The organism is Haloplanus rubicundus, from assembly GCF_003342675.1.
Lineage (GTDB): Archaea > Halobacteriota > Halobacteria > Halobacteriales > Haloferacaceae > Haloplanus > Haloplanus rubicundus.
The window spans coordinates 2820429-2874701 of sequence record NZ_CP031148.1 but is presented as its reverse complement, the minus strand read 5'-3'; the positions used below and the strand labels follow the sequence as shown (position 1 = coordinate 2874701).

The 54273-nt window shown below is 67.9% G+C and carries 59 protein-coding genes and 1 tRNA gene (2 of these 60 running past the window's edge); 27 read left to right on the top strand and 33 right to left on the bottom strand.

Going from position 1 to position 54273, the window contains the following annotated elements; all coding sequences use genetic code 11:
- Window positions 1-285: the 3' portion of an NAD(P)H-hydrate dehydratase gene (locus DU484_RS15850; protein ID WP_114606409.1), read on the top strand. Its footprint begins 1149 nt before the window's first position; 285 of the gene's 1434 nt are visible here — the last part of the coding sequence; the start codon falls outside the window, past its left edge; it ends in the stop codon at window positions 283-285.
- On the top strand, window positions 278-763 hold the full coding sequence (moaC, locus tag DU484_RS15845) for a cyclic pyranopterin monophosphate synthase MoaC (protein WP_114606817.1): 486 nt from the start codon (window positions 278-280) through the stop codon (window positions 761-763). The genes DU484_RS15850 and moaC overlap by 8 nt, the downstream gene beginning before the upstream one ends.
- Here moaC and hflX read toward each other — a convergent pair.
- Entirely contained in the window at window positions 760-2052 is a 1293-nt protein-coding gene (hflX, locus tag DU484_RS15840; RefSeq protein WP_114606408.1) for a GTPase HflX, read from the bottom strand. The genes moaC and hflX overlap by 4 nt on opposite strands.
- Before the next feature lie 240 nt (window positions 2053-2292).
- Between hflX and DU484_RS15835 the strand changes: the two genes are divergently transcribed.
- Both DU484_RS15835 and DU484_RS15830 read left to right on the top strand, forming a co-directional pair.
- Window positions 2293-3717 (top strand): plastocyanin/azurin family copper-binding protein, encoded by a 1425-nt coding sequence (locus DU484_RS15835; protein ID WP_114606407.1) that lies wholly within the window; start codon window positions 2293-2295, stop codon window positions 3715-3717.
- 128 nt (window positions 3718-3845) lie between these two features.
- Window positions 3846-4187, top strand: a complete 342-nt coding sequence (locus tag DU484_RS15830; RefSeq protein ID WP_394338747.1) for an FUN14 domain-containing protein — start codon at window positions 3846-3848, stop codon at window positions 4185-4187.
- Here DU484_RS15830 and DU484_RS15825 read toward each other — a convergent pair whose 3' ends face one another.
- The 5 genes from DU484_RS15825 to DU484_RS15800 all read right to left on the bottom strand — a co-directional run bounded on the left by DU484_RS15825 (window position 4188) and on the right by DU484_RS15800 (window position 8018).
- Window positions 4188-4913 (bottom strand): ribosome assembly factor SBDS, encoded by a 726-nt coding sequence (locus DU484_RS15825; protein ID WP_114586901.1) that lies wholly within the window; start codon window positions 4911-4913, stop codon window positions 4188-4190.
- A 45-nt stretch (window positions 4914-4958) separates the two neighbouring features.
- A complete protein-coding gene (locus DU484_RS15820) occupies window positions 4959-5771 on the bottom strand; it encodes a TrmB family transcriptional regulator (protein WP_187347716.1) in 813 nt (270 codons plus the stop codon).
- 420 nt (window positions 5772-6191) lie between these two features.
- On the bottom strand, window positions 6192-6527 hold the full coding sequence (gene trxA, locus DU484_RS15810; RefSeq protein ID WP_114586899.1) for a thioredoxin: 336 nt from the start codon (window positions 6525-6527) through the stop codon (window positions 6192-6194).
- Window positions 6528-6591: 64 nt separating this feature from the next.
- Complete coding sequence (locus DU484_RS15805) at window positions 6592-7254, bottom strand: 2,5-diamino-6-(ribosylamino)-4(3H)-pyrimidinone 5'-phosphate reductase (protein WP_114606405.1); 663 nt, start codon at window positions 7252-7254, stop codon at window positions 6592-6594.
- Window positions 7255-7259: 5 nt separating this feature from the next.
- A complete protein-coding gene (locus tag DU484_RS15800; RefSeq protein ID WP_157969379.1) occupies window positions 7260-8018 on the bottom strand; it encodes a YqjF family protein in 759 nt (252 codons plus the stop codon).
- Window positions 8019-8260: 242 nt separating this feature from the next.
- On the opposite strand from DU484_RS15800, the gene DU484_RS15795 reads away from it, so the two are divergent.
- The 3 genes from DU484_RS15795 to DU484_RS15785 are packed head-to-tail and all read left to right on the top strand — an operon-like array spanning window position 8261 to window position 11932.
- A complete protein-coding gene (locus DU484_RS15795; RefSeq protein WP_114586896.1) occupies window positions 8261-9535 on the top strand; it encodes a Single-stranded DNA binding protein in 1275 nt (424 codons plus the stop codon).
- Entirely contained in the window at window positions 9532-11169 is a 1638-nt protein-coding gene (locus DU484_RS15790; RefSeq protein ID WP_114606404.1) for a hypothetical protein, read from the top strand. Before DU484_RS15795 ends, DU484_RS15790 begins: the two co-directional genes overlap by 4 nt.
- A gap of 4 nt (window positions 11170-11173) precedes the next feature.
- The gene (locus DU484_RS15785; RefSeq protein ID WP_114586894.1) at window positions 11174-11932 is read left to right on the top strand and encodes a metallophosphoesterase; all 759 of its coding nucleotides are present in this window, start codon (window positions 11174-11176) and stop codon (window positions 11930-11932) included.
- A gap of 11 nt (window positions 11933-11943) precedes the next feature.
- Here DU484_RS15785 and DU484_RS15780 read toward each other — a convergent pair whose 3' ends face one another.
- Window positions 11944-12297, bottom strand: a complete 354-nt coding sequence (locus tag DU484_RS15780) for a hypothetical protein (protein WP_114606403.1) — start codon at window positions 12295-12297, stop codon at window positions 11944-11946.
- Between the two features lie 91 nt (window positions 12298-12388).
- Here DU484_RS15780 and DU484_RS15775 point away from each other — a divergent pair, with 91 nt between their 5' ends.
- Window positions 12389-15229, top strand: a complete 2841-nt coding sequence (locus tag DU484_RS15775) for a DEAD/DEAH box helicase (RefSeq protein WP_114606402.1) — start codon at window positions 12389-12391, stop codon at window positions 15227-15229.
- Here the strand turns inward: DU484_RS15775 and DU484_RS15770 are convergent.
- Window positions 15226-15918, bottom strand: coding sequence for a YqjF family protein (locus DU484_RS15770; protein WP_114606401.1), 693 nt, complete (start codon window positions 15916-15918; stop codon window positions 15226-15228). The genes DU484_RS15775 and DU484_RS15770 overlap by 4 nt on opposite strands.
- A 100-nt stretch (window positions 15919-16018) precedes the next feature.
- Window positions 16019-16378, bottom strand: a complete 360-nt coding sequence (locus DU484_RS15765; RefSeq protein WP_114606400.1) for an ArsR/SmtB family transcription factor — start codon at window positions 16376-16378, stop codon at window positions 16019-16021.
- A 160-nt stretch (window positions 16379-16538) separates the two neighbouring features.
- Here DU484_RS15765 and DU484_RS15760 point away from each other — a divergent pair, with 160 nt between their 5' ends.
- Window positions 16539-16982: a hypothetical protein gene (locus DU484_RS15760; RefSeq protein WP_114587299.1), complete on the top strand. Its 444-nt coding sequence runs from the start codon at window positions 16539-16541 to the stop codon at window positions 16980-16982.
- 114 nt (window positions 16983-17096) lie between these two features.
- Here DU484_RS15760 and DU484_RS15755 read toward each other — a convergent pair whose 3' ends face one another.
- On the bottom strand, window positions 17097-19280 hold the full coding sequence (locus DU484_RS15755) for an AAA family ATPase (protein ID WP_114606399.1): 2184 nt from the start codon (window positions 19278-19280) through the stop codon (window positions 17097-17099).
- 63 nt (window positions 19281-19343) lie between these two features.
- Window positions 19344-20162, bottom strand: coding sequence for a fumarylacetoacetate hydrolase family protein (locus tag DU484_RS15750; RefSeq protein ID WP_114606398.1), 819 nt, complete (start codon window positions 20160-20162; stop codon window positions 19344-19346).
- Between the two features lie 270 nt (window positions 20163-20432).
- Here DU484_RS15750 and sufB point away from each other — a divergent pair, with 270 nt between their 5' ends.
- Genes sufB through DU484_RS15740 form a run of 3 tightly spaced genes read left to right on the top strand, consistent with a single transcriptional unit; the run spans window position 20433 to window position 22452 of the window.
- Window positions 20433-21863, top strand: coding sequence for a Fe-S cluster assembly protein SufB (sufB, locus tag DU484_RS15745; protein ID WP_114586887.1), 1431 nt, complete (start codon window positions 20433-20435; stop codon window positions 21861-21863).
- Between the two features lie 5 nt (window positions 21864-21868).
- Window positions 21869-22018, top strand: coding sequence for a DUF7563 family protein (locus DU484_RS20835; RefSeq protein ID WP_449405114.1), 150 nt, complete (start codon window positions 21869-21871; stop codon window positions 22016-22018).
- A 44-nt stretch (window positions 22019-22062) separates the two neighbouring features.
- Window positions 22063-22452 carry a hypothetical protein gene (locus DU484_RS15740; RefSeq protein WP_114586886.1) on the top strand — a complete coding sequence of 130 codons (390 nt, stop codon included), beginning with the start codon at window positions 22063-22065 and terminating at the stop codon, window positions 22450-22452.
- 114 nt (window positions 22453-22566) lie between these two features.
- On the opposite strand, the gene DU484_RS15735 is transcribed toward DU484_RS15740, so the two are convergent.
- A tRNA-Glu gene (locus DU484_RS15735) sits at window positions 22567-22641 on the bottom strand.
- Between the two features lie 132 nt (window positions 22642-22773).
- Here DU484_RS15735 and DU484_RS15730 point away from each other — a divergent pair.
- Window positions 22774-23505, top strand: coding sequence for an SDR family oxidoreductase (locus DU484_RS15730; protein WP_114586885.1), 732 nt, complete (start codon window positions 22774-22776; stop codon window positions 23503-23505).
- Between the two features lie 74 nt (window positions 23506-23579).
- On the opposite strand, the gene DU484_RS15725 is transcribed toward DU484_RS15730, so the two are convergent.
- From DU484_RS15725 to DU484_RS15715, 3 genes are all read right to left on the bottom strand, one after another.
- Window positions 23580-24002, bottom strand: coding sequence for a hypothetical protein (locus DU484_RS15725; protein WP_114586884.1), 423 nt, complete (start codon window positions 24000-24002; stop codon window positions 23580-23582).
- A 219-nt stretch (window positions 24003-24221) separates the two neighbouring features.
- Entirely contained in the window at window positions 24222-24410 is a 189-nt protein-coding gene (locus tag DU484_RS15720) for a YegP family protein (RefSeq protein WP_114586883.1), read from the bottom strand.
- A gap of 9 nt (window positions 24411-24419) precedes the next feature.
- On the bottom strand, window positions 24420-24683 hold the full coding sequence (locus DU484_RS15715) for a hypothetical protein (protein WP_114586882.1): 264 nt from the start codon (window positions 24681-24683) through the stop codon (window positions 24420-24422).
- An 84-nt stretch (window positions 24684-24767) separates the two neighbouring features.
- On the opposite strand from DU484_RS15715, the gene DU484_RS15710 reads away from it, so the two are divergent.
- Both DU484_RS15710 and DU484_RS15705 read left to right on the top strand, forming a co-directional pair.
- Entirely contained in the window at window positions 24768-25442 is a 675-nt protein-coding gene (locus tag DU484_RS15710; RefSeq protein WP_114586881.1) for a hypothetical protein, read from the top strand.
- A complete protein-coding gene (locus DU484_RS15705; protein WP_114586880.1) occupies window positions 25442-26101 on the top strand; it encodes a hypothetical protein in 660 nt (219 codons plus the stop codon). Before DU484_RS15710 ends, DU484_RS15705 begins: the two co-directional genes overlap by 1 nt.
- Here the strand turns inward: DU484_RS15705 and DU484_RS15700 are convergent, their stop codons facing one another.
- The gene (locus DU484_RS15700) at window positions 26102-26638 is read right to left on the bottom strand and encodes a DUF7344 domain-containing protein (RefSeq protein WP_114586879.1); all 537 of its coding nucleotides are present in this window, start codon (window positions 26636-26638) and stop codon (window positions 26102-26104) included.
- Between the two features lie 328 nt (window positions 26639-26966).
- On the opposite strand from DU484_RS15700, the gene DU484_RS15695 reads away from it, so the two are divergent.
- Together DU484_RS15695 and DU484_RS15690 are read left to right on the top strand one after the other, a co-directional pair.
- Window positions 26967-27167 carry a dodecin gene (locus tag DU484_RS15695; protein WP_114586878.1) on the top strand — a complete coding sequence of 67 codons (201 nt, stop codon included), beginning with the start codon at window positions 26967-26969 and terminating at the stop codon, window positions 27165-27167.
- A 115-nt stretch (window positions 27168-27282) separates the two neighbouring features.
- Window positions 27283-27684, top strand: a complete 402-nt coding sequence (locus DU484_RS15690) for a universal stress protein (RefSeq protein WP_114606397.1) — start codon at window positions 27283-27285, stop codon at window positions 27682-27684.
- A gap of 2 nt (window positions 27685-27686) precedes the next feature.
- Here the strand turns inward: DU484_RS15690 and DU484_RS15685 are convergent, their stop codons facing one another.
- Complete coding sequence (locus DU484_RS15685) at window positions 27687-28715, bottom strand: mechanosensitive ion channel family protein (RefSeq protein WP_114606396.1); 1029 nt, start codon at window positions 28713-28715, stop codon at window positions 27687-27689.
- 93 nt (window positions 28716-28808) lie between these two features.
- Between DU484_RS15685 and priS the strand changes: the two genes are divergently transcribed.
- Window positions 28809-29963 carry a DNA primase small subunit PriS gene (gene priS / locus DU484_RS15680; RefSeq protein WP_114606395.1) on the top strand — a complete coding sequence of 385 codons (1155 nt, stop codon included), beginning with the start codon at window positions 28809-28811 and terminating at the stop codon, window positions 29961-29963.
- Complete coding sequence (locus tag DU484_RS15675) at window positions 29960-30835, top strand: hypothetical protein (RefSeq protein ID WP_114606394.1); 876 nt, start codon at window positions 29960-29962, stop codon at window positions 30833-30835. The genes priS and DU484_RS15675 overlap by 4 nt, the downstream gene beginning before the upstream one ends.
- A gap of 32 nt (window positions 30836-30867) precedes the next feature.
- Here the strand turns inward: DU484_RS15675 and DU484_RS15670 are convergent, their stop codons facing one another.
- From DU484_RS15670 to DU484_RS15660, 3 genes are read right to left on the bottom strand one after another with little or no spacing between them, the layout of a single operon-like run.
- The gene (locus tag DU484_RS15670; RefSeq protein WP_114606393.1) at window positions 30868-32103 is read right to left on the bottom strand and encodes a carboxypeptidase-like regulatory domain-containing protein; all 1236 of its coding nucleotides are present in this window, start codon (window positions 32101-32103) and stop codon (window positions 30868-30870) included.
- 1 nt (window position 32104) lies between these two features.
- Window positions 32105-34504, bottom strand: coding sequence for a cytochrome c biogenesis protein CcsA (gene ccsA, locus DU484_RS15665; protein ID WP_114606392.1), 2400 nt, complete (start codon window positions 34502-34504; stop codon window positions 32105-32107).
- Entirely contained in the window at window positions 34501-34908 is a 408-nt protein-coding gene (locus tag DU484_RS15660; protein WP_114606391.1) for a thioredoxin family protein, read from the bottom strand. The genes ccsA (DU484_RS15665) and DU484_RS15660 overlap by 4 nt, the downstream gene beginning before the upstream one ends.
- A 362-nt stretch (window positions 34909-35270) precedes the next feature.
- Between DU484_RS15660 and DU484_RS15655 the strand changes: the two genes are divergently transcribed.
- From DU484_RS15655 to DU484_RS15640, 4 genes are read left to right on the top strand one after another with little or no spacing between them, the layout of a single operon-like run.
- Window positions 35271-36713, top strand: a complete 1443-nt coding sequence (locus DU484_RS15655) for a c-type cytochrome (RefSeq protein ID WP_114586870.1) — start codon at window positions 35271-35273, stop codon at window positions 36711-36713.
- 24 nt (window positions 36714-36737) lie between these two features.
- The gene (locus DU484_RS15650) at window positions 36738-37424 is read left to right on the top strand and encodes a cytochrome c biogenesis CcdA family protein (protein ID WP_114586869.1); all 687 of its coding nucleotides are present in this window, start codon (window positions 36738-36740) and stop codon (window positions 37422-37424) included.
- A 5-nt stretch (window positions 37425-37429) separates the two neighbouring features.
- Entirely contained in the window at window positions 37430-38203 is a 774-nt protein-coding gene (gene ccsA / locus DU484_RS15645) for a cytochrome c biogenesis protein CcsA (RefSeq protein ID WP_222844860.1), read from the top strand.
- 5 nt (window positions 38204-38208) lie between these two features.
- Window positions 38209-38325 carry a CcmD family protein gene (locus DU484_RS15640; protein ID WP_114587297.1) on the top strand — a complete coding sequence of 39 codons (117 nt, stop codon included), beginning with the start codon at window positions 38209-38211 and terminating at the stop codon, window positions 38323-38325.
- Between the two features lie 3 nt (window positions 38326-38328).
- Here DU484_RS15640 and DU484_RS15635 read toward each other — a convergent pair whose 3' ends face one another.
- From DU484_RS15635 to DU484_RS15625, 3 genes are read right to left on the bottom strand one after another with little or no spacing between them, the layout of a single operon-like run.
- Window positions 38329-39003: a heme exporter protein CcmB gene (locus DU484_RS15635; protein ID WP_114586868.1), complete on the bottom strand. Its 675-nt coding sequence runs from the start codon at window positions 39001-39003 to the stop codon at window positions 38329-38331.
- Window positions 39000-39728, bottom strand: coding sequence for an ABC transporter ATP-binding protein (locus DU484_RS15630; protein ID WP_114606390.1), 729 nt, complete (start codon window positions 39726-39728; stop codon window positions 39000-39002). Before DU484_RS15630 ends, DU484_RS15635 begins: the two co-directional genes overlap by 4 nt.
- A complete protein-coding gene (locus DU484_RS15625) occupies window positions 39725-40099 on the bottom strand; it encodes a cytochrome c maturation protein CcmE domain-containing protein (protein WP_114586866.1) in 375 nt (124 codons plus the stop codon). The genes DU484_RS15630 and DU484_RS15625 overlap by 4 nt, the downstream gene beginning before the upstream one ends.
- A 164-nt stretch (window positions 40100-40263) precedes the next feature.
- On the opposite strand from DU484_RS15625, the gene DU484_RS15620 reads away from it, so the two are divergent.
- Window positions 40264-41844, top strand: coding sequence for a M61 metallopeptidase family protein (locus DU484_RS15620; RefSeq protein WP_114606389.1), 1581 nt, complete (start codon window positions 40264-40266; stop codon window positions 41842-41844).
- Window positions 41845-41933: 89 nt separating this feature from the next.
- Here the strand turns inward: DU484_RS15620 and DU484_RS15615 are convergent, their stop codons facing one another.
- From DU484_RS15615 to DU484_RS15600, 4 genes are all read right to left on the bottom strand, one after another.
- Window positions 41934-42092 (bottom strand): HVO_2901 family zinc finger protein, encoded by a 159-nt coding sequence (locus tag DU484_RS15615; protein ID WP_245944455.1) that lies wholly within the window; start codon window positions 42090-42092, stop codon window positions 41934-41936.
- Window positions 42093-42215: 123 nt separating this feature from the next.
- Window positions 42216-43634 (bottom strand): class II fumarate hydratase, encoded by a 1419-nt coding sequence (locus DU484_RS15610; protein WP_114606388.1) that lies wholly within the window; start codon window positions 43632-43634, stop codon window positions 42216-42218.
- A 37-nt stretch (window positions 43635-43671) separates the two neighbouring features.
- The gene (locus DU484_RS15605) at window positions 43672-43938 is read right to left on the bottom strand and encodes a BolA family protein (RefSeq protein ID WP_114606387.1); all 267 of its coding nucleotides are present in this window, start codon (window positions 43936-43938) and stop codon (window positions 43672-43674) included.
- Between the two features lie 42 nt (window positions 43939-43980).
- Complete coding sequence (locus DU484_RS15600; RefSeq protein WP_114586862.1) at window positions 43981-44301, bottom strand: hypothetical protein; 321 nt, start codon at window positions 44299-44301, stop codon at window positions 43981-43983.
- 84 nt (window positions 44302-44385) lie between these two features.
- Between DU484_RS15600 and DU484_RS15595 the strand changes: the two genes are divergently transcribed.
- Window positions 44386-45318 (top strand): HhH-GPD family protein, encoded by a 933-nt coding sequence (locus DU484_RS15595; protein ID WP_114606386.1) that lies wholly within the window; start codon window positions 44386-44388, stop codon window positions 45316-45318.
- 10 nt (window positions 45319-45328) lie between these two features.
- On the opposite strand, the gene DU484_RS15590 is transcribed toward DU484_RS15595, so the two are convergent.
- Window positions 45329-47200: a cation:proton antiporter domain-containing protein gene (locus DU484_RS15590; protein WP_394338746.1), complete on the bottom strand. Its 1872-nt coding sequence runs from the start codon at window positions 47198-47200 to the stop codon at window positions 45329-45331.
- A gap of 95 nt (window positions 47201-47295) precedes the next feature.
- Here DU484_RS15590 and DU484_RS15585 point away from each other — a divergent pair, with 95 nt between their 5' ends.
- Window positions 47296-47697 (top strand): hypothetical protein, encoded by a 402-nt coding sequence (locus DU484_RS15585; RefSeq protein WP_114586860.1) that lies wholly within the window; start codon window positions 47296-47298, stop codon window positions 47695-47697.
- Here DU484_RS15585 and DU484_RS15580 read toward each other — a convergent pair.
- From DU484_RS15580 to DU484_RS15560, 5 genes are read right to left on the bottom strand one after another with little or no spacing between them, the layout of a single operon-like run.
- Window positions 47694-48473: a hypothetical protein gene (locus tag DU484_RS15580; protein ID WP_114606385.1), complete on the bottom strand. Its 780-nt coding sequence runs from the start codon at window positions 48471-48473 to the stop codon at window positions 47694-47696. The two genes, DU484_RS15585 and DU484_RS15580, sit on opposite strands and share 4 nt — an antisense overlap.
- 45 nt (window positions 48474-48518) lie before the next feature.
- Window positions 48519-49517, bottom strand: a complete 999-nt coding sequence (locus tag DU484_RS15575; protein WP_114606384.1) for a cytochrome b/b6 domain-containing protein — start codon at window positions 49515-49517, stop codon at window positions 48519-48521.
- A complete protein-coding gene (locus tag DU484_RS15570; protein ID WP_114586857.1) occupies window positions 49514-49894 on the bottom strand; it encodes a hypothetical protein in 381 nt (126 codons plus the stop codon). The genes DU484_RS15575 and DU484_RS15570 overlap by 4 nt, the downstream gene beginning before the upstream one ends.
- Window positions 49895-50557, bottom strand: a complete 663-nt coding sequence (locus tag DU484_RS15565; protein WP_114586856.1) for a 4Fe-4S dicluster domain-containing protein — start codon at window positions 50555-50557, stop codon at window positions 49895-49897.
- A 12-nt stretch (window positions 50558-50569) separates the two neighbouring features.
- Window positions 50570-53950 (bottom strand): formate dehydrogenase subunit alpha, encoded by a 3381-nt coding sequence (locus DU484_RS15560; protein ID WP_114586855.1) that lies wholly within the window; start codon window positions 53948-53950, stop codon window positions 50570-50572.
- Between the two features lie 194 nt (window positions 53951-54144).
- On the opposite strand from DU484_RS15560, the gene DU484_RS15555 reads away from it, so the two are divergent.
- Window positions 54145-54273, top strand: the start of a protein-coding gene (locus tag DU484_RS15555; protein ID WP_114606383.1) for a hydrogenase iron-sulfur subunit. The gene runs 2004 nt beyond the window's last position; the window shows 129 of its 2133 coding nt (coding positions 1-129); the start codon lies at window positions 54145-54147; its stop codon lies off the right edge, out of view.

Below are 54273 nucleotides of genomic sequence, written 5' to 3'. Positions count from 1 at the left end.
ACCCTACTGGTGAAGGGCGCCTACGACGTGATCTCCGACGGCGCCGACGCCCGGGCGAACCGCACCGGCAACCCGGGGATGACCGTCGGCGGCACCGGCGACGTGCTCGCCGGGATGGCGGGGGCGCTCCTCTCGACGCAGGAGCCGGTCGACGCGGCGACGCTCGCCGCCTACGCCAACGGCCTCGCCGGCGACCGGATCGTCGACCGGCAGGGGTACGGCCTGCTGGCGAGCGACCTCTTACCCGAACTGCCGCGGGCGCTGTGGGGTGGTGCCGATGAGTGACCCACAGGACGACCTGACCCACACCGACGAGACCGGGAACGTCCAGATGGTCGACGTGGGCGACAAGCCAGACACGTCGCGACGGGCGGTCGCGCGCGGCGAGATTCACCTCCAACCCAGCACCATCGCAGCCATCCGCGACGACGAAATCGGGAAAGGCGACGTGCTGGCGACGGCGCGCGTCGGCGCCGTGCAGGCGGTCAAACACACTTGGGAGACGATTCCGATGTGTCACCAGATCCCGATCACGAACGTCGAGACGGAGTTCGACGTGGGCGACGAGCTAGTGACCCTGACCGTCGCCGTCGAGACGACGGGCAAGACCGGCTGCGAGATGGAGGCGCTGGAGGGCGTCACCACCGGGCTGAACGTCGTCTGGGACATGGTGAAGGCGGCCGAGAAGGACGACGAGGGCGAGTACCCCGACACCGCGATCCGTGACGTGCGGGTGATCGAGAAGACGAAACGGGAACTCTAGGCGTCGACGGCCGTGAGGTCGCTCGCCTTCGCGCGGGCGCGTTCGACGATGGAGGGTCGCGCCTCGAACTCCAGGACGACCTGCTCGCCCTCGTAGGCCTCGCTCTCGACGTTGGCGTGGTCGTGGACCCACGAGACGAGGCTCATGGTGTCGTCGGCCATGGGGAGGACGAGACGTTCGAACTGCCAGTCGGGCAGTTCGCGCTCGATCCGGTCGCGGAGTTCGGCGACGCGCTCGCCGGTCAGCCCGGAGACGGCGACTGGATTGGGCGCCAGCGCCGACAGCGCCTCCCGCTTCTCGGCGAGTTCGTCGTCGTCGACCCGGTCGATCTTGTTCAACACGGTGACGATGGGCGCCTCGTTGCGTTCGTAGAGCGTGTCGTGGCAGGTGACGAGTTTCTCGCGCATCGCCTCGACCGACTCGCTGGCGTCGACGACGAGGAGGACGAGGTCGGCGTGATAGACGGAGTCGAGCGTGGACTCGAAGGACTCGACCAGCCAGTGGGGAAGATCGGAGACGAAGCCGACGGTGTCGGTCAGGAGTACGTCCCGCTTGCCGGTGTCGGCGCGGCGGGTGGTGGTGCCCAGCGTGGTGAAGAGGCGGTCCTCGCTCTCGGCGGTGGTGTCGAGGTCCGGGTGGCGACCCTCGTTCTCGTCCACGTCGAGTTCGGCGGCGAGACGGCGCATCAGCGTCGACTTCCCGGCGTTCGTGTAGCCCGCGAGGGCGACGAGGTCGAACCCGGACTCGCGGCGCCGGTCGCGTCGGGTCTCCTCTTTCTCCGCGATGGCGTCGAGTTCCCGCTTGATGTCCGCGATCTGGTTTTTGATGTCGCGCTCGCGGCTCTCGTCGTACTCGCCGAGGCCCATGAACCCCGGCCGCTCGTCGCGCTTGGCGAGGCTGGTCTTGGCCTCGGCGCGCGGCAGTTCGTACCGGAGTTCCGCGAGTTCGACCTGCAGCTGGGCCTTGCGGGTCTGGGCCCGCTGGCCGAAGATGTCGAGGATGAGCGTGAAGCGGTCGACAACCTCGACGCTCTCGGGTAGTTTGCCCCCGATGTTGTAGGTCTGGTAGGGACCGAGGCGGTTGTCGACGATCACGGCGTCGGCGTCGACGCGCTCCGTGAGTACCGCGAGTTCCTCGACTTTCCCCTCGCCGAAGGCGTAGGCGGCGTCCTCCTCACGGGTCTGGGTGAGTTCGCCCACCACCTCGTAGCCCGCGGCGCGCGCGAGGTCCTCGATCTCGCTCAGGTCGGCGTCCCCGCGCTCGACGCGTTTGGCGACGACGGCCCTCATCGGTCCACCGTCCGAGTCGTGTGGATTCCCTGCACGTTTCCTGTCGTGGTAGGTGCTCGAACCACTTAAACTCCGCTCGGCCGGGGCTCGTGAGTCGTTTCGCCGACCGTCGCCGCCGAATAATATACAATTAATTAACAGGTTTTCCGACGTAGCCGGTCCCGTCTCGCGCCCGGTTCGGCAACAGGTCGGTCGATGGTTCGACTCCATCGGTGGGACCTCCCCGGGAGGGGAGCCACGATGCCACAGGAATTCACGCTCTCACGACGGAAAGCACTCGCCGCCCTCGGTACCGTCGGCGTCGCGTCGGCGGGGGCGGGGGTGGGGACGAGTGCCTTCTTCAGCGATCAGGAGTCGTTCACGAACAACTCGCTCGTGGCCGGAACGCTCGATATGAAGGCGGCGTACTCGGTTCACTACTCGGACTGGTCTGTGGACGAACTGGACGGCATCGACGACGCCGACGTCACCATGACCGACGGCGAGGCCCGGTTCGAGCCGGGACCGACGAGGGTCCCGGGTATCGAGTTCGCCACCGAGAGCGACTTACAGCAGTTCCTCGCGAACACCCTGGTACACGCGGACGGCGACGCGTCCTGTCCGGACGGCACCGACGCCGAGGACCTCCAACGGCCGGTCGTCGAACTGGACGACGTCAAGCCCGGCGACCACGGCGAGGTCACGTTCGACTTCGCGCTGTGTGACAATCCGGGGTACGTCTGGCTGCAGGTCGCCGACGCCACGGCCTCGGAGAACGGGTACACGGAACCCGAGGCCGACGACCCGGACGAGGAGGAGGGCGTCGTCGAACTCCTCGACGCCGTCCGGGCCGCCTACTGGATCGACGACGGGGACAACTACGTCGACGGCGACGAGACGTTCGGGTCGCGGGGGTCGCTCCGGGAGATTCTGGGAGAGCTCTCGGGGCTGGGTGCGGCGCTCGACGGCGACATCTCCGCCGAGGAGGGCGGCGGCACGGGCGAGCAGGGCTGTTTCTCCGCCGGGGAGCATTCGGTCGGGTTCGTGTGGTGGCTGCCGGTCGACCACGCCAACGAGATTCAGAGCGACTCGGTGCGGTTCTCGCTGACCTTCTACACCGAGCAGTGCCGCCACAACGACGGCACCGGCGACCGGCTCTCGGCCTTCGTGAACGACGACGCGCCGCTCAACGACCAGCCGTGGGACGGGGTCGTCGCCGACCGGACCGGCGAGGAGGAAGTCGTGGTGGCGAACAACGCCCTGACTCAGGTGAACTTCCCGAACGTGCCGCCGTTCGGGCCGCCGCCCCAGACGTTGCCGTTCGGGTTCACGCCGCGGGTGGTTCGGGTGTCGACCGGGACGACCGTCAGGTGGGAGTGGAAAACCTACGACGACACCGAATCGCCTCCCGCGGATCCCGAAGATCCCGACGGGCCATTGCTCTTCAATATCATCCCACACAACGTCGTCGCGCTGGACGGGTCGTTCGGTAGCGGCCCGCCGGAGCCCGCGGAGCCCACGGAGACGGCGCCCGACTTCAGCCACACGTTCACCGACCCGGGGCTCTACCTCTACTTCTGTGAACCTCACGGTGGGCCGCATTTCCACCACTCCTCTCCCGGCGTCCCGTTCCAGGAGGTCATCAACGAGACCGGTATGCGGGGGGCCGTCATCGTCGAGGACTGACGGCTCCGGCGTGTGCGCTCTCATCGCTCCGGCTCCGTCTTCCGGGCGCTCTCCGACGGTCACGTCCCCTCCGGGCATCGGACCGCCCGCGCCACAAACGACTTAACCGCGACCGGCCCACTGATGGTATGGACTGGCTTCTGGTCGGGTTACAACTGGGGATCGACCCACAGCAGTTGGGGTTGGAGTTCGGCGGCGGCGCCGTCATCGGGGGCATCATCGGGTTCGCGGCGAAGAAACTGGCGAAGGTCATCGCGATCATCGTCGGTCTCGAACTCGCGCTGTTCAAGTTCCTGGAGTCGCGCGAAATCCTCACCGTCGACTGGGCGGCGCTGTCGGCCGGACTGTTGCAGACGGGTGAGGGCGCGGCGTCGAGCGGCCCGCCCGGCTGGCTGTCGACCATCCTCTCGACGCTCTCGGTGTCGGCCGGCTTCACCGGCGGGTTCCTGCTCGGCTTCCGGCGGGGATAACTACCTGACGTTCAGGTCGTCCTCGTCTTTGACGATGCGCGTCTCCGCCTCGCCGCTCGTCACCTCGTTCACCAGGTCGTAGAAGTCGTTTTGCATCCCTGCGGGGAAGGTGAGCACGCCGATCCACGAGCCGTCGGCCTGCCACTCCTCCCGGTCCAGGTCGCCGAACTGGCGGATCTTCGACTGTGCGCTCCCGGCCTTGTCGGCGGGCACCTGTACCGCGACGGTCACCTCGGCGAAGCGGATGGGGATGACGGGGCGGAGGGCGTCGAGGGCGTCGTCGACCTGCGTCTCGACCCGCTCCATCGGATCGACGCGGAAGCCCGCCTCCTCCAGCGCCCGCTCGATGCGTTCCGGCGGGTGGGGCGCGTCGTCCATCTGCGGGTTGACCGCGTTGCGCGCGATGCGGTTGATCAACTGCTTGCGCTTCTGTTCTTGCATCTCGCGGCGCTGGTCGGCCGTGATCTGGATCTCGCCCCGCTTGACCACCTCCGGGATGATTTCGAGGGGGTCGGTCGTGCCGAACACCTCCTCCAGATCGTTCTCGGCGGGGCGGTCGCCCCGCGAGGCGTCCTCGAAGACGTCTTCGGCGGCGATGACGTCCTCGAGGTCGCCGTCGAACTCGCCGCGTTTGATCGCGAGCGCCGCATCGGGGTCGATCAGTACCTCGAACCGCTCGCCGTGGGATTCGAGGCGTGCGGTGACGGCCTCGTCCAGCGAAATCATACCGCGAGGTAGTTCCTCCGGGAGTATATAGTCTCGGCCGCCGGCTCACTCCTCGGCGACGATCCCGTCGGTAAATCCCGTCGCCATCAGCCGCCGTACCACCGCTACCAGCCCGTTGTCGAACCCCCGCCCGAACACGGCCCGCTCGTGAGCGTCGTCGTCACCGGTGAACGAACTCACGAGGATGGCCGACTGATCGACCAGCAGGAGGCGTCCGAGGTCGGTCTCGTCGTCGGGGAACGGCGACTCGGTGAGCACTTCGATGCCCGAGACGAACACCTCTGCGTCCGGGAGGTTGGCCTCGATTCGCTCGCGGATCGACTCGTCCCACGTCCCGACGACGACGTCCACCCCGCGGTCGCTGGCCGTCCGGAGACGGTCGAGCAGTTCCTCGGAGAACACCGATCCGTGGCGACTGACGATGATCACCTCCTCGGTCGCCTCGTCGATCAACTGTCCGACCCGGCCGTCGATGCTCGCCGATCCCGACAGCGACCAGACCTCGTGGGTCACCTCCGCCTCGTCGGTATCGTCGATCCGGTCGAGGTTCCGGAGCGCGGTCCGGAGCGCCTCGGTCCGCTCCTCGTACTCGGCGCGGATCGTTCCGATCGCTTCGTCGATCGATACGGCCCGGAACTGCTTGGGACTCGAGTGCTGTACCTCGACCAGCCCCTTCGTCTCCAGCGCCTTGATCGCGTCGTAGACGCGGGTGCGGGGGACCTCGGAGATGTCACTGATCGCCTTCGCCGTCCCCTGTGGCCGGCGCGACAACGCCACGAAACACCGGGCCTCGTACTTCTTGAACCCCAACTCATGTAGCAGTTCGGCCGCAATCCGTTCGTTCGGGTCCTCGTTCATGGGTTCCAACTCCCAGTACCGGCCGCCCGGCTATCGACGCTCCCCCGCAGTCATCGAGACGATTTTCCCACCGAGTAAAATCACAGCGAGTTGACTTATTTTTATCGGCTGAAACCGTACGTCGACGAGCAGGGTCAGCACCGCCCCGAAACAGCAGCTCGATCGATCTGTGGTTCACCGCTACCATTACAACTTCCGTCGTACGTCGCCCGTTTCGAATCGCTCGTTCACTCTGTTACTCACAGTAACGCTATACGCTCCCTCGACGACGAGCCCCACGTCCGAAGACGGGTCGCGGTCCTCGGCGGTCGATTTCCTCACGAAACTCGACTCGAGCACCTACGCCGCGCGGACACCTCGGCCGACTCCCGATCTGGACCGCGAGCGGATGCTCGTGAGCGTCCTCGTCGACGGGGACGGTTAGGAGAGGTCGTCGATGATCTCGACGAGGTTCGACTTGTCCTGGACGCCGATGAGTCGCTCGGCCTGCTCGCCGTTCGCGTAGAACTCCAGCGTCGGGACGCTCCGGATGCCCCGATCCTGAGCGAGCGCCTGCAGTTCGTCGATGTCGACTTTCAGAACGACGGCTTCGGTTTCGGCCGCGATCTCCTCGACCGTCGGCTCCAGCATCTTGCAGGGGCCACACCAGTCGGCGTAGTAGTCGACGAGAACGACGGCGTTCTCGGCGATGAGTTCGTCGAGGTGGTCGGCGTCTTCGACGTGGATGGGTTCCCCCTCCGCGGTCGATTTGCTCATACGAGCCCGTAGCCACGCGAACCCCTTAACGGTTGAGTCGTTCGGGCGGCCGGGCGCACGACCGTCACTCCGTCCGGTAGGTGAGCACGACGCCGTCGTCGAGGCGTTCGACGCTCCGGAGGTCGAGCGTCGGGAAGTCCGCGACGAACCCCTCGCCGTCGGCGAGCGTCGGCGCGTCCCGTCCGCCGACGACGAGCGAGCCGACGAAGACGCTCAACTCGTCGACGAGACCGGACGAGAACAGCGAGTAGATGAGTTCGCCTCCGCCCTCGGCGAGCAGGCGCTCCACCCCCTCGGCTTCGAGAGCGTCCAGCGCGGCGGGCAGGTCGACCCGCTCCTCGCCCGCTTCGATCACCGTCGCGCCGACGTCGCGCAGGGTTGCCAGTCGGTCCTCGGGCGCCGCCGCCGAGACGAGCAGATACGTCTCGGCGTCGTCGTTCAACAGCGTCGCGTCCGACGGCGTACGGGCGCGGGAGTCGGCGACGACCCGCGCCGGGCTGGCGGGGCGCCCGTTGCGCAGGCGTTCGACCCGTCTGTCCTCCGATTTCACGCCGAGATGCGGGTCGTCCGCGAGGACCGTCCCGACGCCGACGAGGACGGCGTCGGCCGACGCGCGCAGGCGGTCGACGCGGTCGAAATCCGCGTCGCCGGAGATGCGCACCTGTCGACGCTCGTGGGTCGAGAGCTTCCCGTCCACGCTCGTCGCCGCGTTGACGACGACTTCCATGCCGATCACTTCGCGTCGGGGCGCAAACCGCTTTCGGTGGTCGACGCGGCCCGGAGCGGTTCGACCCGCATCTCGAACCCGGGACTGTAGTGGACGACCGGATCGGCCGTCGGCGCCGGCAGATCGGCCGCCTCGAAGAGGCCGTTCGCCCGTATCGTCGCGTCCACCGACCGGAGGTCCCACGGCTCCCGGTCGAGTTCGCCGACCCGTACGCCCCCACCGGAGCGTCGCCCGGTCCCCACGCGCCGGTCCTCGTCCGCCGGCAGGAAGTACCGGAAATGCTCGATGCCGAACGCCTCGAAGGAGTCCGGTTCCGCCCGGTACGGCTCCCCAGTCGGCCGATATCGTGCGTGGAAGACGGCCGGCGGGTCTCCGTCGCGCCGGCTCCGGAACGTCACCGTCTCGTCCCGACGGGTTATCCGCATCGACGCGCGGTGGATGGGGATGCCGAACGCCCGCCGCCCGACCGCCGCCGGGAGTCGCGCGCCGGTGTCGAGCGAGAGGAAGTAGACACCCAACTGTCCGTCCAGCGTGACGTACGTCCGGAAGACGAGTTGGGGGAGTCCCCGCTCCAGCCGCCGCGGGAGTCGGACCGGTCCGGGACCGAAGCCGCGCACCTCGATGGCGAGTGCGCTCACCCACGCGGACCCGTCGAACGTCGCCACGTCGAGGGCGTCGGGGACGCGGGACTCGACGACGGCCGAGTCGAGAGGCCAGTGAGCGAACAGCACGTCGCGCCCGGTGACGGTGAGGACGGGTGGCACGGTCGGAGTTGGCGCGCAGCGACTTCGGTCTGACGCCGGCTGTCGACTAGTTCGTCGACCGCGAGTGACCGCAGGGAGCGAGCGGGCCGAGAACCGACCGAAGCGAGACGGCTCGCCGTCTCGCGGAGGGAGGGACGACGGCTTTTGATCGAGCTTTTGCCAGGGAGCGAGCGAAGCGAGCGACCGCAGCAAAAGGTCGGGAGTCGTCGTTTTTTATGCCGGCACGACCAACGCCCCACCCGATGAACGTCGACGATCATGCCGAGGAACTCGCCTCCGACCTCGGCGTAGACAAAGCGGAGGTCAAAGAGGACCTGCAGAGCCTGCTGGAGTACAACGTCCCAGTCGAGGAAGCCAAGGCGAGCATCCGCCGCAAACACGGCGGCGACGGCGGTTCCTCGTCGTCGGCACCGACGGCCAAGTCCGTCGCCGACGTGACGCCGGACGACGGCTCCGTCACCGCGACGGTCCGGGTGCTCACGAAGGGGACCCGCTCCATCCGCTACCAGGGCGAGGATCAGGTGATCCGCGAGGGCGAGTTCGCGGACGCGACGGGACGCATCTCCTACACCGCGTGGGAGGAGTTCGACTTCGAACCCGGCGACTCGATCACCGTGGGCAACGCGAACGTCCGCGAGTGGGAGGGCCGGCCCGAACTGAATCTGGGGACGAACACCACCGTCGCCGCGGCGTCGGAGGCGATCGAGACGCCGTACGAGGTGGGTGGCGACCGCGACCTGGTCGACCTCGAACCCGGCGACCGCGGGCGGGCCGTCGAGGTGACGGTACAGGAACTCGACCGCCGGACCATCGACGGCCGCGACGGCGAGACGGAAATCCTCTCGGGCGTCGTCGCCGACGAGACGGCGCGGCTCCCGCTGACCGACTGGGATCCCCACGCCGACGTCGAAGAGGGAGCGTCGGTCCGTCTCGAAGACGTGTACGTCCGCGAGTATCGCGGCGTGCCGCAGGTGAACGTCACGGAGTTCTCGACGGTTCGGCGGCTGGACCGCGAGATTACCGCGCCCGCGACGGCGCCCCACATGGGCGTCGGCGAGGCCGTCGACTCGGGCGGCCTGTTCGACGTGGAACTCGTCGGCAACGTCATCGAGGTGCGCGACGGCTCCGGCCTGATCGAGCGGTGTCCGGAGTGTGGGCGCGTCGTCCAGAACGGGCAGTGTCGCGCCCACGGCGACGTCGAGGGCGAGGACGACCTGCGCGTGAAGGCCATCCTCGACGACGGAACGGGGACGGTGACGGCCGTCCTCGACACCGACCTGACCGCCGCGGTGTACGGCGGCGGAGTCGAGGACGCGAAGCGCGCGGCCCGGGACGCGATGGACAAGGAAGTGGTGGCGGACGAAATCCGTGACCGCATCGTCGGCCGCGAGTACCGGGTCCGGGGATCGCTCTCGGTCGACGAGTACGGCGCCAACCTCGACGCCGACGAGTTCGCGGAGAGCGCGGACGACCCGGCGGACCGGGCGAGCGAACTCCTCGCGGGGGTGGCGCGATGAGCGCCTCCGACGACGGTCCCGGCCGCCGCGAGGTGGCCTATCGCCTCTTCGCCGCCGAGTTCGACGACGCCACCCTCTCCTACGCCGAGAGCGACGAGGAGCGGGCGCCGAAGTACGTCGTCACGCCCACCGGCGCGCGGGTGAACCGGCTGTTCGCCGTCGGCGTCCTCACGGAGGTGGAGTCGGTCAACGACGACGTGCTCCGCGCCCGCGTCGTCGACCCGACCGGCGCCTTCGTCTCCTACGCCGGGCAGTACCAGCCCGACGCCGCGGCCTTCTTCGAGCGGACCGACCCGCCGGCCTTCGTCGCGCTCACGGGCAAGGGCCGAACCTTCCAGCCCGAGGATAGCGACCGGGTGTACACCTCGGTTCGTCCGGAGAGCGTATCGACCGTCGACGCCGAGACGCGAGACCGGTGGACCGTCTCGGCCGCCGAGGCGACGCTCCGCCGCGTCGCGGCGATGGCCGACGCGCTCGCCATGGACGAACGGGGCGACGAGTTGGCGGCGGCCCTGCTGGACCGCGGCTACGACGAGTCGCTGGCTGCGGGCATCCCGGTCGCCCTCGACCACTACGGGACGACGGTCGCCTACCTCGACGCCGTGCGGGAAGTCGCCCTCGACGCCCTCGAAGTCGTCGCCGGCGACCGCGACGAGGTGCGGGCGCTCGACGTGGCGCCCGACGACGCGGGCACCACGTCACTCGGCCCGCTTCCGGAGGCCGTTCGGCGGGCGTCGCCCGACGACGCCCCGGCCACCGCCGAACCGGCGGCGGTCGAATCGACGGCGGCGTCGACTGCCGACACCACGACGACGGAAGCCGAGACGGCGACGGACGAGCCGGCTACCTCGAGGCCGAGCGACGCGTCCGCGGACGCGACGACGGCCGACGCCACGGCGACGGACGAGTCGGATGCGTCGGCGGCGGACGCATCGGCGGCGGACGAATCGGCAGCGGACGCATCGGCGGCGGACGAATCGGCAGCGGACGCATCGGCAACGGACGAATCGGCAGCGGACGCATCGGCGGCGGACGAATCGGCAGCGGACGCATCGGCGGCGGACGCATCGGCGGCGGACGACACCCTCGGCGAGTTCGACGCCGGCGACTCCGAGGATGCCATCGGTGACTTCGACGCCGGCGACTCCGAAGACGACCTCTACGAACTCGACGAGGAGGAGCGTCGCGAGGTCGAGGAGGAGTTCGACGTGGGCTTCGAGAGCGGCGCAGAAGTCGACGATCCGGGCGAGGCCGGCATCGACGTTCCGGGGCCGGAGGAACTGGACGAGGCGTCGGCCGAGGCGGGGGCCGCGGCCGACGCGGATGCCGACGGCGACGCCGACGGCGACGCCGACGCTGACGCTGACACGGGGTCCGACGCCGCCGACGCTGACGCTGACACGGGGTCCGACGCCGCCGACGCCGACGCGGCTGCCGACGTGGACCTCGAAGCCGCAGCCGTCGACGCCATGTCGGACCTCGACGACGGCGACGGCGCGCCCCACGACGAGGTGGTCGCCGCGGTGGTCGAGGAGTACGGCGCCGATCCGGGCGCTGTCGCCGACGCCATCGAGGACGCGCTGATGAGCGGGAAGTGTTACGAGCCGAGCGAAGATCGGTTGAAAGCGATCTGAGCGGATGGCGCTCGTCGAACCGGTGCCCGGAGCGCCGGCCGCCGTCGCGGACTGCGGCGCCGAGCGCGCGCTCGTCGTCGCCGACTACCACGCCGGCATCGAGGCCGGCCTCCGCTACGAGCGCGGCGTCGAACTCCGGAGCGACGCCGACGGTCGCCGCGCACGCCTGTGTGCGCTCCGTGATCGCGTGTCGCCGGACCGCGTCGTCGTCGTCGGCGACCTAGTCCACCGGATCGGCGACCCCGGCGAGGGCGAGCGCGACGAGGTGGAGCGACTGCTCGACGCGCTGGCCGTTCCGCTGACGCTCGTCCCCGGCAACCACGACGGCGGCGTCGCGGACGCCTACGACCGGATCGAGGTGGCCGACGCCGGCGGCCTGCGACTGGGGGACGTGGGGTTCGTCCACGGCCACACCTGGCCCGACCGGGCGGTCCTCGGCGCCGAGACGGTGTGTATGGGCCACGAACACCCGCAGGTTCGGCTGGAGGACGCGGTGGGCGGCGGCCGGACGGAGAAGGCGTGGCTCCGGGGCCGCCTCCGCCTCGAACCCTTCGCCGACCACTTCGAGGTGGCGCCCGAGTCGCTGGGCTGGGGGGACTCCGAACTCGTCGTCTTCCCGGCGTTCAACGACCGCTCGGGCGGGACGTGGATCAACGTCGACGGGCAGACGTTTCTCTCGCCGTTTCTCCCCGACGGCCTCGCCGACGACGCGGAGGCGTACCTGCTCGACGGGACGCGGCTGGGCGCGTACCGGCGGGTGTGACGGCGCCCGGCCTACGCGCCCGGCACGCCGAACGCGCCGATGCCGACGCCGAACGCGGCGTTCACGACGAAGAGGATGACCAGCGCCGCGATCCAGGCGACGAGTCCCATCACGGCGGCCGTCCCCCAGCCGCCGGGGTAGCGCCACTTCAGGACGCCGATCCAGACGATCAGGGCGACGACGGGGCCGATCAGCGGAAGCCACGAGACGACCGCCCAGCCGAGGGCGCCGAGGAGGGCCGTGACGACCGCACGGCCGTAGTCGTCGACGTCCGCGACGACCCGCGCGCCCACGTAGATGGCGAGGCCGCCGACGAGCGCACTGACGACGAACGTGACGAGCGCGCCGACGAATGGAACGGGCATGCAGACGTGTTGTTCGCCGACGGACTAATCCTTGTGGCCGACTCGCCCCACGAACGGTGGTCTTAATCCGCTCGGACCGTTACGGGGGCCGATGGCAGACGGGACGCCGGTCGCCGGGATGGACGCCTTCACCCACCTCGGCGACCGGGTGCGGGCGGCGCTCTCCGAACGTGGCTTCTCGACGCCGACGGAGCCACAGCGCCGCGCGATCCCGCCCCTCGCCGCCGGCGAGAACGCCCTCGTCCTCGCGCCGACGGGGACGGGCAAGACGGAGACGGCGATGCTCCCCGTCTTCGATTCGATCCACCGTGCGGAGGACCGCTTCGGGGTCTCGGCGCTCTACATCACGCCCCTCCGGGCGCTCAACCGCGACATGCGCGAACGCCTCGACTGGTGGGGCGAGTATCTCGACGTCGAGGTGGACGTCCGTCACGGCGACACCACGCAGTACCAGCGGAGCAAGCAGGCCGACGACCCGCCGGACGTGCTGGTGACGACGCCGGAGACGCTGCAGGCGATGCTGACGGGCGAAAAGCTCCGGAAAGCACTCTCGGACGTGGAACACGTCGTCGTCGACGAGGTGCACGAACTCGCCTCCTCGAAGCGTGGCGCGCAGTTGACGGTGGGTCTCGAACGCCTCCGGAACCTGGCCGATCCCTTCCAGCGCATCGGCCTCTCGGCGACGGTCGGATCGCCCGCGGAGGTGGGCAAGTTCCTCACTGGCGACCGGGGCTGTACGCTCGTGGAGGTAGACGCCGGTACGAACGTCGACTTCCGGGTCCGGAACCCCGACCCGACCGACGAGGACGAGCGACTGGCGGGCGAACTCGCGACCGACGTTGACATCGCCAGCCACGTCCGCGCGATTCGGGACATCGTCGCCGAGAACGAGTCGACGCTGGTGTTCGTCAACACCCGGCAGACGGCGGAGGCGCTGGGATCGCGGTTCAAACGACTCGACGCCCCCATCGGCGTCCACCACGGCTCGCTCTCGAAGGAGGCCCGCATCGACGTGGAGGAGGCGTTCAAGAGCGGCGAGATAGACGGCCTCGTCTGTACCTCCTCGATGGAACTCGGCATCGACGTGGGGCGGGTGGATCACGTCGTCCAGTACGGGAGCCCCCGGGAGGTGGCCCGGCTGCTCCAGCGGGTCGGCCGCGCGGGCCACCGCCGCGACGCCGTCTCCGAGGGGACCATCCTCGTCGATCACCCGGACGACACGTTCGAGGCGCTGGCCATCGCCCGCCGGGCCGTCGCGGGCGAGGTGGAACCCGCCGCGATCCACCACGGCAGTCTGGACGTCGTGGCGAACCAGACCGTCGGCCTCGTGATGGACCACGGCGAAATCGACGCCCGCGACGCCTACGAGACGCTGACGCGGGCGTACCCCTTCCGTGACCTCTCCGAGGCGGGGTTCCGCGAGGTGGTGCGCGAACTCTCGGGCAACCGCCTCCTGTGGCTGGAGGAAGAGGCCGACCGGCTGGAGAAGTCGGGGGGGACGTGGCGCTACTTCTACGCCAACCTCTCGATGATCCCCGACGAGGAGACCTACGAGGTGTACGACCTCTCCTCGCGGGAGACGGTCGGGACGCTGGACGAGAAGTTCGTCCTCAACTTCGCGACGCCGGGCGAGACGTTCATCCAGCGCGGCGAGATGTGGCGCATCACGGAAGTCGACGAGGAGGAGACGCGGGTGGAGGTGACGCCCATCGAGGACCCGGCGGGCGAGGTGCCGTCGTGGACGGGGTCGGAGATTCCCGTCCCCGCGGCCGTCGCCGGCGAAGTCGGCGAGATGCGCGGCGTCGCGGCTGGGCAGTTCGAAACCGGTGGCGACCGGATCGCCGTCGCCCGCGAGTTCCTGCCCCGGTATCCGGGCGACGAGCGCACCCTGACCGAGGCGCTCGCTCCGGTGGAGCGGCAGGTCGAGACGGGCGCGCCGACGCCGACGAACGACCGAATCGTCGTCGAGGGTCAGGGCCGGACCGTCGTCGTCGACGCCGCCTTCGGTCACGAGGTGAACGAGACGCTCGGGCGCCTCTGCTCCGCGCTCGTCGGACAGAAGACCGGCTCGTCGGTCGGGATGGAGGTCGACCCCTACCGGATCGAACTGGAGGTGCCCGGCCGCACCGGCCCGAGCGACGTGGTGGAAGTGCTGGAGACGACGGACCCCGGCCACGTCGAGAGCCTGCTCGAACTCGCGCTCAAGAACTCGGGGACGCTGAAGTTCACGCTCGCGCAGGTGGCCGCGAAGTTCGGTGCGCTCAAGCGGTATCAGGGGCAGGGCCGCTTCGGCGCCGACCGCCTGCTCGCGGCGCTGGAGGACACGCCCGTCTACGACGAGGCGGTCCGTGAGGTGTTCCACACCGACCTCGCCGTCGAGGAAGCGGCCGCGGTGCTGGAGCGGATCCAGTCGGGCGAGGTCGACCTCGTCACGGCGCGGGAACTGACGCCCATCGGCACCGGTGGGCGGTCGAGCGGGCGCGAACTCCTCGTCCCCGAGAACGCGGACGCGAGCGTCGTCGAGACGCTGAAAGAGCGGATCCACGAGGACCGGGTGATCCTCGCCTGCCTCCACTGCACGGAGTGGACGCGGAAGACGAAGGTGAAACGCGTCCCGGACCAGCCGCGGTGTCCGGAGTGTGAGTCGACGCGAGTCGCCGCCCTGAATCCGTGGGACGAGGAGGCGGTGAAGGCGGTGCGCGCCGGGGAGAAAGACGAGGAACAGGAGCGGCTGACCGAACGCGCCTACCGGTCGGCGAACCTCGTCCAGAGCCACGGCAAGCAGGCCGTCGTCGCCATGGCCGCCCGCGGCGTCGGCCCGCACAACGCCGCCCGGATCATCGCCAAACTCCGCGAGAACGAGGCCGACTTCTACCGGGACATCCTCGAACAGGAGCGCCAGTACGCGCGGACGCAGTCGTTCTGGGACTAGCTACGCCGAATCCGCCCCGCCGTCACGTCGATGCCCGGACTGTACCGCACGTGCGGCTCGCCTCCCGGGCGGTCGAAGCCGTTCGCCGCGAAGAGCGTGTTCTCACGGATCGTGAGCGCCGCGTCGCTCAGCGGCCACGGCGGGTGATCGATCTCACCCCGGTAGAGCCGGCCGCCGTCGCTCTCGGTGTAGAAGCGGTAGCGCTCGGTGAGGAAGGCGTCGAGCGACCCCGGAGCGACCGGGTCGGTCTCACCCGTCGGTCGGTACGTCGCGTCGAACCGCGCCGGCGACGCCCTGCGGTGGGTGCGCCGACTCCGGAACCGAACGCCGTCCACCCGGTCTTCGACCTGCATCGCCGCCCGGTAGTAGGGGAGCCGGAACAGCCCGCGGGCCAGCGACACCCCGATCCGGTCGTCGGCGTCGAGGTTGTAGAAGTAGACGCCGCCGCCCTCCGATCCGCGGACGTACGTCCGCAGGTTCAGTTCGGGGAAGGAGAGTCCGAGCGAGCGCGGCAGGCCCCGGGGACGGATCGACTCCATCCGAAAGCCCACGACGCCGAGGTAGGCGTCGCCGTCGTGGGTGTCCACGTCGAGACCCTCGGGGAGCGTCGCCGCGACGACGCCGGGGTCGACCGACCAGTGGGCGAAGAGGATGTCCGTCCAGCGCATCGACAGGAGCGAACGGCGCATACGTGAACGTGAGGTCGCGAGCGGGTTCCGTCTGTCGATTGGCTTCGTCTCGGAGTACGCGTCTAGCACGCGGTAGTGCCGTCGAGGACGGGGGAATCGATCATCGGCTGTCCCGGACGTTCGTCGCCGGCGACGTGACGGTGTCCGCCAACTCGTCGTGTGTCTCGACCGACAGCGCGAGCTCCCCGTCGGACACCGTGACGTGGAGTTCTTCGAGCGTCGTCTCGAACTGGCACCGATGCGCCCCGTCCGATCCGACGGTCGAGTGTTGTCGGAGGAGGCCGTGTTCTTGAAGCGTCGAGACACGCCGGTAGACTGTCGCGAGCGAGGCGTCGCAGATGTCGCCGAGGTCCTTCGCCGTCCGTGGCTCCCGATCCGCGGCGAGGAGGATCCGTCGCGAGTACTCGTCCGCGAGGAGTCGGAAGACAGCTGTCGTCGCGTCGGTCTCTTCGGCCTCCATGGATGTGTACATGAGTTCCACTACTAAAGGGACAACGATCTCGGAGTAAGGTGCTTATTCACTCTAATTCGGGCTGGGACGGTGGATGCGGATATGCAAGTTCTAAACAATAGTGCAAACTCCCCGTCCGCTTTACCTGCTCGTGGACGAACCGGGTGGCGTGCACCTTTCACGGAGGCGTCTCGCCACCTCGGCACTCGTCGGCGCTGGCTCGTTCGTCCTCTTCGGCGTCGTGACGGGACTGCTCCCGAACCCGCTCTACGTCCGGCAAGTCCCGCGGACGATGCCAGATTACCTGTTTCTCGTTCTCACCGCCGGATTTCTCGGCCTCTACACGCTCCAGCGCCCGGCCGACGGACGAACCGACGACGGGGCCGCGACCGCGAGCACGGTCGTCTGCTTTCTCGCGTTCGGCTGTCCGACCTGTAACGCCGTGTTGCTCGCGCTGTTCAGTAGCTCCGCGTTGCTGACGTATTTCGACCCGCTCCGCCCGCTTCTGGGCGCGGTGAGCGTCGCCCTCTTCGGCTGGTTGCTCTACGCTCGCTCTCGGCGCGGGTGTGACTCCTGTGTCGAGCGTCGGTCGCCCGGGTCGCGATCCGACTGAGCCGAGTACGCCCCGCCCGACATCGGAACGTCTATCCGACGACGAGGGCGGTGCCGCCGAGACGGAGCGGGTTCCCTCCGAAGGGCATCGCGACGAGTGCGCCGGGTCCGACCGCTACCCAAGCGACGGGTCGACGACTGAGAGCGCCGCTTCGAAGTGATCGGCCGAGAGCGACACCTCGTCGGCGTGCTCGTTCGCCTCCGGACCGGGGTAGGCGTCGGCCACCGCCCGCACCGCGAGCATGGCGGCCTCCCGGCAGACGGCCGCGAGGTCGGCACCGGAGTAGCCCGCCGTCCGCGCCGCCAGGTCGTCGAGGTCGACGCCGTCGGCGAGGGGTTTGGCGCGGGTGTGGACATCGAGGATGGCGCGGCGCGCGCCCTCGTCGGGCGCCGGCACCTCGACGTGCGATTCGAGCCGCCCCGCACGGAGGAGCGCCGGGTCGAGGGTCGCTTTCCGGTTCGTCGCCGCGAGGACGATCAGGTTGGGGTTGTCCGCGACGGCGTCGAACTCCGTCAGGAGTTGGGAGACGACGCGCTCGGTCACCTCGTTGCCGGCGCGGTCACGGTCGGTCGCCACGGCGTCGATTTCGTCGAAGAAGACGATGGCCGGCGCGGTCTGGCGGGCGCGGTCGAACACCTCCCGGACCGCCTTCTCGCTCTCGCCGACGTAGCGATCCAGCAGTTCGGGACCCTGCACGCGGACGAAGTTTACCTCGCTCTCGGCGGCGACGGCGCGGGCGAGGAGGGTCTTCCCGGTCCCCGGCGGGCCGTAGAGCAGGACGCCGGAGGGCGGGTCGGCGTCCGCCGCCTCGAACAGCGGGCCGTAGGTGAGCGGCCACGTCACGGCTCGTTCGAGGGTGGCCTTCGCCTCCGCCAGGCCGCCGACGGACTCGAACCCCTCCGTCGGTGCCTCGGAGACGTACTCGCGCATGGCGCTGGGGTCGACGCTCGCCATCGCCGTCTCGAAGTCGTCGCGAGTCACCCGGATGTCGGCCGTCGGCGTCCCCTCGCGTTTGGCGCGGCGGAGCGCCGACATCGCGGCCTCGGTCACCAGCGATTCGAGGTCGGCGCCGACGAAGCCGTGGGTGCGGGAGGCGAGGCGGTCGAGGTCCACGCCGTCGGTCATCGGGACGCGCCGGGTGTGGACGTCGAGAATCTCGCGGCGGCCGGCGACGCCGGGGACGCCGATCTCGATCTCGCGGTCGAAGCGCCCGCCGCGGCGGAGCGCGGGATCGAGGTCGTCGACGCGGTTGGTCGCGCCGATGACGATCACCTCGCCCCGCGCCTCCAGTCCGTCCATCAGCGAGAGGAGCTGTCCGACGATTCGGTCCTCCATCCCGCCGCCGTCCTCGCGTTTCGGCGCGACGGAGTCGATCTCGTCGAAGAAGACGATGCTCGGTGCCTCCTCACGGGCGCGCTCGAACACCGCGCGCAGGCGCTCCTCGCTGTCGCCCTTGTACTTGGAGACGATTTCCGGGCCGGAGACGGAGATGAAGGTGGCGTCCACCTCGTTGGCCACCGCCTTGGCGATCAGCGTCTTGCCCGTCCCCGGCGGGCCGTAGAGCAGGACGCCCTTCGGCGGGTCGACGCCGAGGCGGGTGAACAGCTCCGGCTCCGCAAGCGGGAGTTCGATCATCTCCCGCACGAGGTCGAGTTCGTCGTCGAGGCCGCCGATGTCCTCGTAGGTGACGCCCGTCGCGGGGCGGGCGTCGCCGCTCGGCGTGGGGGTGGACGAGGCCGTCCCGTCCCCCACCTCTGGGTCGGCCGACGTCGACGGCCGGTCGTCCCCGTCCCCGCCCTCGGCCCCGCCACCGATCAGTCGCACCTCGGTCCCGTCGATCGACCGGACGGCGCCGTCGGGTCGCGTCTCCACGACCACGAAGGGGTCGGCGGCGACGCTGTCGACCCGGACCTGATCGCCGTCGCGGAGGGGCCGGCCGTCGATGGCCCGTCGGAGTTCGCGGCGCACCGATTCGCGGTCCGCATCGACTCCCGACGGCGCCGAGAGCGTGATCGAATCAGCGTCGGCGACGCTCGCCCGGCACACCCGGACGGTGTCGCCGACGGCCACGCCGGCGTCGGCCCGCGTCCCCGCGTCGATCAGGATGGCGTCGCCGGGGACGCCGGCCCGCGCCGGCCACAGTTTCGCCACCGTCTCGCGCTCGCCCGCGATGGCGACGGCGTCGCCGCTCAACACGCCGAGACGCTTTCGGGCGGCCTCCGGCAACCGTGCGATGCCACGGCCCGCGTCCCGTTTCTCCGCGCTCCGGACCGTGAGTTCGACCCCGCCGTCGTTCATTACCCGTCGGTAGGACCCGACCGGCCCTGTACCCTTCGCTCCTCGCGGCGGTCCACGCCGCGGCTACCGCACCACGTCCGCCGCCACCGACCCGATCCGGTCCACCTCGGCCCGCACGTGATCTCCCGGCTCGATGGGGTGGGCGCCGGGCGTTCCCGTCGATATCACGTCGCCCGGCTCCAGCGTCATCACCTCGGAGTGATAGGCGACGAGTTCCCGCGGCGAGAAGTGCATGTTCGCGACGGTGTTTCGCGCCCGCACCTCGCCGTTCACGACTGTCCGCACCTCGATGTCGTCGAGCGTCACGCCCGGCCCGGGGACCGCGACGTGCGGCCCGAGGACGAGGAAGGTGTCGTAGCTCTTCGCCCGCGTGAGGAATCGGGGGTTGCGTTCGAGGACGTCCTCGGCGGTCATGTCGACGACGGGCGTGTACCCAGCGATCACGTCGTCGGCGTCCTCGACGGCGACGTTCCGACAGGTTCGGCCGATCACGACGGCGAGTTCCGCCTCCGCAGTCACGCGGTCGGACTGCTCACGCGGCGGCAGGCGGATCGGCCCCCCCGGCCCCGTCGCCGCCGTTCCCGGTTTGAAGAAACTCGCCGGTTCGTCGGGCGGGTCCTCCGAGAGGTCCGCCGCGTGGTCGGCGTAGTTGAGGCCGATGCCGAACAGTTTGCCGGGGTCGGCGAGCGGCGGGCCGAAGGTGATCCCCTCGCGGGAGAGAGGGTCGGCCGTCGCCGACTCGACGTTCGGGAGGCCCTCGGTCGCTCGCGGGAGCGCGTCGCGGACGCTCGAAACGTCGGGATACGCCGCGTCGAGGGGGACGAAGCCGTCGTCGTCGCCCAGGAGTGGGTCGCCGGCTGCGGTGCGGGCGAGCGAGCGCATTATGCGCCCCCGTCTCGCCGCTCGGTGGCGGTCGTTCCGTCCATACCGGGTCCCGCGGCGGCGACGATAATGAATCCCCGGACTGATCGCCTCGACTGTGAGCACCGTGACTCGTCGATCCGCCGTGACCGATTCGGGACGGGACCCGATCAGAACGTCGTGTTTTGTAACTACGAACAATTTCAGAATAGACGAGAGGAAACTGATTATAGTTACAAAATTCCGTTTTGCTACCCTAGCTTTATTCTTCCATATCCGAAAATACGACTGATGAGTTCGGATCAAGATCACCTCAAAGAGACGGACACCGAGGCCCGCTTCGAGTTCAAGAAGGAGGAGCGCTCCTCCTTCCAGGCCGAGAAGGGTCTCACCGAAGAGACCATCCGCGTCATCTCGGAAGACAAGGGCGAACCCGAGTGGATGCTGAAGCGGCGCCTCCGTGCGCTCGAACAGTTCCAGGAGATGCCGATGCCGACGGACTGGCCCGGCCAGCCCGACCTCTCCGAGGTCGACGTCAACGAGATCATCCCGTACATCCGACCGGACGTCGAGACGCGCGAGAGCGTCGACGACTGGACGGACCTGCCCGACGACATCAAGGACACCTTCGACAAGCTGGGGATTCCGGAAGCCGAGAAGAACGCCCTCTCGGGCGTCGGCGCCCAGTACGAGTCCGAGGTCGTCTACCAGAACATGCAGGAGCAGTGGGAGGAGAAAGGCGTCATCTTCTGTAACATGGACGAGGCCGTGCAGGAGCACGAGGACCTCGTCCGCGAGCACTTCATGACGAAGTGCGTCCCCCCGAGCGACAACAAGTTCGCGGCGCTCCACGGCGCCATCTGGTCGGGCGGCTCGTTCGTCTACGTCCCCGAGGACACGACGGTCGAGATGCCCGTGCAGGCGTACTTCCGCATGAACTCCGAGGGGATGGGCCAGTTCGAGCACACGCTCATCATCGCCGAAGAGAACTCGGAAGTTCACTACATCGAGGGCTGCAGTGCGCCGAAGTATTCGGCGTTCAACCTCCACTCCGGCGGCGTCGAAGTGTTCGTCGGCGAGGGCGCTCACGTGCAGTATTCGACCGTGCAGAACTGGTCGAAAAACACCTACAACCTGAACACGAAGCGAGCGCTCGTCGAGGCCGACGGGCGCATGGAGTGGATTTCGGGGTCGATGGGGTCGAAGGCGACGATGCTGTATCCCTCGACGGTGCTCAAAGGCCCCGGCGCCTCGGACAACCACATCACCATCGCCTTCGCGGGCGAGGGCCAGAACATCGACACCGGGGCGAAGGTGTACCACAACGCGCCGGAGACGAAATCGACCATCGAGTCCAAGTCCATCAGCAAGGACGGCGGCCGCACGAACTACCGCGGGCTGGTCCACATCGCGGACGGCGCGGCGGACTCCTCGACGTCGGTCGAGTGTGACGCGCTGATGTTCGACAACGAATCCACCTCCGACACGATGCCGTACATGGAGATCAACGAGTCGACGGTGGACGTGGCTCACGAGGCGACGGTGGGGAAGATCGGCGACGAGGACGTGTTCTACCTCCAGAGCCGTGGCCTCGACGACGACGACGCCAAGCAGATGATCGTCTCGGGCTTCATCGAGCCGATCACGGAGGAACTGCCCATCGAGTACGCGGTCGAACTCAACCGTCTCGTCGAACTCGAGATGGAGGGGAGTCTCGGCTAGGTGTTATGCCGACCTGTACGTACTGTGGCGCGCACGTCTCACAGCGGTTCGTGACCGTCTTCGGTGACGGTCGCGGAGACGTCCGGGCCTGTCCCAACTGCACGGCCAAGGATCGTATCGTCAAGGAAATGCACGCTCGCGCGGAGTCGGACTGATCCGGAGGACCACGGGGGCTCCCCCGACTCCGTGCCACCGAAAGATGTCCATCGAAATGCTACGCTGTTACGACTGTGGGAACGAGTACGGACACATCGGGACGGCGCCCCATCCGGGCCGATGTCCCGCCTGTGACTCGGTGTGTGTCCCGCCCGCCGGCGCGCTCACCGTCGTGGACCGTCCGTTCTGGCGGAGTGCGAACGGGTTATCGAAAGCCCGGATTCGTGCCGTCGACGCACACGAGCGTCAGTTCGTGTGGGAAGTCGCCGCCAAGGGCTCTCGGGGAACGCTGGTGGCCGTCGAGGTCGATGGGGTCCGAATCGACGCCCGAGGGAGCGATCGGCTCACGCCCCTGCCTGCGGCTATCGAGGACGCGATTGCCGAACTGGGAGTTGGCGACGTCGAAACCAGTCGGCTCGGGCAGCCAGAGTGAGACGTTCGGAAAATGCTTCGACAGGGATTCGAACCACGGTCGCGGCGACACCGCTCCCTGATTCGAATCCCATCGGCCGCGTCTCACTCGCTCACAGAAGTTCGCTCGCTTCGATGCTCCGACAGGGATTCGAACCCTGGTCATTGCCGTGAGAGGGCAATATGATTGGCCGGACTACACTATCGGAGCGTCGTCGACGCATCCGAATCGAAGGGGTGCCGATATTTAAACGCAACTATCTCGGTCGTCCGTGGGAGGGTGGCACGCGGTCGGGGTTCGACTATAGTATAAAGGGCCTCCGGGCCGTCGGATCGCACGACCATGAGTCTCGACGACAGCGCGACTATCGTCACGGGTGCGAGTTCCGGCATCGGGGAAGCGACCGCACACGAGTTCGCGAGCCGAGGGGCGCGGGTCGCCCTCGCCGCGCGGAGCGAGGACCGACTGGCCGAGATCGCGGCCGATCTGGAGACGGAGTACGGCACGGAGACGCTGGTGGTGCCGACGGACGTCCGCGACGAGGCGGCCGTCGAGGGCCTGATCGACACCGTCGCGGCGGAGTGGGACGGCCTCGACGTCCTCGTCAACAACGCCGGACTGGGCCGCGGCGGCGACGTGGCCGACCTGTCGACGGAGGACTACCGAGCGATGATGGACACGAACGTCGACGGCGTCTTCTTCGCGACGCGGGCGGCCCTGCCCCACCTCGCGGCGTCGGACGGCAACCTGATCTTCGTCGGGAGTTTCGCGGGGCAGTACCCCCGCCCCGGCAACCCCGTCTACTCGGCGACGAAGTGGTGGGTTCGGGGGTTCGCCCACGGGGTCGAGGGGCAGTCCGGACCGGACGGCGTCGGCGTCACCGTCGTCAACCCGACGGAGGTGCGGACGGAGTTCGGCGGCGACGACGGTGACTCCTTCGCCGAGCGCTTCGAGCCGGGCGAGGTGAGCGAACCCGAGGAGATCGCGGACGCCATCGGTTTCGCCGCCGCACAGGACCACTCGACGGTCCACGAGATCGACGTGTACCGACGCGACAAATTCGAGGGGTGGTAGCCGTCGATCGTACGGATCGACCGTCGCCGGGTGCCGGTTCGTCGCGGCGGTCCGAGCAACAGCGGACGGCGGGCTCACCAGGAAGCGATCTGTTTGTCGATGCTCGTGCACTGCCAGGTCCAGGCCCAGCCACAGATCGAGCCGTCCACGTCGAGCGTCTTCTTCCTCCAGTCGGCGACGAACGTGACCTTGCCCTTGACGGCAGGTAACTCGAACGCTCCGGTGCCGCTGGTCTTTCCGCCCGGCTTCTTCTCCAACTTCAGGTGTTCGACCCGCTCACCGAACGCGACGACGCTGATTTCGAGGTGTTCGTCTCTGAGGATAACGTCGGCAGTGACGCCCACGTACAGTGGGACGTGCCAGGACTGTCCTTCTTCGCCCTCGAACACGGACGGTTCCGTGGGAACCTCGGGCGCCTCCAGTTCGGGGAGCACGTCCTCGCCCGGCGGGTGGAACACTACTCCCTCGATCGATCCGCTTTCGGCTGGTTGTGACATGACCGACACCACGTTGGTTTTGTGAAGATATAGCCTTACCTACAGGAATGGGTGGTTCGAACAGCCGAGGCAGTCGAAGCTCGTCGCCACCTCCGAAAAATTGACATAATCCAGTGGCGTCGACGGGTCGGGACCCGACGGGAGTCCGATGCCGGATACGTGCTCCGGGCGTAACGGACCTCCCTCTCCGGAGCATGCCGACGGCGTCGGCTGTCCGTCTCACGCGGCGTCGACCGACTCGACGCCCGCGTCGGGGGCGACGCGCTTGAGCCGCTGTACGTCGCGCGCCGCGGCGTGTTCGGTGTCGTAGACGCCGTCGCTCGTCGCCACGACGGCACCGTCGTCGGTTCGGAGGCGCCACCGAAACCCCTCCGGCGTTTCGATCAGCTGGAACGTCGCGGAAGCCATACGCGAAGATCAGGAGAGCTGTCTCGACCACCAGTGGAGCCAGTCCGCCAGCGGGCCGCGCATCCCCTCGACGTGGACGCGGACGGTGCCGTCGAGATGCCACCGCGCGAACTCCGACTCCGAGTCCATCCGCAGGGGCACGTCGACGGTCACCTCCTCGAACGTACACTCGAGGTCCTCCTCGCGGTCGATGGCCGTATCGAGTACGTCGTCGACGACGTCCAGCCACGTCTGCCCTTCGGCGACGGACCGGTCGGACGGATCGTTCGACATCACGTAGAGCAAGTAACGGGGTTGGCTTGTATCTTCGCCCCGCGTCGTGCGAAGCGTTTTCAGGATTCACGACGACGGGTCACTATGCCGACTGCCGAATCCGGGACCGGACTCCGTCGGCTGGTCGAACGACGCCGGCTCAACGCGATTCTCGGGTGGTCGTTCGTGGTCGTGCTCTGCCTGATCGGCGCCGGGGCGGCGCTCGACGGCCGCCCGCTCTGGGCGGGATTTACCCTGACGCTGGTCGCTCTCGCCGTCGTTCCGGCCGTCGCCTTCCGGAAACCCGACGCGATGTTGCCGTGGGAAGTGTTGGCGCTCGCTTCCATCCCCTCGCTGGGTCGGCTTCTCGTCGCCGGCCAGACCGTCGGCGGCGTCACGCTCACCGGCCGCATCACGACGTACGTCGCCGTCGCGGCCGCGGCGCTCATCCTCGCGGTCGAACTCGACGTGTTCACGCCCGTTCGGATGAGCGACACCTTCGCGGTGGTGTTCGTCGCCATCGCCACCGTCGCCACCGCGGGGCTGTGGGCCGAAGTGCGGTGGCTCTCCGACATCCTCTTCGGCACGGGGTTCCTGCTCGACGGCCGCCCCGAACACGTCGTCGAGGAGGCGCTCATGTGGGATTTCGTCGCCGCGACCGTCGCCGGCGTCGTCGCCGGTGTGCTCTTCGAGCTCTACTTCCGCCGCTACGCGGACACCACGCCGCGGTATCCCGTCGATCCCGGTGGGAAACGGCGGGGACAGGGCGGTGAGCCCTGATGCGTCTCCGCGACCGTATCGGCCTCACCGACCGCCGACAGCGACAGCTCACGCGGGCGATGCAGGTGTCGCTGCTCGTGTTGATCGGGCTGGGTCTCGAACGGGGGTCGCTGGGCATCGTCGTCAACGCGACCATCGGTCTCGGCGTGACCCAACTTCCCGCCGTCCTCGAGCGGGACTACCACATTCCGATGGACTCCGCCCTGACGCTCTGGATCACCGCCGCCGTCTTCCTGCACGCCCTGGGGACCGCCGGCCTTCCCGGGGCCGAGACCAACTTCTACCGGAGCATTCCGTGGTGGGATCACCTGACGCATACGCTGTCCTCCTCTATCGTCGCCGCCGCGGGCTACGCCACGGCCCGCGCGGTCGAACTCCACTCCGACGCCGTCTCGCTCCCCGACCGATTCATGTTCGTGTTCATCCTCCTGTTCGTCCTCGCCTTCGGCGTCTTCTGGGAGGTCATCGAGTTCGCGGTGGCCGGCGCCGCCGCGCTCTCCGGAACGCCGGCCGTCCTCGTGCAGTACGGGCTCGAAGACACGATGCTCGACCTGCTCTTCGATACGCTCGGCGGCGTCGTGGTCGCGGTGTGGGGAACGGCCCACCTGACGGACGTGGTCGGCGCGATCGCGGAGCGACTCGGCCGGACCGACGCGTGATCAGGCGTCCCGACCACGTTCCTGCGTCACCTGGAGAATCGAGATAGCGACGAACGCCGCGCACGCGACGGCCGCGTAGCCGAGTCCGGACACCGACGTGAACGGCCGGACGCCGAGTGTCGCCAGCCCGACCGGCACGGCGACGACTGCGGCGACGAGGAGATACCACCGCCACCATCGACGACGTTTCCGGTCCGTGTCGGCGGCGAGATAGGGGAGGCAGTTCTCCGCCCCCGCCGCGAGTTCGACCCGACCCGCCCGACGGTCGTACGAGATGATGTTCTGTTCGGCGAGTTTGGGGAGGTGCATCTGATAGAGCGCCGTCTGCACCCGCTTGCGCTGTTTGTACGTCACCGCCGCCGGCTCACAGTCGTTTTCGATTGCGGCGATGTACTCACTCAGGTCGCGGAGGTCGACCGGCCCCTCGTGGGTACGGAGGTAGTGAATCACCTCGCGGCGCCGCTCGTTGCGCAGCATCGAGAACAGGTCGTCCCGCGACAGATCGCTCGTACTGGGGCTGGTGAGTTGCGGTCCCATCCGTCAGTTCAGGCGATCCATCCTCGTCGTTGTCGATCCCCGGCGGTGCCGACGTACACTCGCTGGCGTCGACCCTGCGGTCCCTCGGTTCGACCCCTTTCCTGCCGCCCATCCGCTCCAACGGTTGTCTCGCGCCGCGTCACCGAGCGTGATGAACGGTACACTCTATACAGTTCCGCCAACACTCTGTTATATGTTGTGGCCGACGTCGACCTCCTCGCCCCCTCCCTCGATCAGGGTGTGCCGCTTGGACGGTGAGGACGACGACGGCCGACCGCCCGTGGACGTGAATTTAAGTCACTCCTATACGAACATCTGACACGTAGCCATGGTCTTCAAGAAGATCACCCTAATCGGGACGAGTCCGGAGAGTTTCGATAAGGCAGCCGACGACGCCATCGACCGCGCCGAAGAGACACTGGACAACGTGAAGTGGATCGAAGTCGACGAACTGGGCGTCGAGATAGCGAGCGTCGAGAACCGGGAGTACCAGGCCGAGGTCACCGTGGCGTTCGAACTCGAGGGTTGATCGGTTCGCCCCGTCCTCGCGGCGCCGCCGCTCGACGGGGTCGATCCGTGCCGTCGCCCGCGCGGGGCCGCCCGAATCGAATAGATTGAAACGCCCCCGAATCGTCTGTCCTCGCATGCCCCTGGTGGTCGTCCCGGTTCGCTACCCGCTCAGTAGACACTCCCAGGCGACGCTCGCCGAGGCCGTTCGGATCGCCGAGGAGCGCGACGCCGACCTGACGGTCCTCCACGTCGACCTCTACCAGGAGGGCCGCGAGGTGACGCGAACCGAACTCAAGCGGGCGGTCGAGGCGGAGTTCGGTCGGATCGACCGCGCGCGCTACGTCATCCGCCGGGGCTTTCTCGTCGAGGAGACCATCCTCGACGAGGTGGCCGCGGAGAACGCCGACGTGGTGGTCATCGGCTCGAAGCAGGTCAGCCGGTGGCGACGCACCTTCAGTCGCTTCCTCGACGACCCCGACATCGACCGCTTCCTGCGGGAGAAACTCGACTGTGACGTGGTGACCGTCAGCGCGTAGCGTCACTCCCCACCACCGTCGTCGGCCGCGTCGATCCCCACGTCCTCGTCGCTCTCTATCGACTCCCGCGTCGTGACGCCGCTGTCCTCGGGCGCGCTCGGCGGTTCGATCCCGTCCCCGACGGCGACGCGCGCGGTCCCGCTGTGTTCGTCGAACAGCAGGTGCTGGTGAGGGTAGGCGATCTCCACGTCCGCGTCCTCGAGGGCCGTCCAGATACGCTCGCGAACGGTCGACTCGATCCGCGGGATCTTGTAGGGGGTGCGCACCCAGTAGCGGAGGCTCAACCGGACGCCGCTGTCTGCGTACGCGTCGATCAGACAGGTCGGCTTCGCGGGGTAGCGGGCGCTCCCGATGCGGATGTCCGGCCCGCCCTCGATCACCCCGTCGCAGTTGCGGGCGGCCCGCTCCATGATGTTTCGTGCCGCCTCCAGATCGCCCTCGTAGGTGACGAGCAACGGGAGGGAGAGCCGCGTCCGTTCGTCCTCGGCCGAGAAGTTGGTCACGTCCCGTTCGCGCATCGCGGAGTTGGGGACGACGAGGAAGGTGTTCTCCAGCGTGAATATCTTCGTGTAGCGGAGGGTGATGTCGTCGACGAAGCCCCGGCGGCCGTCCTCCAGTTCGATCATGTCACCGATCTCGTAGGGGTTGTCCGCGAGGACGAACACGCCGTTGATGATGCTCCCGACGATGGGGGCGAGGACGATACCGAGAACGGCCGAGAAGACGGTCACCGAGAGGACGATGTCGCCGATGCCGAGGCCGACGATGCTCCCGGCGGCGAACGTGGCGACGATCACCGTCGAGACGCGGATGATGCCGAGCACCGTCTGCGCGACGCTCTGTCGGTCGAACCGGCGGGCGACCGGGCGTCCGAGCAGGCGCACGAGGAACTTCGAGAGGACGACCCCGAGGGCGACGACGAGCACCGCGACCAGTACCCGAGCCGTTCGGAAACTCCACAGCCACCGCAACAGCGCCTCGATTCCGGTCGGTGGACTCGCCCCTGCCAGTGCGACCGGTCCCATGTCCATGCGGGTCACTCACCGCGTCCGGAAAAAAGGGTTTCCACGTCACCGCCCGCGTTCGGAAGTTACTAACTCGTCGGCTACGCAGGTGGGGGACGAATGGATCGACGGACACGCGAGTATCTCTCGGGCCGGTTCGGCGACTACTATCGGGACGCCGATCCGACGCTCCCGCCCGCCCCCGACGCCCGCGAGTGGGGCCACATCCCGTGGACGGGCGGCGAGTCGACGACGATGGTCCGCCACCAGTCCATCTACGACCTCGGCGACGTGGACGACTTCCTCGCGCGCGAGGCGCCGCGACACGTCTACTTCTCCGCGGCGCGCTACGACGATCCGGGCGCCGACACGATGGACGAAAAAGGCTGGCGGGGCGCCGACCTCGTCTTCGACCTCGACGCCGACCACCTCCCGAGCGTCGACCCCGCCGAGACCACCTACGCCGAGATGCTCGCGGCCTGTAAGGACGCCCTGCAGCGGCTGTTGGACCTACTGGAAACCGACTTCGGCTTCGAGGACGTGACCGTCGTCTTCTCCGGTGGCCGCGGCTATCACGTCCACGTCCGCGACGACGGCCTCGCCGACCTCGACTCGGCGGCCCGACGCGAAATCGTCGACTACGTCCGTGCGGTCGACCTCGATATCGAGGGACTCGTCCGCACCCGTGCGGTCGGCGGGGCGACCCGACGCGAACTCCGGACGGCGGGCGGGTGGGGACGACGCACCCACCGCCGCCTCCGCGAGTTCGTCGCGGAGCTACAGGCCCTCGACGAGGACGCGGCCCAGGAACGGCTCATGGCCTTCGACGGCATCGGCGAGGGGCGGGCGACCACCCTGCTCGGTGCCCTCGACGGCGAGACGGTCGCCGACGGCAACGTCGAGGCCGGCGGCCCGGGGGCACGGACGCTGGTCGAGGCGCTCGCCCGCGAAACGGTCGCCGACGAGACGGCGCCCATCGACGAACCGGTGACGACGGACACCCATCGGCTGATCCGCCTGCCGGGGAGCCTCCACGGCGGGAGCGGCCTCGTCGTCGCGCGACTCGACCGGGACGAACTCGACGCCTTCGATCCGCTGGTCGACGCCGTCCCCGAACGCTTCACCCGGCGGTCGGTCCGCGTCGACGTGACCGATCCCGGCGTCGTCGAACTCGACGGCGACAGTTTTACACTCGATGCCGGTGAGCAATCCGTACCGGAGTGCGTCGGCGTGTTCCTGATGACGCGCGACCGAGCCCGGAAGGTGAAAGAATGAACGTGGAGGAACTGCGCTCGGCACAGCGCACCGAACGGCAGAAAGACAGCCTCCAGCACCTTCGGGACTCCTTCTACCGCGACGTGGCCGACTACGTCGCCGACCGCAAGGCCGAACGCAAGCGGGTCGCCGCCGAGGCCGACGACCCCTTCTCCTCCCCGGAGGTGAGTCGCCTCACCGACGAGATAGAGACGGCCGAGGAGGTGGTCGAGAGCATCTACGAGCGGCGCGTGGGCAAAATCGTCAAGCGGGCGACCTTCGCTGCGGCGGGGATGGCCGCCGAGGACGAGGGCCTCACCGCCGAGGAGCGTGCCCTCTTCGACGACCTGGTGACGCGAATCGAGCGGAACCGCGAGACGGTGCTCGACACGCTCGCTGGCGAGTACGACGACGCCGGCGCCGACGGAGACGCCGATCGATCGGGCACGGCCGACGCCGAGGGAGCCGACCCCGATCCGGCCCCGTCGCCGCCGGCCGACGCCGCCCCGGCGCCCGACCCCGACGACCTGCTCGCGGAGGCGATGGGTGGCTCGTCGGGCGACGCCGACCCGACGGACGCGGTGCCGAACGACTCGCCCGTGGACGCGGCGGCCGGAGCGTCGCCCGACGAGCCGCCGACCCGCGACGACTCGCCCGTGGACGCGGCGGCCACACCGTCGCCCGACGACTCCCCGACACCCGACGGTGGCGCCGCCGACCCGCCCGCGTCCGACACCGACCGGACCACCCTGCGGATCACGCGCGACGTGGGCGAGATATTCGGCGTCGACGAACGCGAGTACGACCTCGCGAGCGAGGACGTGGTGACGCTCCCGACGCCGAACGCCGAACCCCTACTGGCTCGGGACGCGGCCGAGCGACTGGACGACTAGGGGACCTCGGAAAGAGCCACCTTCGCCGATCCTCAGCCGTCGTCGGGGGCGAGTCGATACCCCACGAGAGCGACGGCGACCATCCCGCCGACGGCGCCGAGAATCTCGACGCCGGGGAACGACGGAATCGTGTTACTCTCCGCGGAGCCGGTGCTGGCGGCGTCCACGTCGGTGCTGGCGCCGGTGCCGTCGCTCTCATCGCCGGACACAGCCGTGGCTTGCTGGCTCCGGGCCCCTTCGAGGTCGAGCCGAATCGACTCGCCCGCCGCGACGGGACCGTCACTGACGAGGAGGGACACTGGCGCGTCACCGACGCGCAGGTTCGACGAGTGGTCGACCGCGTTCGGATCGTACCCCTGAACGACGACGGTGAGCGACGGCGCGTCGCGACGGAGCGTCGTCGTCAGCGTCTGCCCGGTGAGGTCGTACGCCGCGCCGACCCGCACGGTCCCGTTGGCGGGGACGGTGACGTCGAGACGGACGCCAGCGTCGGTCCGCCGATACTCGGCCTCGCGGTTGTCGACCATGCCGGCGTACGGAGTCGCGTTCGCTGGGACGGGGATCGTGACCGATCCGGCGAACGGCCGGTCGGCGGTGTTCCGAAGCGTCACCGTCTGCACGACGCTCGGCACGCCCGAGGCGTTCCGCGGCGGCACCACCTGCAGGACGTACGCCGGCCGCGTCTCGGGGGCGACGTGCAGCGCCGAGGCGTTCGACGTCGGCGGACGAGCCGTCATCGTCACGGACTCGTTCGCGGTCACCGTCCGCCGGTACGGCACGCCGTCGACCGTCGCGCGAAGCTGATACGTCTCGTTCGGTTCGACCGGGCCGACGGCGAACGTCCCGTCGGCGCCCGTCTCGGCGGTCGTCACGACGAAGCCTCCTTCATCGATCACGTCGACCGACACGCCGGACAGCGGAGTGCCGTCGTCGTCGACGACGCGCCCATCGAGGGTGCCACCGAGGTCGATACGCGTCCGCGTCGCGTTCTGTAACACCTCATAGTGGGTCGTGCCGTCGTATTCGACCCGGACGACGTAGCGTGGGGCGTCGGCTACCTCGACCGAGAACGACGAGTCCCGGACCGTCGTCCGTGCGGACTCACCGGCACGCTGGAGCGTCTGTGTCGCGGGGACGACGGTCACCCGTGCCCCGTCGGCGGTACCGTTCTCGACGGTGACGGTTCCCGATATCGACGTCGCTGCCGAGGCAGTCGGGACGGTGGCGAGACAACTGAGGACGACGAGGACGACGAGTACGCGTTTCATATCAGTCTGCGACCTCCGGGTCCGCGTCACGGCTCGGTTCACGAAGGCTCAAATCGGTCGCTACGCCGTGCCGTGGATCGAACAGCGCGACGAGGCTCATCCCGACGAGCAACATGACGATGCTGAGTCGCATCAGCGTGACGAAGGGGATTCGTTTGACGGTGATCGAGGCCGTCCCGTCGCTGACGCCGGCGATGACGTACGTGTCGACGAGGAGTCCGCGGTCGATGAGGACGTCCCGAATCTGCATCCCGCCCTGTTTGGGGTAGCGACGCTGGCCGGCGATGCCCGACGCGACGAGTTGGTCGCCGTCGTAGACCGCGAGCGACACCCCTTCGGCGACTACGCGGGTCGGGGCGACGCTCTCGGGGGGGTTCGACGCCGGACCGACCGTCCCCGATCCGGCGAGGAGGACGGCGTCGGCGCTCGGGACGAAGTCCCACATCAGTTGTCCGCGTGCCACGAGGTGCTGTCCGGCGGCGAGCGAGGCGTTCGTCTCCTCGCCGGGCAGACCGATCCAGACGCGCGAGTCGTCGAGTTGGACGACCGTCGCGCGCGGCCCGTCCCGAACGTCGGTCACGGTTCCGTGGACCGTCTGGACGGAGCCGTTCAGTGCGGGCCCCCGCGCCACCACCTGATCGGTCGAGAGCGCGTACGACTCCACGGCCGGATCGGTCGGGAACTCGGTTCGGGAGTGGCCGAGAATCCGGATCGAGTAGTCCGATTCCGGAATCGCCTGCTGCGACCGGTCGATCGACTCCGTGCCGACGCCGGTCGCCATCACCGACGCCTGTCCCGCGAAGGCGTACATGAACGGGAGCGAGAGGACGAGCAGGGCCGCCCCGATGTGGATCAGGGCGATGCCCGTCTCCTTCAGTTTCGCGTCGCGGGTCGTCGCCGCCCGGATCCGTCCGCCGGTGCGTTTCACGGTGCCCGTGATGGCGTACGCGACGGGTGGGAGCACCGAGAGGAGACTCGCGCCCCCGACGACCCGATAGACGAGGGCGTCGCCGGGGCGCGTCGACGCCAACTGCCACGTTTCGGACGGTGCCACCGCGGCGCCGACGAGCGTCGCGGCGGTGAAGGCGCCGAGGCCGACGAGGCTCCGCCGACTGCCCTCGCCGTCGTAATCCATGTAGAAGCCGAGGAGAAGCAGGAGTGCGAGGACGAGCGGGTAGCTCCAGAGGTTGTAGTACCGCGACTCGACGGAGACTTCGAGACCGGTGACGGCGTCGCGGAGGAGCGGGAAGGTGAGACCCCACAGCGAGACGAACGTGAGGAGGCCGAAGCCGAGGACGGCGAGGTGGAGGAGGTTCGACCGGCGGAGCCACCCGTCGGTGGCGTCGGCGTCGTCGTCCGTTTCGAGGAGCCAGTAGACGAGCGGTGCGAGGACGCCGAGGCCGGCGGTCACCGCCATGAGGACGAGGAAGGCCGCCCCGATGCCGCCGTCGGCGAAGGAGTGGACGCTCCGGAAGACGCCGCTCCGCACGACCGACGTCGTGTACACCGCGAGTGCGAACACGCTGGCGGTCATCGCGGGGGCGAGCACCCGATACCGCCCCGTCGGTTCGTAGGCAGTGACGGCGTGAAGCGTCGCGGTGAGAAACAGCCACGGGATCAGAATCGCCGTCTCGACGGGGTCCCACGCCCAGATGCCACCCCACCCGAGGACGGTGTACGACCAGAGGCCACCGAGTGCAACGGCGGCAGTCAGGAACAGCCAGCTCAGCCGAAGCCACCGGGTGACGCTCCCGTGCCACGTCGGAAAGACGCCGCCGTTGCCACGGAACAGCGAGACGAAGTGGGCCGCGCCGATGGCGAAAGGCATCGCCAACAGAGCGTAGGCGGTGAACATCACCGGCGGATGGATCGCCATGTACGGATCCACCAGCAAGGGGTTCAACCCCTGTCCGGTCGTCGGGACGAAGCCGGGTGGAGCGTTCGGGAACTGCGTCCGAATCGACGCGAAGGGGCTCTGTGCCAGCAACATCCCCGTGAAGTACGTGACGACGCCGAGCGTGAGCGCGTGGACGAGTTTCGCATGCTGGTCCGGAATCCCGCGGACGGCTCCGGCCACCAGCGCCACGATGGAGACGATGACCGCCCACAGCAACACGGAGCCCTCGTTCGCCGCGTAGACGCCCGTCACCCGGTACAGGAGCGGGAGATAGGAGGCGGTGTTCTCCCAGACGTAGGCGTTCGTGTAGTCGGTAGTGACGAACTGGTACGTCAACTGGAGGAGGGCCGACACGAGCAGCACGGCGGCCGCGGTGGTGAGTTTCGACACGTAGTCGAGGTAGGTGTCGTCCGCGGTGAGGTAAGCCCGGGCGAGGATGCCGGTCGCCGAGAGCGAAGCGGCGAAGGCGAGCGCGAGTAACACCGTTCCGACGTTCGGCGTCATCGTGCGCCGTACTCCCGTTTGCCCGCTTCCAGATACGAGCGGAAGTCGCTCGTCTCGGCGTAGCCGTTGATCCGCACGAGCACCTCGCCGTCCGGCGTGACGATGACGTGCTGTGGCGGGTAGTTGACGTTGTACGTCCGTTGCAGGCGGGACGCCGACGGTTCGTCGCTGTCGAGGTTCACCGCCACCTTCACGAAGTCGTCCAGTTCGGACTGCACTGCCGGGTCGGCGTACACCTCGCGGTTGTAGTCTTCACAGTACGTACACCACGTGGTCCAGAAGTAGACGACGATCGGCTTGTCCTCGGCGACCGCCGTCGCCTGCGCCGCGGACATATTCGTTTGCCAGCGGGTGTCTCCGTGGTACGAGTAGTTCTCGTCGCTCAGTGCGGGCGCCGCATTCATCGAAAAATACCCAATACTAAGCAAGACTACGAAGAAGGCGAGGGTCATCGCCTTTCGAGGCTTCATCGGTGACCGCCCGTAACAGCTTCCCTTAGTAAAATGTACTGTCTCGTCGCCGAATCCGTCCGAGCGATCCGAACGAAATCGATTTTCAGGCTCTGAAAAACCGTTTTGGCCGTTTGGTAGCTGTGGCAGCCACGTTCGGATCCGGCTGGTGTCCGACTCCTCGTATTCATGCTGTAGATCGTCGCGTCGATCCGCAGAAGAAGTTTTATATCACATGTGTGGATTATGGGAACTACTGCGCATACAGACTGGACTATACAGATGACAGGTAACTCGACTACGTCGACGGAACAGACATGAGCCAGGGAGATTCGACGCTCCTGCTCAAACCCGCACTCCTCGTCGTCGGGACGGTGATCGCAGCCGTCATCGTCGTGTTCGCCCTCAACGGCCTCCTCGCGTACCTCGGGGTCGGCGCCGTGGGGCCCGCGCCGCAAGCGGGCGCACCGGCGGCATCGCAGGCGAACGCCACGCAGGCGAACGCCACCGGTAACGGGGGCGGGGCAGCGGCGGCTGGCGGCGAGGTGCGGAAGCTGCCCGGGACGTGGGGCGGGAGCAAGTGGTACAACGAAGACCTGCGCGAACAGGAGTTCAAGTACAAAGATCCGGAGGCTGGCGAGGAGGTACAGTTCCAGCCGAAGAAGATGAACGACTCGACGTTGCCCGAAAACGAGAAGCGGGCTGAACTCATTCGGGAAGGGCGTAGCCTGTTCGCCAACACCTCGGAAGAGATGCCCGAACACGTCGGGAACGACCTCTCGTGTGCGAACTGTCACGGTGGGGGCGACCTTCCGACGACCACCGGCATGGTCGGACAGGACATCGACATGATTCCGCTGGTGGGCACTGCCGCCGGCTATCCCGAGTGGACGGGCCGTACCGAGCGCATGCGCGACATGCGACAGCGCATCATGGGCTGTTTCCTCCGGAGCATGAACTCCCCCGGCTCCGCCGAGGGCATGCCGGAGTACGACAGCCGCGAGATTCAGGCCATGGAGTCGTACATGGTCTGGTTGAACAAGGGCACTCCGAGCGAGCGGGTTCCCTACTGGCGGCACATCGAGAAGCCGGAAGGTGACGAGAAGGTCCCCGTCTCGGAGGTCAATCCGGTCCGTGGGGCCGAGCTTTACCTCGAAAACTGTGCGTCCTGTCACGGTGCGGACGGGCAGGGAGTGGACGGTCAGTACCCGCCGCTGTGGGGTGAGGACTCCTTCAACGACGGTGCCGGTATGGGTCGGATGTACACCTCCGCCGGCTTCATCCGCGAGTCCATGCCCTACGGCGCGGGCCACACGTTCTCCAACTGGGAGGACGTCCAGGACGTCGCCGGATTCATGAACGCCCACAAGCGGCCGCACCTGCCGCGCCAGCCGAAAGACTGGGCGGCGGCCGGTGCGCCGGACGAGGGCATCTACTACAACCGGACTCAGCAACGACTCGGCTACGACATGAATCCGATGACGAAGAAGCTCATGCTCGCCGACATCCCCATCGACGACTCGAACGTCACCGAGGAGATGATCCCGGAGGACACGAGCCGGTACGACGAGCCGCTCCGCAACGAGTCGGTCGACGGCTCGTGGGAGACGACCTGGATTCGCACCTACGAGAACGTGGGGAACGAATCGACGAGCAACACGACCGCGTCGAATCGGTCGACGCTCGAACCACAGGCCGCAGTGTCGTCGGCGATGCAGGACGGTGAGTCGGCCGAGAATCGGGCGGACGCTGCGGGCTGACGCCCGCTTCCCCTCGACGACCGAATGATAGAGACACCCTCCACGGTTGCGGTTTTTTTTGCGGGAGTGCTGACTATCCTGACACCGTGTTGTCTGCCGATGATTCCAGTTCTCGTCGTTGGCGCGAACGGTAACCGACTCCGTCCGGTCGCCATCGTCGCCGGGAGCACACTGACGTTCACGGCGCTGGGGACGCTCACGGGGTCGCTCGGCGCGGTCACGCCGGAGACGGTCCGAGCCCCGTTCGCGGTCCTCATGCTCGCGTTCGGCGTCGTGCTGGCCGACGACGACGTGAACGACCTCTACACGAGGTACGCGTCCCGACTGGCGGGACGGGCGACGGCCGTGACGGGGCGTGTCGACGAGGACCGCCACCCTCTCGCCAACGCCTTCGTCGTCGGGTTGCTTCTCGGCGTCATCTGGTTGCCTTGCGTCGGTCCCATCCTCGGCGGCGTCCTCGCGTACGTCGGGTCGTCGGCGGGCGTCGGCGGCGGTGCCGCCCTGCTGTTTACCTACGGGATCGGCTTCTCGATTCCTCTCCTCGGCGTGGCCTACGTCGGCCGGATCGGCGGTCGCCGCCTCGTCGACGCTGCCGCTCCGTCTGGCGAGGGCTTCCGAACGGCGACCGGCTACGCCTTCGTCCTCCTCGGTCTCGCGGTGCTTTTCGACGTGGACAAACTCGCACTCGCGTCGGTCACTAATTTGAGCTGACACACATGACGACAGACGACTACGAACGAACGGAACGCAATCGACCGCGGTCGAATCGCTTCAGCGCCGCCCGAATCGTCGGACGGGTGACGGGTATCCTCCACCGCGTGACGCGGAGTCCCGCAGTGAAGTGGGGGGCACTCCTGTTCGGCACGCTCTCGCTGGCGCTCGTGTTCGGCGTCGCCTCGAAGACGATGTACGGCATCGAACACGGCGGCAATCTGCTCGCGTACTGGCACATCGCCCTCGCGTGGGTGGCCGCCGCGGCACTCGGCACCACGTTCGTCGGGAGCGCGCTCTACCTCCGCTACCACGGCCCGTTCTGGAGCCGTCTCGCCCACAGTTCGGGCGAACTCGGCTTCCTCTTCGCGACGCTGACGCTCCTGCTCGGGAGCGCGTGGGGGAAAGTCATCTGGAACTCGTGGTGGGAGTGGACGGACGTGCGACTCGTCACCTTCCTCATCGTGTGGTTCATCTATGCCGGCTATCTCGTGGTGTCGTCCGCGACGGATCCCGGGTCCGGTGACCGATACGTCGCGGTGTACGGCGTCATCGGCTTCGTCACCGTGCCAATCTCGTACGCCTCCACCCGGCTGTGGACGCCGACGTTCCACGAGACGACGATGGGGAACCCGCAGGTCAGCGCCAACATCGATCCCACGACGCTGGTCGTGACCGTCGTCGCCGCGACGCTTCTGTACGTCTACCTGTTGGGGCTTCGCATCCAGGTACACGAAGTCGAAGACCGGATTCGCCGACGCAGCACGCAACGGAGGTGAAAATCATGGAACCACTGCTCCTGTTCGGCTACACGGCGCTGTTCGTCGCCCTCTTCGGGTACGTCACGTATCTGCAGCGCCGACTGGGTCGTCTCGAACGCCAACTGAACGACGCACGATAACCGCTACGCCTCCACGACGAACTCGAACGTCGCCACGCCCGCGAGCAAGAGGACGCCCGTGTAGAGACAGAGGAGGCGGAGCCACGACCCCAGTCGGGCGCCTGCAGTGAGCGCCGCTGTGAGTTCGACCCCCGCCAGCAACACGGGGACGACCAGCGGAACGAGCAACAGTGGGAGCGCGAGTTCGTCGAGGCCGGAGCGATAGGTTAGCGTCGCGACGACGACGCCCACGGCGGCGAATCCGACGGCGGCGACGGCGAGAACCCCGACGACGGCGAGCGCCGTCCCCGGCGTCGGCGCGTAGCCGAGGAGGGCCGTCGTCGCCCCGAGCGTCACGACGTTCACGACGAAGACGAAAAGCGCCGTACTCGTCACCTTCCCGAGATAGACGGCCGAGCGGTCGACTGGTGCCACCAGCAGACCGTCGAGGGCGGCGTTGCGGTCCTCGACGGCCGCCGCCTTCGTCACGCCGAGCGTGCCGCCGAAGACGAATGCGATCCAGAGCGCCCCACGGCCGAGTACCGCCGGCTCCCGGAACGTCTTGACGAAACTGAACGCGAACGCGAGGACGACGAGGAGCGCGAACATCGCCATCGTCGTCGTGATGCCCTTCGTCCGACTCTCGATACGGAGGTCCTTCTTGACGATGCGGAACACGGCGGCGAGGAAGGTCTTCATACGCCGCGGCCACGTCCCGGTTCGTCCAGCCCGATCGCACGGCGATACGTGGTTTCGAAGTCCGTGGCCGAGCCGTCGAGGGCGACGTCGGCGCGGAGTTCCCCCCGGTCGAGTACCAGCGCCCGGTCACACCGCTCGACCCCGCGGTCGATGTCGTGTGTCGTCAGAACGACGGTCCGGTCGTCGAACCCGTCGAGGACGGCCTCCAGGTCGGCGACCGACCGCTGGTCGAGTCCGGTGTAGGGTTCGTCGAGGAGCAACACGTCCGGGTGGTGCAGGAGTGCGCGGGCGAGCGACAGTCGCTTGCAGAGTCCGTGGGAGAACGCGTCGGGTCGCTGGCTCGCTCGCTCTCGCAGACCCACGGTGTCGAGTACCGCCTCACAGCGCGCCGCCGGGTCGTCGAGCCCGTGGAGGTCGGCGTGGACGCGCAGGTTCTCGCGGGCGGTGAGGGCGTCGTACAGCATCGTCTCGTGAGTTACGACGCCGAGCCGTCGGTAGACGGCGTGATCGTCCGGCGTCAGTTCCGAGGTGCCGAGGGTGATTGTCCCGCTGGTCGGACGGACGAGCCCTGCGAGCATGGACATGAGCGTGGTCTTGCCGGCCCCGTTCGGTCCGAACAGTCCGACCGTCTCGCCGTCCTCGACGGCAAACGAGAGGTCGTCGACGGCGGTGACGCGACCGTATCCCTTCGTCAGATCGTCCACTCGAATCGCCGTCTCAGTCATCGCGACTCGGGGGGACGTTCGGACCCTTCGTGGGCACGGACGGAGAGCTGTTTGGCGACGAGGGTGTCCCCCTCGACCCGCCCTTTCGCGACGACGATACGGTTCTCACCCATCGTCTCGGGGAGCGTTCCCTCGTAGACGACGCGCGTCGAATGGTTGCTGTCGGTCACCTCGAACGTCGACCGCTGTCCCTGCGTGTCGAGGTGCTGTACCGACCCCTCCAGATTCACCCACTCGCCGTCGTAGTCGTCGTCGGACAGTTGTGTCGGTGTTACGAACGCAGCGGAGGCGTTCATGCTCGACACACCGAGTACGCCGAGGAGAACCAGCATCCCCACGACCGTGACGAGGAGCTTGTTTTTTCGTCGCACTGGCCCCAACTGCGAGCCGACGATTCTTGATTGTGTCGGATCGATAGTGGATATGAAATAGTGCGGATATGGGACGTACACCCACGATTCGTGACCCTCTCGCAGCCTCACGACCAGCCGACGCCGGGCCACAGATTCTTCAGCCACCGTTTCCAATGCGCGCCATGACATCTCGCCCGGTTCGGACGCTCGTGGCGCTCGTCGTTGTCGTCGGCTCGCTCGTCGGTGCGGGCGTGGCGCCCGCTGCCGCGACGGTGACCGACCCGGCTACCGTCGAGTGGACGACGCTGCCCACGCACGAGGGGGGTTCGACGGGGACGCCAGGTGACGAGGCGATCATCCACCAACGGGGCATCGTCTCTCGCAACCCCGAACCGGGCAACGTGACGCTCACCTTCGAGTACGAGGTTGCGTCGTCGATCACGGGCCTCCGCGTCGCCGTCCCGGTCGTCGGTCTCGACGGCATCGACGTCGCGGGGATGGACGGCTTCGAGCGCACGGAGCGCGGCTACTTCCTCTGGGACGGCGAGACGGAGCGCCCGACGATATCGATGACGATGGCGGTGAGCGACTCGATTTCCGAGGGCGTCCGGGGCGTCGAGCGTGACGACTGGGCGCTCGTCTCCGAACCCCAGACGCGGGTGCAGGTGCGGACCGACGCCCAACCGCTACAGACCAGTTCCTTCACCGTCGCCGACGGAGAGGAGGGGTACGCCCGGAGCCACCTGGCCTACCTCGGCCCGCACGAGCGCCGGAACGTGACCGTCGCCGACGAGCGGGCGACCTTCGTCCTCGGCGACGAGGACGCCGACCCGACGCGAGCCATCGAGTTCCTCCGCACCGCGAACGAACACTTCGACTTCGGCATCCGACGCGACGCCGTGACGGTGTTCGTCCTGCCGCTGACCGCCGCGGAGACGGAGAACATCGAGGCCGCGACCATCGACAGCGCGTTCTGGATCGGGGCGTCGGGGATCGAACTCGACGAGACGGGCGCCGTCTTCGCCCACGAGTACGTCCACACGCGACTGGAGACGATCGGTCGGGGCGACGCGACGTGGGTGACCGAGGCGAGCGCCGAGTACTACGGCCGGCTGTTCGCGCTCAACGACGGCGTCGGCACGTACGACTCCTTCCTCGAGGGGCTCCGCGCGAGCCAGTACGCGCCCGACCGCCGCGTGGTAGTCCTTACGGACGCCGAGACGTGGCGGGGGACGCAGGCTCACTACGACAAGGGCGCCCACGTCCTCGCGGCGCTGGACGCGGAGATTCGGCGCCGGACCGACGGCGAACACACCCTCCGTGACGTGTTCACCGGGCGGACGGAGTCGTTCGAGAACTACCGGGCCTTCCGGACGGCGGTGATCGAGGTGACGGGCGACGAATCGCTCGGCGCGTGGCTCGACCGCTACGCCACCACCGACGCCTTACCGCCGCTCCCGGAGGACCCGCGGTACTACGTGGCCGAACCGTCGCTCGACCCGGACGGCGACGGGATGGCGAGCGGCGCCGAACTCGACGCCGACCGCCACCCGTTCGTCGAGGGGGCGGCGAGCGAGCGATTGGACGAACGGCGAACGGCGACGGGGACGCCGACGGACGCCGACGGTGAGACGTCGACCGACGCCGGCGGCGAGACGACGCCGGAACCGACCGGCACCGAAGGGCAGGCTCCGGGCTTCGGCGTCGTCGCCGTCCTCGCGGCGCTCGCGGTGCTCGCGGTCGGCGTTCGTCGCAAAAAATAGGGCGATTCGTACGGATTATTGTAACTGGTTACCGGCGGTTCGCCGGACCGTCTCGGCGAACCGCCGGTAATGACTTACAATAAACAGTATCAGGCGCGCCGCAGCCCCTCGCCGAGGCCGCTCGCTTCGCCACACTCCGGACATTCGTAGGTCCACCCGTCCTTCGTGGCGCGACCCTCCGGGAACTCGGCATCACACTTTCGACAGACGAGCAGATCCCGGCGGGTAGAGACGTGCATCTGCGGCATAATCGGAGAATCTACAGCATCCAACATCAACGTGTCGGTTCGGTTCCATGCTAACGTATGTCGTGGCGAAGGGGACGACGAACGGGCCGTATTCGGCCGATGCCGGTCCGTCGGATTCCCGAATTACTCGTCGTCGTCGCCGCTCAGAATGCCCCGGTGGGTCATCCGCTCGGGATCGAGGACGTCGTCGGCCTCCTCGGCGGTGAGATACCCCTTCTCGACTGCCACCTCGCGGACGGTCTTGTCCGCTTTCAGCGCCGCCTTGGCGACTTCGGAGGCCCTGTCGTAGCCGATGGCGGGGTTGAGCGCCGTCGCCAGCGCCATCGACCGCTCGACGGCCGCGGCGCAGTGGGCCTCGTTCGCCTCTAGCTTCGCCACGAACTTCTCCGCGAACGTCTCGGCGGCGTTCGCGAGGATGGTCGCCGACTGGAGGAAGTTGTACGCGATCACGGGCTTGTAGAGGTTGAGGTCGAGTTGGCCGCCCGCGGCACCCGCGGAGACGGCGGCGTCGTTGCCCACGACCTGCGTGTGGACCTGGTTGACCGCCTCGGCGACGACGGGGTTGATCTTCCCGGGCATGATCGACGACCCCGGCTGATTCTCCGGCTGTTCGATCTCGCCCAGCCCGTTTCGCGGCCCGGAGGCGAGCAAGCGGAGGTCGTTGGCGATCTTGTTCAGCGACCCGGCGACGGTCCGCAGGGCGCCGTGGGCCTCGCCCATGGCGTCGTGGGCGGCCTGGGCCTCGAAGTGGTCGTCGGCCTCGCGGAAGGGGAGACCGGTCTCCTCGGCGATGTAGTCGGCGGCGCGGTCGGGGAACTCGGGGTGGGTGTTCAGGCCCGTCCCCGTCGCCGTCCCGCCGAGGGCGAGTTCGGCGAGTCGAGGCTGGATCGACTCACAGCGGTCGATCCCCTTCTCGACCTGCGTGCGGTAGCCGCCGAACTCCTGACCGAGGCGGACGGGCGTCGCGTCCTGCAGGTGGGTGCGGCCGGTCTTGACGACGCCGTCGAACGCCTCGGCCTTCGCGTCCAGCGCGTCGGCCAGCGTCTCCAGCGCCGGCACGAGGTCTTTCTCCACCGCCTCCAGCGCTGCGACGTGCATCGCCGTCGGAATCACGTCGTTCGAGGACTGCCCGAAGTTGACGTGGTCGTTCGGGTGGACGACCCGGTCGCCCACTGCGGCGCCCATGCGTTCGGCGGCGCGGTTGGCGATCACCTCGTTGGCGTTCATGTTCGAGGAGGTGCCCGATCCGGTCTGGAACACGTCGACCGGGAACTGGTCGTCGTGGTCGCCGGCGATCACCTCGTCCGCGGCGTCGACGATGGCGTCGGCCACGTCGTCGTCGATCAGGCCCAGGTCGCGGTTGGCCCGCGCCGCCGACTTCTTGACGACGCCCAGCGCGCGGATAAACCGCCGCCCGAACCGGGCGTCGCTGATGGGGAAGTTCTCGACGGCGCGCTGGGTCTGTGCGCCCCAGTACGCGTCGGCCGGTACCCGAATCTCGCCGAGGCTGTCGCGTTCGACGCGGAAGTCGTCGCCGCTCATGCGCGAGCGAACGGCGGCCGCGTCGTAAAACTTACCGTTACGCGTCGCCGTGTTCCGCGTACGCCTCGGGCGTGTACGTCTTCATCTCCAGGGCGTGGATGTCGGTCGTCATGTACCCCTCCAGCGCGTCGTACACCATCTCGTGTTGCTGGACGAGGGGCACCCCCTCGAAGGCGGGCGAGACGACCACGGCCGCGAAGTGGGCATCCTCGTGGTCCTCGTCCGGCACGCGGGGTTTGGTGACCGTCGCTTCGGCGTCCTCGATGCCCTCCTCGATCAGGCGTTCGACTTCGGCAGTGTCCATACGCTTACGGGGTCGTCGGGCCACAAAAACCACGCGCTACGCCTACATCTGGTAGCGGCGTTCGTCGTCGCGCTGGGGGTACTGGTCCGCGCCCGTCATCTCGTCGTAGGTCATTCCCGAGAGATACTCGTCGTAGGTCACGTCGTACCCCTGCCGGAGGTGGAAGTCAAGGTCGCCGGTGTCGACGGTCGAGCGATAGAGCGCGTGGATCGCCCGCCGGACGAGTTCGCCCTCGTCGCCGTCGAACGCCGCCAGCAACATCGCGAGTTCGTTGCGCGTCTCGCGGTCGAGGTCGGTGGTCAACTCGTCGCCCAGGTCGCTGTAGGCGTCTTTCACGTCCGCGTTCAGGTCGTCGAGGCTCATGGCCGGTCCGAAGGTGGCGCGCCGAATACGGTTTTCGGCTCGGAAACCACCACGCCTAACCCGCCCGCTCCCTACCCCTCGACGATGACCGACGCCGAGGGCGCGGACGCCGCGCTCCCCGACGACCTCGACATCGACGCGCTCCGCGCCGCGCTCGTCGAGTGGTACGAGGCCGACCACCGCGATTACCCGTGGCGCCGGACCGACGACCCCTACGACATCCTCGTTTCGGAGGTGATGAGCCAGCAGACGCAGTTGGATCGGGTCGTCGAGGCGTGGAACGGCTTCCTCGACCGCTGGCCGACCGTCGAGGCGCTCGCCGACGCCGACCGGAGCGAGGTGGTCGCGTTCTGGTCCGACCAGCGCCTCGGCTACAACAACCGCGCGCGCTACCTCCACGAGGCGGCTGGACAGGTCGTCGACGACTACGGAGGCGAGTTTCCCGAGACCCCTGCCGACTTACAGGAACTGATGGGCGTCGGCCCCTACACCGCCAACGCCGTGGCGAGTTTCGCGTTCAACGCGGGCGACGCCGTGGTGGATACGAACGTCAAGCGCGTCCTCTATCGCGCGTTCGGTGTCGAAGACGACGACGAAGAGTTCGAGCGGGCAGCGAGTGAACTGATGCCCGACGGCGAGTCCCGCGTCTGGAACAACGCGATCATGGAACTGGGCGGCGTCGCCTGCCAACAACGGCCCCGGTGTGACGAGGAAGGATGCCCGTGGCGCCGGTGGTGTCGCGCCTACGAGACGGGCGACTTCACCGCGCCCGACGTGCCGACGCAACCCGAGTTCGAGGGCAGTCGGCGGCAGTTCCGGGGGCGGGTCGTCCGGGTCCTCGGCGAGCACGACGAACTCCCGCTGGACGAACTCGGACCGCGGATTCGCGTGGACTACGCGCCCGCCGGCGAGTCCGGCCGCGAGTGGCTGCGCGGCCTGCTCGACGACCTCGAAGACGACGGGCTGATCGAGGTGATCGAACGGGACGAGGGTACGGTGGCCCGTCTTCGGGCGTAACGACGGTGGGTCACCCCGACTGACAGTAGTCGATGGCGTCGCGGACGGCCTCCTTCTTGCCGATGAAGGTGACGCGATCCTCGCGTTCGAGCACGTCGTCGGCGTGGGGGACCTGACTCTCGCCGTCCCGATTGATGAGCGCGATGTAACAGCCGTCGTCGAGTTCACCGCCGATCTCGGCGACGGTGCGGCCGGCGACGTCGCTCGACGTGAGCGCGATTTCTTGGACGTCGCCGATGCGGTCCATCTCGGTCATCCAGTGGGCGATGCCCGGTCGTTCGATGAAGTTGTCCATCGACCACGCGACGGACATCCCGGTCGGTACCGCCTCGACGTCGAGGTCCTCGAACGCGGCGACGTTCGCCGGTTGGTTGACGCGTGCCACGACCGTCTCGACGCCGAAGCGGTTCTTGGCGAGTTGGGCGACCAGCAGGTTCACGTCGTCGTCGCCGGTGGCCGCCGCGATGACGCTCGCGTTCCCGGCGCCGGCGCCCCGAAGCACGTCCGCCTCGGTGGCGTCGCCGTGGGTGGCGGTGTAGCCCGCCGCCCGCGCCTCCTCGACGACCCGGCTGTCGGCGTCGACGACGACCACTTCCTCCCCCCGGTCCTCGAGGCGCTCGGCGAGCGCCGTGCCGACGCGGCCGCCGCCGACGACGATGACGCGCATGGGTATCACGTCGAGCGCCTGGGCAATATGTCGTGCGAACCCGCCCTGGACGACCACCGTCGCGAGGATGACGAGAAAGACGGTGCCGACGAGCGTCGACGCGGCGCCGGGGTTCGTCGCGCGGAGTTCGAGCGCGAACAGCGTGGCCACGCTCGCGGGGATGATCCCTCGCGGACCGATCGCTCCGACGAACAGCCGCTCGCGGAGCGTCCATCGGCTCCCGACCGTACAGAGTAAGACGAGCGCGGGGCGAAGGACCCCGGCGACGAGGGCGACGACCAGCAGTCCGCCGACCCCGAGCGCGACGAGGTCACGCACGGACAGCAGCGCCGCCAGCGTGATGAACACGAACGCCAGCACGAGCAGCGTGATGTCGCCTTTGAACCGTTCGATCTCCGCCCGGTAGGGGATGTCGGCGTTGCCGAGGACGAACCCGGCGGTGGCGACGGCGGCGATGCCGGCTTCGGCGGCGTCGACCTGTGCCGCCAGAAGCTCCGCGAGCGCGTACGCCACGAGCGCCGCGATCAGGACGATCAGCCGGGCGTTCTGCGGGGCGTTCTCTGCCGACAGCCCGACGTGACGGAGCAGGTACCAGACGACGGCGGCGACGGCGAGGCCCACGCCGATGCCGATGCCGAACCGGACGCCGAACTCGGCCGCGAGCGTGCCGACGCTGTGTGTTTCCACGACGACGTACTCGAAGGTGACGATGGCGAGGATGGCGGCCGTCACGTCGTTGACGACGCCCTCGGTCTCCAGCGTCGTCGCGACGCGTTCGCGCACCGGCACGACGTTCATGATCGGGGTGATGACCGTCGGTCCCGTCGCCACGAGCAACGAGCCGACGAGGAAGGCGAGTCCCCACGTCGTCCCGAGCGCGTACCGAACGACGACGGCGGTCCCGACGAGGGCGCCGGCCGCGCCCACGGTGACCAGTCGGATCGATTCGGTCGGCGCCTCACGGAGGCGGTCGACGTGGAGGTGGAAGGCCCCCTCGAAGACGATGATGGCGACGCTGAGGCCGACGATGGCGGGGAGTGCGTCCCCGAACGTCGCCGGGTCGACGACCCCGAGACCCTCCGGGCCGACGGCGACGCCGGCGAGAACGAGAAACAGCACGCTCGGGACGGCCAGCCGGTCGGCGAGCACCTGCGCGGCGACGCCGAGGCCCATGATGACGACGACCGGAACGATGGTGTCGATGGCGGCGGTCACTGACGAACTCGCTACACCGTTTCTCGGCCAGCTACAACACGGTTTCTCCGCTCCGCCGCCGAGGATTTATGGGTTCGCCCCGCCGCTAATCGATCATGCGCATGGAACTCCGCGTGTGTAAGCTCTGTCACGAGGGCGAACACGGCAACGAGCACAAGACTGCCGTCACACGGGACATGGTCCGCTGCGCCCAGCAGATCAGGGAGTACAAGGACCTCATCGGTCTCGACGAACTTCACATCACGATGGTTCAGGAGGGCGATCCGGGCGGCTCCGAGGCGCTCCCGGTCATCGTCGCGAGCATGGAACAGGACCAGATTTCGCTCTCGGACACCCAGCTCGTCATGGAGGACGACGACGGCAACTTCCTCGTCTACCCCGAACCGAAGGACATCCTCGAAGTGCTCACGCGCAACATCGACCAGATGAGCCAGCAGACCCGACAGGACGTGACCGTCGAACTGTCGACCGAAGGCGCGGAACTCCTGTCGGCCTAGGGTTCGGGCGACGGATACGTCCCCCGGCCGACTTCGGTCGTCCCGTTCGCGACGACCCAGCCATCGCGTGGTCCGGTCGCAGCGAACGACACCCGATCGGTGTAGCCGTTACCGGTCCAGCCGCCCGCGAACCACTCGTTCGAGCCGTAGACGGCGACGACGCCCGACACCCGCGTCGAGTCCGCCGACCCGTAGGCGAGGTAGACGGGCGCGTCGTAGGCGAAACACGCCGTCTCGTCCCGGTACGGGAACGGGCAGTCCGTGGGTTCGCGCGCCGCGTCGGGGACGAACGTCGGCGACGCGCCCACGGGCGCCCGCGTCTCGATTGGGTAGGTCGCCGTCTGCGTGACGCTCACCGTCACCGTCCGGTGCGATACCTTCTGGTGGTCGGGGTTCTCGGGGTCGTATTCGGATTCGTCGATTTCCTCGCGGCGACCCATCCCGTCCGCCTCGACGACGCGGAAGTAGCGCGTCTCGACGACGAACGTCTCGGCGGTGAGTTCGAGCATCGGGCCGTACTCGGTGTCGACCACCGTCGCGTCCATCCCGTCGACGGTGTCGTTCGGCGCGATGGCGTCCGCGTCGACGGCGGCGTCACCGTCTCGTTGTGGGAGTGGGACGCGGATCGTCACGTCCGAGAGCGTCCCCGTCGCGTCGACGCCGACGCTGTACTCGTACGTGCTCGTGTAGCTCTCGGGATTCGGCGCGAGGAAGGAACAGCCGGCGGTGAGCGTGAGGGCGGCGAGCAGGAGGGCGAGGATTGGCCGTCGGGACATCGCTGCGGACATTGACAGCGAGCCGAAAAAACGGTTCCGGAGCGGTCAGTCGTCGTTCGATTCGGGGTGGCCGCCGTCGGCGGCGGTCGTCGGCTGGCTCCGCTCCTCTTCGAGGCGACGCTCCCAGCGCACGCGCAGGAGGTTGCCGTACATCGAGAGGACGAGGCCGACGAAGAGCACGAAGATGCCGGCGTTGATGCCGAGCGTGAGCAACAGGCTCTCCGGGCCGCCGCCGATGGTTATCTCACGCGGGACCGGATACCCCTCGTCGAACACCGAGCCGATCATGACGCTCGTGATGCCCACGACGGTCAGGATGCCCATGACCGTGCTGATCGTACTCCACGACGGGGCGAGGGTGAGATCCTCGATGCCGCCGTCGGCGTGCGTCTCCGGGATCAGTTCCCGGGGGATGAACGCTTTCGGCTCGACCGGGTAGAACGCGGGGTGGAACCCGTGTTCGAAGATGTGGAGCATGACCCCCATCAGCATGATGACGCCCAGCAGGCCGTGGAAGACGACGAAGCCCATCGCGGCGGTCCTCGTGCCGAAGTACTGCATCAGGCCGGTCTTGCTCCAGATGAGCAGTCCGCTGATCGTCAGCAGGAACAGCTCGATGGCGAAGATGAAGACGACACCCTTGCCGATGTACGAGAGCAGCGGAATCTCGTCGGGGTCGCCACCGGCGAACTGCTTCGCGGCCGGGTGGCGCTCGTCGGCGCTCCCGAGCGCGAACTGCACGTCCTGGATGAACGCCTTCACGTCGTCGCCGCTGGGCATGATCTCCGCGAAGTTGCTCCGACCGGTGTCGGTCGTGATCATGAGCGTCGCCCAGAAGCCGATGAGGGCGATGAGCCCGAATCCGGCGGCCCGATGCAACGCGGTGACGCTCTCGGGACCACCCATCAGCGACACCATCCACCAGAGTTCGTCGTTGAACGTCAGGCTGTACCCCGAGAAGAACAGCAGGAACACGTCGAGGGCCAGCAACGAGTGGAACGTCGTCGTGACGCGCGTGAACTTGCCGTGATCGAGGCTGGTCATTCGGCCTCACCTCCGTCGGTCGCGACGGCCTCCGTGGTCCCCTCGCCGGGCTGTTGCATCCGGTCCGCGAGGCGACGGAACGCCGCCCAGTGGATGAACACCATCAGGAGGATAAAGAGTCCCATCAGCACGTCGGCCGCGTGGATGACCGCCACGAGGAAGTCGAGCCACGGGACGGTGTTGCCGACGACCCAGTCGGTCCCGATGCCGCCGCCTTCGACCGTCGGGGAGACGCGGAACAGGCCCTCGTAGAAGACGGCCGTGCCCGCGGCCCACCAGACCGATACCACGGCGAGCGCGAGACCGACGATGGCGCTGATCACCACCGAGACTTTGCTGTACCCACTCGTTTCCGGAAGGTCATCTTGGTAGCTCATTTAGAACACCTGAGCCTCCTCTTCGCCGAAGATGATCTCCATGGCGACGTCGTTGAAGAACGTGCCACTGTCGCGACGCTCCAGTTCGGCCGAGATTTCGTCGGCGTCGCCGACGAGGATGGCGTCGGTCGCACACTCCTCGGCACACGCCGGCCCCTTGCCGACGTCTTGGCGCTCCTCGCACATGGTACACTTGTCCATCGTGCCGCCGGTGCCGAACAGCTGTGCCGCCCCCTCGTCGGATTCGGGGAACTGCGGCGCGCCGAACGGACACGCCGACAGGCAGTACTGACAGCCGACACAGAGGTCATCACGCACCTGGACGAAGCCGTCCTCCTGTTTCACCAGCGAATCCGTCGGACAGACCGACACGCAGGGTGCGTTCTCGCAGTGGTAACACTGCATCGGAACCGCCGTCTCGCCGGGCGACTGACCCTGTTCGAGGGCACGGGCGCTGTGGGCGTTGAGCCCCTCGGCGCCCTCCTGCCCTTCCATCATCGTCGAGATGCTGATCCGCTGTTCGTCCGGGGCGGAGTCCCACGTACGCTTGCAGGCGACGACACAGCCACCGCAGTCGATACACGCCTCGACGTCGGGGAAGATGCGGGCGTCCTCGCCCGTGCTCATCACGCCCTGCCGCATGATTTCTTTGTTGCTTGACATGCTTGTCACCTCCTATTGGACCGCGTTCTGGTCGCGGACGTCGAAGTCCTTCTGTGTGCCAATGTCGTTGCGATCCTGCGGGAACTCGAGGTCGACGTCCATGTTGAGTTCCTCGAGGAGGCTCTGTGTCGCCGGGCGGACCGCGACCATCCCGACTTTCGTCTCCTGCATCTGCGTCTCCACGTCGTAGCCGCGGGACGTGATGGCGTTCACCGAGTCGCCGATGGCGTACGGCACCATCCCCTCGGGGTATTTGTCCTCCAGGCTCTGGCCCTTGAAGACGCCACCCCAGTGATACGGGAGGAACGTTTCGTCGTCGTTCGGCCGGTTCGTCACCCTGGCCTTCACGAGGATCGACCCCCGGTCGGTCGAGGAGATGACGATCAGGTCGCCGCCGTCGACGCCGAGGCTTTCGGCCTTGTTCGGCGATATCTCGGCGTACATGTGGGGCTGGAGGTCCGCGTTGTGGATGTTGCTCCGCGTCTCCGAGCCGCCACCCTGATGTTCGACCTGCCGGCCGCTCGTCAGGATGGTGTCGAGCGCCGGCCCGTCGCCGTCGCCGTGGATGATCTCCATCGCCTGCTCCTGTTCCACGGCGTTGTTCTGATCGAGGCGGTAGAAGTTCCGCTGCTGGCCGTTCGCCGGCCACTCCTCGACGAGGTCCGGATGCGGACTCTCGAGCGGTTCGCGGTGGACCGGCGTCGTGTCGATGAAGTTCCAGACCACCGCGCGTGCCCGTCCGCGCCCGGTCGGCGCATCGGGCTGCTTGAAGTCGTACTGCTCGTAGAACGACGGGTCGATGCTCTGGGTCTCCGAGAGATACTGATCGAACTCCGGAATCCCCGTATCCGGATCCGCGAGCGCCTGGGCGGCGGTGTACACCGACCGCTGGTTGTCTAGTGCGTGTTGCTGCGGGATGGTGAGTTCGTCGGACTGCGTGGACTGGGTCGGGTCGACCAGACTCGCCGGTGGCACCGTCTTCCAGCCCGGATACTCCGGAATCCCGTGGATCATCCCGTCGCTGGCCGTGTCGGCCTCCGACGCCCAGTCGGGGTCGTAGGGTGCCCGCGTCAGATCGAGGGCGTCCTCGACGCTGTCGTACCGGTCACCCACGGCGTCGACCGTGTTCTGGAACGGGTACTCCTCGTCGGTGTTCATCGCCTCCCACTCCTCGGGGCTTGGCGCCCGCGTTCCCCACCGGGTCCGGAAGTCCTGCCCCCCATTGTTGGGGTTCATATCGTCGTTCCAGATGATCGGGGTGCCGGGGTGACCCTCACCCCAGCACGGCCACGGGAGCCCCCAGTACTCGCCTTCGACCGGCGACCCCTCCGCGGCCTGTAGCGTCTCGTGGGAGAACGCGTAGTCGTACTCGAGATGTTGCTGGAGGCGTTCCGGCGTCTGTCGGTAGCCGATGGTGTTCGTCCCGAGGTTGAACTCCCGGATGACGTTCTCGTAGGTCGACTTCCCGTTGTAAATCTCCGGGCCGGTGCCCCAGTCGAAGTGCTCCCCGAAGCCGAGTTCGTCGGCCAGTTCCTGCATGATTCGCAGGTCGGGTCGGGAGTTGTGCGACGGCGGACGGACCGGCTCGGACCACTGGATGGAACGGTGCGTGTTCGTCAGCGAGCGGTAATGCTCGTACTGACTGCAGGCCGGCAACAGCAGGACCGGCGGTCCCTCGTCGTAGTCCGGGAGGACGCTCGCGACCGAGGGGAACACGTCGATGACGACGAGCAAGTCGAGGTTCTCCATCCCCTCTTTCATCTTCTCCATCTCGCTGATGGAGTTCGAGGAGTGACCCCAGAAGATGCCGATCTTCACCTGATCGGGCTGGTAGACCGGCGTCTCCTGCATCCGGTCCTCCTGGTCGAGGGCGCCTTCGAACCAGCGGGCGACCGTGAGCCCGTTCTGGAACATCATCGAGTTCGGCGCCGGGTTGCCCGGACCGAAGTCGCCCTCGTGGCTGCTCGTCGGGAGCGACTCCGGCACCACGTCGTTCGCCATCGCGTACTTCTCCGGCGGCATCACCTCGAACCGGTCGTACATGTCCTCGAACGAGGTGGAGCCGCTCGTGTACGGATTCATGTCCCAGACGTCGGCCCACCACGACCAGCCACCGGGTGACAGCCCGTAGTACCCCGGCAGGATGTGGCTCGCGACGGCGAGGTCGGTTGCACCTTGGACGTTCGCGTGCCCGCGCATGACCTGCAGGCCGCCGCCGCTCCGAGCCGCGCTCCCCGAGCCGAGGCTCGCGGCGGCGTACGAGCGGATGTTCTGGGTGCCGTTGTTGTGCTGGGTGCCACCCATCGCCCACTCGATCTGGATGTGCGGGCGGTTCTCGTGGAACATCTCGGCGAGTTGCTCGATCTCGTCGACCGAGAGCCACGTGATCTCCGAGACGGTCTCCTTGTCGTACTGGTCGAGGTCGGCGTCGATCTCCTCCCACCCCTGGACGCGGTCGGTGAGCATGTTCTGCCCCGTGTCGTCCGCGTCGGGGTCCATCGCCAGCCCGTACTCGTCACGGAGTTCCTTGATGATGCCCATCATCAGGGCCACGTCGGTCCCCGGTCGGAACCGCATGTACTCGTCGGCGTGGGCCGCCGTCTTCGTGAACCGGGGATCGAGACAGAGGATCGTTCCGCCGCGTTTCTGGCCCTCGAGGATGTGCTGCATCGCGATTGGGTGGGCCTCCGCCGGGTTCTGTCCGATGACGACCAGCAGGTCGAAGTTACGATAGTCCTGCAGGGTGTTCGTCATCGCGCCATAGCCCCACGTGTTCGCGAGGCCGGCGACCGTCGTGGAGTGACAGATGCGTGCCTGGTGGTCGACGTTGTTCGTGCCCATAAAGGCCGCGAGCTTCCGGATGGCGTAGGACTCCTCGTTGGAGTGGTGGGCACTCCCCAGGATCATGACGCTCTCGCGGCTGGCTTCCTCGTCTACGTCGACCGCTTGATCGGGTGAGACGTCCGAGTCCGGCCACAGCGCCTTGATGTCGGTGCCCAACCGCTCGTAGGCGGCGTCCCACGACATCTTGCGCCACGCGCCGTTCTCCCGGACCATCGGGTGCCGGACGCGCTTTTCGGAATGTTCGGTCTCGTAGATCCCTGCCCCCTTCGAACAGAGCGACCCCTGGTTGATCGGGTGGTCCTCCCACGGTTCCATGCCGACGAACGAGTCGCCGACGCGCTCCCCGTGGAACCCACACCCGACGGAACAGTAGTTACAGATGGTCTTCGTCAACTCTCCTTCCGTATCTGCGGCCGACTCCGACTCCTCACCCGTCTGGGCGAGCGCTTGCCCCGCGCCGCCGCCACCGAGAGCGACGGCCCCTGCAAGCGCGCTCGCTTTCATGAACGAGCGCCGGTCGAGGTCGATCGAAACTGGTTCCGTACTCATGATGTGTAACCCCTCGCAGTACGCGTGTCATTGCGTCGCACGCGTATGTTTAATCACCATGGACTGACATTATATAAATTAATGCTTCTAGGCTGACCTAAATTCACTGTCGTTCGTTTCGCAGTACGGCGAACGAAACGAGTCATGACTAGGACGAAGCAAGTCTTATACGAGTGGTACCGTTTATCACGGTCATGAACGTCGGCGCGTTCGTATGCTCCTGTGCGGATACGTGCGATATCGACCTCGAAGGCGTCCGTGACGGCGTCAGGGATGTGGAAGTAGTCGCCAGTTCGTCCCATCTCTGTGACGACGGCCTTCCG

What these genes read in the sequence shown, in the direction of transcription:
- DU484_RS15710 (WP_114586881.1), top strand. Translation starts at nt 24,768, where the DNA reads ATGCCGACTGCCGAATCCGGGACCGGACTCCGTCGGCTGGTCGAACGA.
- DU484_RS15585 (WP_114586860.1), top strand. Translation starts at nt 47,296, where the DNA reads ATGCGCATGGAACTCCGCGTGTGTAAGCTCTGTCACGAGGGCGAACAC.
- ccsA (WP_222844860.1), top strand. Translation starts at nt 37,430, where the DNA reads ATGACGACAGACGACTACGAACGAACGGAACGCAATCGACCGCGGTCG.
- priS (WP_114606395.1), top strand. Translation starts at nt 28,809, where the DNA reads ATGGATCGACGGACACGCGAGTATCTCTCGGGCCGGTTCGGCGACTAC.
- sufB (WP_114586887.1), top strand. Translation starts at nt 20,433, where the DNA reads ATGAGTTCGGATCAAGATCACCTCAAAGAGACGGACACCGAGGCCCGC.
- DU484_RS15630 (WP_114606390.1), bottom strand. Translation starts at nt 39,728, where the DNA reads ATGACTGAGACGGCGATTCGAGTGGACGATCTGACGAAGGGATACGGT.
- DU484_RS15740 (WP_114586886.1), top strand. Translation starts at nt 22,063, where the DNA reads ATGTCCATCGAAATGCTACGCTGTTACGACTGTGGGAACGAGTACGGA.
- DU484_RS15715 (WP_114586882.1), bottom strand. Translation starts at nt 24,683, where the DNA reads ATGTCGAACGATCCGTCCGACCGGTCCGTCGCCGAAGGGCAGACGTGG.
- DU484_RS15560 (WP_114586855.1), bottom strand. Translation starts at nt 53,950, where the DNA reads ATGAGTACGGAACCAGTTTCGATCGACCTCGACCGGCGCTCGTTCATG.
- DU484_RS15720 (WP_114586883.1), bottom strand. Translation starts at nt 24,410, where the DNA reads ATGGCTTCCGCGACGTTCCAGCTGATCGAAACGCCGGAGGGGTTTCGG.
- DU484_RS15670 (WP_114606393.1), bottom strand. Translation starts at nt 32,103, where the DNA reads ATGAAACGCGTACTCGTCGTCCTCGTCGTCCTCAGTTGTCTCGCCACC.
- DU484_RS15730 (WP_114586885.1), top strand. Translation starts at nt 22,774, where the DNA reads ATGAGTCTCGACGACAGCGCGACTATCGTCACGGGTGCGAGTTCCGGC.
- DU484_RS15655 (WP_114586870.1), top strand. Translation starts at nt 35,271, where the DNA reads ATGAGCCAGGGAGATTCGACGCTCCTGCTCAAACCCGCACTCCTCGTC.
- DU484_RS15795 (WP_114586896.1), top strand. Translation starts at nt 8,261, where the DNA reads ATGAACGTCGACGATCATGCCGAGGAACTCGCCTCCGACCTCGGCGTA.
- DU484_RS15600 (WP_114586862.1), bottom strand. Translation starts at nt 44,301, where the DNA reads ATGAGCCTCGACGACCTGAACGCGGACGTGAAAGACGCCTACAGCGAC.
- DU484_RS15750 (WP_114606398.1), bottom strand. Translation starts at nt 20,162, where the DNA reads ATGCGCTCGCTCGCCCGCACCGCAGCCGGCGACCCACTCCTGGGCGAC.
- DU484_RS15820 (WP_187347716.1), bottom strand. Translation starts at nt 5,771, where the DNA reads ATGAACGAGGACCCGAACGAACGGATTGCGGCCGAACTGCTACATGAG.
- DU484_RS15785 (WP_114586894.1), top strand. Translation starts at nt 11,174, where the DNA reads ATGGCGCTCGTCGAACCGGTGCCCGGAGCGCCGGCCGCCGTCGCGGAC.
- DU484_RS20835 (WP_449405114.1), top strand. Translation starts at nt 21,869, where the DNA reads ATGCCGACCTGTACGTACTGTGGCGCGCACGTCTCACAGCGGTTCGTG.
- DU484_RS15675 (WP_114606394.1), top strand. Translation starts at nt 29,960, where the DNA reads ATGAACGTGGAGGAACTGCGCTCGGCACAGCGCACCGAACGGCAGAAA.
- DU484_RS15755 (WP_114606399.1), bottom strand. Translation starts at nt 19,280, where the DNA reads ATGAACGACGGCGGGGTCGAACTCACGGTCCGGAGCGCGGAGAAACGG.
- DU484_RS15595 (WP_114606386.1), top strand. Translation starts at nt 44,386, where the DNA reads ATGACCGACGCCGAGGGCGCGGACGCCGCGCTCCCCGACGACCTCGAC.
- DU484_RS15610 (WP_114606388.1), bottom strand. Translation starts at nt 43,634, where the DNA reads ATGAGCGGCGACGACTTCCGCGTCGAACGCGACAGCCTCGGCGAGATT.
- DU484_RS15805 (WP_114606405.1), bottom strand. Translation starts at nt 7,254, where the DNA reads ATGGAAGTCGTCGTCAACGCGGCGACGAGCGTGGACGGGAAGCTCTCG.
- DU484_RS15565 (WP_114586856.1), bottom strand. Translation starts at nt 50,557, where the DNA reads ATGTCAAGCAACAAAGAAATCATGCGGCAGGGCGTGATGAGCACGGGC.
- DU484_RS15825 (WP_114586901.1), bottom strand. Translation starts at nt 4,913, where the DNA reads ATGATTTCGCTGGACGAGGCCGTCACCGCACGCCTCGAATCCCACGGC.
- trxA (WP_114586899.1), bottom strand. Translation starts at nt 6,527, where the DNA reads ATGAGCAAATCGACCGCGGAGGGGGAACCCATCCACGTCGAAGACGCC.
- DU484_RS15570 (WP_114586857.1), bottom strand. Translation starts at nt 49,894, where the DNA reads ATGAGCTACCAAGATGACCTTCCGGAAACGAGTGGGTACAGCAAAGTC.
- moaC (WP_114606817.1), top strand. Translation starts at nt 278, where the DNA reads ATGAGTGACCCACAGGACGACCTGACCCACACCGACGAGACCGGGAAC.
- DU484_RS15650 (WP_114586869.1), top strand. Translation starts at nt 36,738, where the DNA reads ATGATAGAGACACCCTCCACGGTTGCGGTTTTTTTTGCGGGAGTGCTG.
- DU484_RS15580 (WP_114606385.1), bottom strand. Translation starts at nt 48,473, where the DNA reads ATGTCCCGACGGCCAATCCTCGCCCTCCTGCTCGCCGCCCTCACGCTC.
- DU484_RS15835 (WP_114606407.1), top strand. Translation starts at nt 2,293, where the DNA reads ATGCCACAGGAATTCACGCTCTCACGACGGAAAGCACTCGCCGCCCTC.
- DU484_RS15775 (WP_114606402.1), top strand. Translation starts at nt 12,389, where the DNA reads ATGGCAGACGGGACGCCGGTCGCCGGGATGGACGCCTTCACCCACCTC.
- DU484_RS15660 (WP_114606391.1), bottom strand. Translation starts at nt 34,908, where the DNA reads ATGAATGCGGCGCCCGCACTGAGCGACGAGAACTACTCGTACCACGGA.
- DU484_RS15830 (WP_394338747.1), top strand. Translation starts at nt 3,846, where the DNA reads ATGGACTGGCTTCTGGTCGGGTTACAACTGGGGATCGACCCACAGCAG.
- ccsA (WP_114606392.1), bottom strand. Translation starts at nt 34,504, where the DNA reads ATGACGCCGAACGTCGGAACGGTGTTACTCGCGCTCGCCTTCGCCGCT.
- DU484_RS15605 (WP_114606387.1), bottom strand. Translation starts at nt 43,938, where the DNA reads ATGGACACTGCCGAAGTCGAACGCCTGATCGAGGAGGGCATCGAGGAC.
- hflX (WP_114606408.1), bottom strand. Translation starts at nt 2,052, where the DNA reads ATGAGGGCCGTCGTCGCCAAACGCGTCGAGCGCGGGGACGCCGACCTG.
- DU484_RS15725 (WP_114586884.1), bottom strand. Translation starts at nt 24,002, where the DNA reads ATGTCACAACCAGCCGAAAGCGGATCGATCGAGGGAGTAGTGTTCCAC.
- DU484_RS15640 (WP_114587297.1), top strand. Translation starts at nt 38,209, where the DNA reads ATGGAACCACTGCTCCTGTTCGGCTACACGGCGCTGTTCGTCGCCCTC.
- DU484_RS15620 (WP_114606389.1), top strand. Translation starts at nt 40,264, where the DNA reads ATGACATCTCGCCCGGTTCGGACGCTCGTGGCGCTCGTCGTTGTCGTC.
- DU484_RS15705 (WP_114586880.1), top strand. Translation starts at nt 25,442, where the DNA reads ATGCGTCTCCGCGACCGTATCGGCCTCACCGACCGCCGACAGCGACAG.
- DU484_RS15770 (WP_114606401.1), bottom strand. Translation starts at nt 15,918, where the DNA reads ATGCGCCGTTCGCTCCTGTCGATGCGCTGGACGGACATCCTCTTCGCC.
- DU484_RS15765 (WP_114606400.1), bottom strand. Translation starts at nt 16,378, where the DNA reads ATGGAGGCCGAAGAGACCGACGCGACGACAGCTGTCTTCCGACTCCTC.
- DU484_RS15780 (WP_114606403.1), bottom strand. Translation starts at nt 12,297, where the DNA reads ATGCCCGTTCCATTCGTCGGCGCGCTCGTCACGTTCGTCGTCAGTGCG.
- DU484_RS15690 (WP_114606397.1), top strand. Translation starts at nt 27,283, where the DNA reads ATGCCCCTGGTGGTCGTCCCGGTTCGCTACCCGCTCAGTAGACACTCC.
- DU484_RS15695 (WP_114586878.1), top strand. Translation starts at nt 26,967, where the DNA reads ATGGTCTTCAAGAAGATCACCCTAATCGGGACGAGTCCGGAGAGTTTC.
- DU484_RS15575 (WP_114606384.1), bottom strand. Translation starts at nt 49,517, where the DNA reads ATGACCAGCCTCGATCACGGCAAGTTCACGCGCGTCACGACGACGTTC.
- DU484_RS15635 (WP_114586868.1), bottom strand. Translation starts at nt 39,003, where the DNA reads ATGAAGACCTTCCTCGCCGCCGTGTTCCGCATCGTCAAGAAGGACCTC.
- DU484_RS15700 (WP_114586879.1), bottom strand. Translation starts at nt 26,638, where the DNA reads ATGGGACCGCAACTCACCAGCCCCAGTACGAGCGATCTGTCGCGGGAC.
- DU484_RS15685 (WP_114606396.1), bottom strand. Translation starts at nt 28,715, where the DNA reads ATGGACATGGGACCGGTCGCACTGGCAGGGGCGAGTCCACCGACCGGA.
- DU484_RS15790 (WP_114606404.1), top strand. Translation starts at nt 9,532, where the DNA reads ATGAGCGCCTCCGACGACGGTCCCGGCCGCCGCGAGGTGGCCTATCGC.
- DU484_RS15615 (WP_245944455.1), bottom strand. Translation starts at nt 42,092, where the DNA reads ATGCCGCAGATGCACGTCTCTACCCGCCGGGATCTGCTCGTCTGTCGA.